This is a genomic window from Bacteroides sp. RTP21281st1_H5_RTP21281_210402, assembly GCF_040918965.1.
In the GTDB taxonomy this organism is placed as follows: Bacteria; Bacteroidota; Bacteroidia; order Bacteroidales; family Bacteroidaceae; genus Bacteroides; species Bacteroides congonensis.
In genome coordinates, this window is record NZ_JBCOWR010000009.1 from 57,672 (window position 1) to 115,342 (window position 57,671).

The 57,671-nt window shown below is 41.8% G+C and carries 38 protein-coding genes and 1 pseudogene (2 of these 39 cut by a window edge); 24 read left to right on the forward strand and 15 right to left on the reverse strand.

All coding sequences use genetic code 11. The features are described from left to right. From AB5443_RS14285 to AB5443_RS14350, 14 genes and pseudogenes are all read left to right on the forward strand, one after another. Positions 1-31, forward strand: the end of a protein-coding gene (locus tag AB5443_RS14285; RefSeq protein ID WP_277134706.1) for an IclR family transcriptional regulator. It extends 770 nt beyond the left edge of the window; the window shows 31 of its 801 coding nt (coding positions 771-801); its start codon lies off the left edge, out of view; its stop codon occupies positions 29-31. A 29-nt stretch (positions 32-60) separates the two neighbouring features. After that, positions 61-1,818, forward strand: coding sequence for a YVTN family beta-propeller repeat-containing protein (locus tag AB5443_RS14290; protein ID WP_368113366.1), 1,758 nt, complete (start codon positions 61-63; stop codon positions 1,816-1,818). 11 nt (positions 1,819-1,829) lie between these two features. Next, positions 1,830-2,924: an endoribonuclease L-PSP gene (locus AB5443_RS14295; RefSeq protein WP_277134708.1), complete on the forward strand. Its 1,095-nt coding sequence runs from the start codon at positions 1,830-1,832 to the stop codon at positions 2,922-2,924. Positions 2,925-2,954: 30 nt separating this feature from the next. Further along, positions 2,955-3,531 (forward strand): annotated as a pseudogene (locus AB5443_RS14300) (hypothetical protein); the annotation flags it as partial. Positions 3,532-3,576: 45 nt separating this feature from the next. Further along, positions 3,577-6,879, forward strand: coding sequence for an SUMF1/EgtB/PvdO family nonheme iron enzyme (locus AB5443_RS14305; protein ID WP_277134709.1), 3,303 nt, complete (start codon positions 3,577-3,579; stop codon positions 6,877-6,879). 32 nt (positions 6,880-6,911) lie between these two features. Continuing rightward, complete coding sequence (gene ccsA, locus AB5443_RS14310) at positions 6,912-9,329, forward strand: cytochrome c biogenesis protein CcsA (protein WP_277134710.1); 2,418 nt, start codon at positions 6,912-6,914, stop codon at positions 9,327-9,329. Positions 9,330-9,350: 21 nt separating this feature from the next. Then, complete coding sequence (locus AB5443_RS14315) at positions 9,351-10,247, forward strand: hypothetical protein (RefSeq protein WP_277134711.1); 897 nt, start codon at positions 9,351-9,353, stop codon at positions 10,245-10,247. A 217-nt stretch (positions 10,248-10,464) separates the two neighbouring features. Then, positions 10,465-11,091, forward strand: a complete 627-nt coding sequence (locus tag AB5443_RS14320) for a CatB-related O-acetyltransferase (protein ID WP_277134712.1) — start codon at positions 10,465-10,467, stop codon at positions 11,089-11,091. 11 nt (positions 11,092-11,102) lie between these two features. Continuing rightward, complete coding sequence (locus AB5443_RS14325; RefSeq protein ID WP_277134713.1) at positions 11,103-11,636, forward strand: GNAT family N-acetyltransferase; 534 nt, start codon at positions 11,103-11,105, stop codon at positions 11,634-11,636. 98 nt (positions 11,637-11,734) lie between these two features. Further along, positions 11,735-13,108: an MATE family efflux transporter gene (locus tag AB5443_RS14330; protein WP_277134714.1), complete on the forward strand. Its 1,374-nt coding sequence runs from the start codon at positions 11,735-11,737 to the stop codon at positions 13,106-13,108. Positions 13,109-13,803: 695 nt separating this feature from the next. Beyond that, positions 13,804-14,301: an RNA polymerase sigma factor gene (locus AB5443_RS14335; RefSeq protein ID WP_277134715.1), complete on the forward strand. Its 498-nt coding sequence runs from the start codon at positions 13,804-13,806 to the stop codon at positions 14,299-14,301. A gap of 12 nt (positions 14,302-14,313) precedes the next feature. Further along, positions 14,314-14,907 carry a hypothetical protein gene (locus tag AB5443_RS14340; protein ID WP_277134716.1) on the forward strand — a complete coding sequence of 198 codons (594 nt, stop codon included), beginning with the start codon at positions 14,314-14,316 and terminating at the stop codon, positions 14,905-14,907. A gap of 117 nt (positions 14,908-15,024) precedes the next feature. Further along, complete coding sequence (locus AB5443_RS14345; RefSeq protein WP_277134717.1) at positions 15,025-16,980, forward strand: DUF3857 and transglutaminase domain-containing protein; 1,956 nt, start codon at positions 15,025-15,027, stop codon at positions 16,978-16,980. A gap of 6 nt (positions 16,981-16,986) precedes the next feature. Continuing rightward, positions 16,987-18,552 carry a DUF3857 domain-containing protein gene (locus AB5443_RS14350; protein ID WP_368113365.1) on the forward strand — a complete coding sequence of 522 codons (1,566 nt, stop codon included), beginning with the start codon at positions 16,987-16,989 and terminating at the stop codon, positions 18,550-18,552. Positions 18,553-18,692: 140 nt separating this feature from the next. Here AB5443_RS14350 and AB5443_RS14355 read toward each other — a convergent pair whose 3' ends face one another. Next, entirely contained in the window at positions 18,693-18,911 is a 219-nt protein-coding gene (locus AB5443_RS14355) for a hypothetical protein (protein WP_044653248.1), read from the reverse strand. A gap of 253 nt (positions 18,912-19,164) precedes the next feature. Here AB5443_RS14355 and AB5443_RS14360 point away from each other — a divergent pair, with 253 nt between their 5' ends. Then, positions 19,165-20,361, forward strand: coding sequence for a PLP-dependent aminotransferase family protein (locus tag AB5443_RS14360; RefSeq protein ID WP_277134719.1), 1,197 nt, complete (start codon positions 19,165-19,167; stop codon positions 20,359-20,361). Here the strand turns inward: AB5443_RS14360 and AB5443_RS14365 are convergent. The 7 genes from AB5443_RS14365 to AB5443_RS14395 form a co-directional block, all read right to left on the reverse strand. Further along, positions 20,353-21,765: a PLP-dependent aminotransferase family protein gene (locus AB5443_RS14365; protein ID WP_277134720.1), complete on the reverse strand. Its 1,413-nt coding sequence runs from the start codon at positions 21,763-21,765 to the stop codon at positions 20,353-20,355. The two genes, AB5443_RS14360 and AB5443_RS14365, sit on opposite strands and share 9 nt — an antisense overlap. Positions 21,766-21,901: 136 nt before the next feature. Then, positions 21,902-23,035 (reverse strand): GyrI-like domain-containing protein, encoded by a 1,134-nt coding sequence (locus tag AB5443_RS14370; RefSeq protein WP_277134721.1) that lies wholly within the window; start codon positions 23,033-23,035, stop codon positions 21,902-21,904. Then, complete coding sequence (locus AB5443_RS14375; protein WP_277134722.1) at positions 23,036-23,452, reverse strand: DUF3788 domain-containing protein; 417 nt, start codon at positions 23,450-23,452, stop codon at positions 23,036-23,038. It abuts the gene before it with no gap. 312 nt (positions 23,453-23,764) lie between these two features. Continuing rightward, complete coding sequence (locus tag AB5443_RS14380) at positions 23,765-25,150, reverse strand: alpha-L-fucosidase (protein WP_277134723.1); 1,386 nt, start codon at positions 25,148-25,150, stop codon at positions 23,765-23,767. Between the two features lie 2 nt (positions 25,151-25,152). Next, positions 25,153-25,929: a DUF5040 domain-containing protein gene (locus tag AB5443_RS14385; protein ID WP_195408026.1), complete on the reverse strand. Its 777-nt coding sequence runs from the start codon at positions 25,927-25,929 to the stop codon at positions 25,153-25,155. 14 nt (positions 25,930-25,943) lie between these two features. Further along, a complete protein-coding gene (locus AB5443_RS14390) occupies positions 25,944-27,692 on the reverse strand; it encodes a hypothetical protein (RefSeq protein WP_277134724.1) in 1,749 nt (582 codons plus the stop codon). Between the two features lie 7 nt (positions 27,693-27,699). Next, positions 27,700-29,814, reverse strand: coding sequence for a right-handed parallel beta-helix repeat-containing protein (locus AB5443_RS14395; protein WP_277134725.1), 2,115 nt, complete (start codon positions 29,812-29,814; stop codon positions 27,700-27,702). A gap of 345 nt (positions 29,815-30,159) precedes the next feature. Between AB5443_RS14395 and AB5443_RS14400 the strand changes: the two genes are divergently transcribed. Both AB5443_RS14400 and AB5443_RS14405 read left to right on the forward strand, forming a co-directional pair. Continuing rightward, positions 30,160-33,321, forward strand: a complete 3,162-nt coding sequence (locus AB5443_RS14400; RefSeq protein WP_195408029.1) for a SusC/RagA family TonB-linked outer membrane protein — start codon at positions 30,160-30,162, stop codon at positions 33,319-33,321. Between the two features lie 16 nt (positions 33,322-33,337). Then, positions 33,338-35,053 carry a RagB/SusD family nutrient uptake outer membrane protein gene (locus AB5443_RS14405; RefSeq protein WP_277134726.1) on the forward strand — a complete coding sequence of 572 codons (1,716 nt, stop codon included), beginning with the start codon at positions 33,338-33,340 and terminating at the stop codon, positions 35,051-35,053. 71 nt (positions 35,054-35,124) lie between these two features. On the opposite strand, the gene AB5443_RS14410 is transcribed toward AB5443_RS14405, so the two are convergent. Next, positions 35,125-39,201, reverse strand: a complete 4,077-nt coding sequence (locus AB5443_RS14410; protein ID WP_277134727.1) for a two-component regulator propeller domain-containing protein — start codon at positions 39,199-39,201, stop codon at positions 35,125-35,127. Between the two features lie 217 nt (positions 39,202-39,418). On the opposite strand from AB5443_RS14410, the gene AB5443_RS14415 reads away from it, so the two are divergent. Both AB5443_RS14415 and AB5443_RS14420 read left to right on the forward strand, forming a co-directional pair. After that, positions 39,419-41,179, forward strand: a complete 1,761-nt coding sequence (locus AB5443_RS14415; protein WP_195408031.1) for a glycoside hydrolase family 3 protein — start codon at positions 39,419-39,421, stop codon at positions 41,177-41,179. 11 nt (positions 41,180-41,190) lie between these two features. Beyond that, on the forward strand, positions 41,191-42,456 hold the full coding sequence (locus AB5443_RS14420) for an SGNH/GDSL hydrolase family protein (RefSeq protein WP_195408032.1): 1,266 nt from the start codon (positions 41,191-41,193) through the stop codon (positions 42,454-42,456). A gap of 112 nt (positions 42,457-42,568) precedes the next feature. Here AB5443_RS14420 and AB5443_RS14425 read toward each other — a convergent pair whose 3' ends face one another. Then, positions 42,569-44,698, reverse strand: a complete 2,130-nt coding sequence (locus AB5443_RS14425) for a cation:proton antiporter (RefSeq protein ID WP_368113364.1) — start codon at positions 44,696-44,698, stop codon at positions 42,569-42,571. A 146-nt stretch (positions 44,699-44,844) separates the two neighbouring features. On the opposite strand from AB5443_RS14425, the gene AB5443_RS14430 reads away from it, so the two are divergent. Then, entirely contained in the window at positions 44,845-45,468 is a 624-nt protein-coding gene (locus tag AB5443_RS14430) for a hypothetical protein (RefSeq protein WP_368113363.1), read from the forward strand. Positions 45,469-45,562: 94 nt separating this feature from the next. Here the strand turns inward: AB5443_RS14430 and AB5443_RS14435 are convergent, their stop codons facing one another. Beyond that, a complete protein-coding gene (locus AB5443_RS14435; RefSeq protein ID WP_368113362.1) occupies positions 45,563-45,766 on the reverse strand; it encodes a hypothetical protein in 204 nt (67 codons plus the stop codon). Positions 45,767-45,911: 145 nt separating this feature from the next. Here AB5443_RS14435 and AB5443_RS14440 point away from each other — a divergent pair, with 145 nt between their 5' ends. The 4 genes from AB5443_RS14440 to AB5443_RS14455 all read left to right on the forward strand — a co-directional run bounded on the left by AB5443_RS14440 (position 45,912) and on the right by AB5443_RS14455 (position 52,101). Further along, positions 45,912-47,021, forward strand: coding sequence for an efflux RND transporter periplasmic adaptor subunit (locus AB5443_RS14440; protein ID WP_368113361.1), 1,110 nt, complete (start codon positions 45,912-45,914; stop codon positions 47,019-47,021). 6 nt (positions 47,022-47,027) lie between these two features. Beyond that, positions 47,028-50,135, forward strand: coding sequence for an efflux RND transporter permease subunit (locus tag AB5443_RS14445; protein ID WP_368113360.1), 3,108 nt, complete (start codon positions 47,028-47,030; stop codon positions 50,133-50,135). Continuing rightward, positions 50,113-51,363: a TolC family protein gene (locus tag AB5443_RS14450; protein WP_368113359.1), complete on the forward strand. Its 1,251-nt coding sequence runs from the start codon at positions 50,113-50,115 to the stop codon at positions 51,361-51,363. The genes AB5443_RS14445 and AB5443_RS14450 overlap by 23 nt, the downstream gene beginning before the upstream one ends. A gap of 162 nt (positions 51,364-51,525) precedes the next feature. Further along, on the forward strand, positions 51,526-52,101 hold the full coding sequence (locus AB5443_RS14455) for a sugar O-acetyltransferase (RefSeq protein ID WP_277134733.1): 576 nt from the start codon (positions 51,526-51,528) through the stop codon (positions 52,099-52,101). Positions 52,102-52,187: 86 nt separating this feature from the next. Here the strand turns inward: AB5443_RS14455 and AB5443_RS14460 are convergent, their stop codons facing one another. The 4 genes in view from AB5443_RS14460 to AB5443_RS14475 are tightly spaced (at most 30 nt apart) and all read right to left on the reverse strand, a layout consistent with a single transcriptional unit that may run on beyond the window. Beyond that, entirely contained in the window at positions 52,188-53,681 is a 1,494-nt protein-coding gene (locus AB5443_RS14460; RefSeq protein WP_277134734.1) for a DUF4998 domain-containing protein, read from the reverse strand. A gap of 16 nt (positions 53,682-53,697) precedes the next feature. Next, positions 53,698-55,101: a DUF4959 domain-containing protein gene (locus AB5443_RS14465; RefSeq protein ID WP_073344005.1), complete on the reverse strand. Its 1,404-nt coding sequence runs from the start codon at positions 55,099-55,101 to the stop codon at positions 53,698-53,700. A gap of 30 nt (positions 55,102-55,131) precedes the next feature. Beyond that, positions 55,132-57,072 carry a RagB/SusD family nutrient uptake outer membrane protein gene (locus tag AB5443_RS14470; protein ID WP_288359721.1) on the reverse strand — a complete coding sequence of 647 codons (1,941 nt, stop codon included), beginning with the start codon at positions 57,070-57,072 and terminating at the stop codon, positions 55,132-55,134. 12 nt (positions 57,073-57,084) lie between these two features. Then, positions 57,085-57,671: the final stretch of a SusC/RagA family TonB-linked outer membrane protein gene (locus AB5443_RS14475; RefSeq protein ID WP_073344008.1), read on the reverse strand. Its footprint extends 2,827 nt past the window's final position; 587 of the gene's 3,414 nt are visible here — the last part of the coding sequence; its start codon lies off the right edge, out of view; its stop codon occupies positions 57,085-57,087.

The window sequence follows — 57,671 nt, forward strand, 5'->3', positions numbered from 1 at the left end:
TTCTGCCGAACTGGGATACAGGAGAATTTAAAAGATAACGTCCTAAAAACACAAGATACTATGATAAGGAGCTTTTTACTAATTTGCTTGCTCGGCTGCGGCATATCCCTCGCAACGGCCGGAAATCCGCCTTACTTTACCACGGGCACTGCCGTCAATGGAAAAGGAGAACTATTGATGACTCAAAAGGGAACGAAACGGCTGGATGTTTTTGCCGCTGACGGGAAAACTCTGCTCCGTTCCTATCCGTTCAAAGAAACTCCTACAGGACTTTTGCTTGATGGGGATATGGCATATGTGACCACTTTCGAGAAAACCGGACGGTTGGAAGTGCTGTCATTGAAGTCGGGACAAGTGGAAGCGGTGATTCCTACCGGTTCGGGAGCTTGCTATCCTGTATTTGATGCGGACAAGAAACATATATATGTATGTAGCCAATTTGCCAATACCATAAGTGAGATCGATATTGCGTCACGTAAAGTGGTGCGAAGCGTGAAAGTCTTGCGTGAACCCCTGTCTGCCATATTCAGTAAAGACGGACGATATATGTTTGTTGCAAATTTCTTGCCTGCGCAGCGGGCAGACCTGAATGTAGTGGCAGCCTGTGTCTCGGTTATTGATATGAAGAGCTTTACCAAAGTAAAGGACATCCAACTGGCAAATGGCAGTAACGCTTTGAAGAATATATGCATTACCCCCGATGGCAAGTATATTTATGTATCTCATAATTTAGGCCGTTTTATGGTGCCTACTTCGCAATTACAGCAGGGCTGGATGAATACAAGTGCCTTTAGTATTATCAATGTAGAAAAGCAGGAATTTGAAGGAGCTGTATTGGTGGACGAGCCCGACCGCGGGGCTGCCGGTATATGGGGAATTGCCTGCGATGAGAAATATATCTACGCAACCCATAGCGGAACACACGAAGTCAGTGTCATCGACCATTCCCGGATGCTGAATAAATTTAGGAGTTATGAGGATAAAAGTCGTTTGGACTACGACTTGACCTTTCTCTATGGACTACGCAAAAGGATTCCTTTGCAGGGCAACGGGCCGCGCAATCTCCTGATTTCAGGTAATAAACTGATTATTCCCACCTACTTTGCCGATATATTGAATATAGTAGATGTGAATACGCTGTCGGTAACTGCCGTTAACATGAATATGGGACGTACCGAGACAAAAGAGCAGAAAGGGGAGAAATACTTTAATGATGCCGGACATTGCTATCAAGGATGGCAAAGCTGTAACGGATGTCACCCCGGAGATGGTCGTACGGACGGTATGAACTGGGACTTGATGAATGACGGGGTAGGTAATCCCAAGAATTGTAAGAGCATGCTTTATAGTCATGTGACACCACCCAATATGATTTCGGGTATTCGTGCCAAAGCCGAAATTGCTGTGCGGGCAGGTTTCCGCTATATCCAGTTCTATGAACCCGAAGAAGAAATGGCCGAATGTGTAGATGCTTATATGAAGTCTTTGCGTCCGGTTCCCAGTCCGTATCTGATAAACGGAGAGTTGTCGGAGAAAGCCAAGGCGGGAAGGAAAGTCTTTGATAAGTTGAAGTGTGGCGAATGTCATAGCGGGCCTTTCTATACAGATATGAAAATGCACCGCATTGGTGAGGATATAGAATTTGAGAAAGGATGGGATACACCTACATTAGTGGAATGTTGGCGTACTGCCCCTTATTTGTTTGACGGGCGCGCTGCTACCATGCAGGAAGTATTTGAAGTCCACAAACATGGAGTTGACAAGAAGGTTTCAAAGAAAGAGATAGAAGAGTTGACCGAATATGTAAATTCCCTGTAAGAAGAAGGCTTATGAATTATTGCGATAAAATACATTACTCCCTGTACGTTGCTTCTGCAAATGATTTTTCGTCCATGATAGACGATTTATTGTTGCAGTTGCCCGAAAAAGAGAGTGTGCTACGCCTGATTTTATTCGGTACGCCTGCTTTGGAAGAAGAATATGTCGCCTGGCGTCAGATTTTCAAGATGAAGGTACGTCGTTTCTTCGGAGATTGCGAGCCTGCACTTAGCTATGTCTCACAACCGGTATTGGATGCATCTCTAGTATTGGAAGTGCATAGTTACCGTCCCGATACGGACGAACGGATTTCATACCGCTGCTATGAGGACATTCCTTATGTATTGGTGGAAAATGAATCGGGACGTTTCCTTTTTGCGGGCAGATTTCAAGGGGATGAATCCTGTACGGACAGGGAACAACAGTCGGTAGCGGCTTTCCGGCAATTGAAGGGTGTATTGGATAAGGAATCGTTTCCTGTCAACAGCATTATTCGCCAATGGAATTATATAGAACAGATAACCGGATATGACGGAGCGGGTCAGCACTACCAGTCATTTAACAATGTGCGTACAGCATTCTATGCGGAAAGCGACTGGTCGAAAGGCTATCCTGCCGCTACGGGAATCGGCATGGATCTGGGCGGTATTTTGATTGATGTGGATGCGGCGGTGTTTCATACGTCTGATGCTTTCGCCACTCCTATTGACAATAAATTACAGGTTGCCGCCCATGCCTATTCCGGACAAGTGCTCGAAGAAGCCCGACAGAAAAAGACTACTCCGAAATTTGAACGTGCCAAGAGCATGACTTTTCATGACCGGCGTTTGGTTTATATTTCAGGAACAGCCGCTATCCGCGGAGAAGAAAGCCTGAAAGGGGTCGGCTTGGAACGTCAGTTACAGATTACGATGGAGAATATCGCCCAATTAATAGATGATGCTCGTTTGGTGATGTTGCGTGTCTACCTGAAGAACAAGTCGGATTATGAGGTTGCAAGGCGGGAACTTGAGAGCTATGGACTGAATATTCCCGTTTCCTACCTGCAAGCCGGCGTATGCAGGGAAGAGTTATTAATTGAAATAGAAGGAATAGCGATAGAATAAATACGATACTAATATAAATAATAACAGATAAAAACGATGACTAATTTGAAAAAGTACACTAATGCCGATTTCTATAAGAACGGCGTGTTCCAGCAAGAGACTGCAATTGAAGCAATGAAGGCAATGTTTGTTCACTATAACATTCCCTTTACCGGATTTTATGGCTGAAAATATGTGGGTGACGGACTTTGGCTTAGGAGATTTCGAGAATGTGGGTATGGGCGGTATCTTTTGGATTAACGACCCGACATACGGCTATTTCGCCCATGCCATTTATTTACTTCCGGGACAGATGATTCCTGAACATGCTCATGTGAAAACGGACTTCCCGGCCAAACATGAATCATGGATGGTAGAGAAAGGATGGGTTTACAACTTCTCGGAGATAGGAGAGACTACTCCGGACATTCCGGCAATTCCTTCCACGCATGGCCCTATTAAAAGCAAGAATTGTGTAAAACAGGAAGTAGGGGATATCTTACGCTTGAAAGAAATGGAAACCTTTCACTTTATGATGGCAGGGCCGGAAGGGGCTGTTGTCTGTGAATGGGCCAACTACCATGATAATGCCGGACTGCGTTTCACTCATCCGACTGCTGCGTTATAAACTGAATATTTCGAATTAGCATAGATTCGACTGAAACAAACCACCATGAAAAACAAGTATCACACATTAGTGTTGTTTTTAGTATTTCCTTTACTGGCTTCTGTAGCTGCGGCTCAACAGAAGAATACCGGAATAAATATTTCTGCAAAAGAAAAACAAGCGCAACGTATACATAGGTTGCAGAACGAGCTGAAATGGCTGAATATGGAAGCCATTCGATTGGCATATGAAGATATGAAGCGTCTTGAAGGATTCGACGTTGTAAAATATCAGCCTGTTTTGACGGAACTGGAACAGCAAGTGAAGCAAGGATTCGGTGATATCCATAGTGGTGATGAGGCTGTTTTGGCAAATGCGGAAAAGGCGATTGCCAATAAGCGTGCTATCCTACTGGCTAATCCGTTACTGGATGGAGACAAAGTCCTGACCGTCCGTTATAAATTAGGAAATAGGGATCGCCGGGCGATGGCTCCCGACCTTGGTACGCAGTCGAATAACTGGAGCAACCAGGAGTCAGCCCGCCGGGAAGGTTTTGATGCGGATATCGTAGAATTAAGTAATTTGCGTAAAGACGTACAGATTCGTACGGTTTATAAACCGGCCAATACTTCCTCTATCGCCGATTTGAAACTGCATTGGGACGGGGAACGTGCGATGTTTACCCAAACTATGCCTGATAATCGCTGGAATATATTTGAAGTGAAACTGGATGGTGGTGATTGTAAGAAACTGATTGATAACCCTGAACCGGATTTGGAGTTTTACGACGGTACTTATCTGCCGGATGGACGTATCATTGCCAATTCGAATATCGGTTATCAGGGAGTTCCTTGTGTCAATGGTAGTGATCCGGTAGGGAATATGGTGCTCTATACACCACAGAATAAAAATCTGCGCCGTCTGACATTCGACCAGGATGCCAACTGGAATCCGGTGATAATGAATAATGGGCGTGTGATGTATACCCGCTGGGAATATACAGACCTCACCCACTACTACACCCGTATCGTAATGAATATGAATCCTGACGGTACGGAACAAAAAGCATTGTACGGCAGTGGCTCGATGTTTCCCAACAGTACTTTTGACGTGCAACCCTTACCCGGTTATGGTTCCGCTTTTGTCGGCATCATTTCAGGACATCACGGAGTGGCACGTTCCGGTCGTCTGATTCTGTTCGATCCGGCTAAGGCGCGTAAAGGAGCAGCCGGTATGTTGCAGGAGATTCCTTACCGTAACCGGCCTATCATTGAAGAAGTAAAAGACAGGTTGGTAGATGGTGTATGGCCACAGTTTATCAAGCCTTCTCCTCTCAACGATACCTACTTTCTGGTCGCTGCGAAACTGGATAAGAATGATTTGTGGGGAATTTATCTGGTGGATAAGTTCGATAACGTAACTTGCTTGCATAAGATGGACGGTGAAGGATATATCAGTCCGATAGCCGTGCGCAAAACTGTGACTCCACCTGCCATCCCCGACCGGGTGAAATTGGACGATAAGCAGGCAACCGTCTTTATACAGGACATTTATGAAGGCGAAGGGTTGAAGGGCATTCCGCGCGGAACAGTGAAGTCACTTCGTTTGCACGCTTATGAATATGCTTATGTACAGACACAATCCGACCATAACTGGCATGGTATCCAGTCGGGATGGGATATCAAGCGTATGCTGGGAACTGTGCCGGTAGAAGAAGACGGTTCGGTTATCTTTAAAATCCCTGCCAATACGCCTGTCTCCATCCAGCCTTTGGATAAGGACGGAGTAGCCGTGCAGTGGATGCGCAGTTGGCTGACCGGGCAACCGGGAGAGATTGTCTCCTGCGTAGGATGCCATGAAAACCAAAATCAGATTGTCATACCGAAACGTGTGATTGCTTCGCAAAAAGCACCGCATGCTTTGACTCCCCCTGAAGGCGGTACCCGCTCGTTTACTTTTGACTTGGAAGTACAGCCGATTTTAGACCGTGCCTGCATCGCCTGTCATAACGGTGAAGGAAAAGCATTCGACCTGCGTGGTGGCAAGAAGGATAAGAAAGGATATGGAACATCTTACCTCAATCTTCATCCGTATGTACACCGTCAGGGTGGTGAAGGGGATATGGTAGTGCTTTATCCTTATGAATATCATCCGAATACCAGTGAACTGGTTCGTCTTTTGAAGAAAGGACATTATAATGTGAAACTGACGGACGCGGAATGGCGGAAAATTTATAACTGGATTGATTATAATGCTCCCGACAAAGGATATTTCAATGCCAATGTGCTGACGTCGTTCCCTTATCAGGGATACGACCAGATAGAACGTCGTAAACAACTGACCGATAAATATGCCGGTGGAGCCGGTGTGGACTGGAAAAAGGAAATTGCCGATTATGCCGGTCAACTCAAGAATAAGGGTGAAATACAACCGGTAATGCCGGAGAAAACCGCCCCTGTGAAAGAGAAGGTACAGAAGGTGAAAGGATGGCCGTTTACTGCGGATAAAGTAAAGGAACTGTTAGCCGGTGAAAAAGAAACTGCCAAGGTGTTGGAAATAGCACCGGGCATTCAAATGACATTTGTACGTATTCCGGCGGGTGAGTTTGTTATGGGTAGTTACGAAGGTGAACCGGATGCTTATCCTACCACTAAAGTGAAGATAGATAAAGCATTTTGGATGGGGGAACTGGAAGTGACCAACCAACAGTATAACACTGTATTTCCGCAACATGACAGTCGCTATGTAGACCAACAATGGAAAGACCATGTAGTGCCGGGCTATCCTGCCAATAAGCCGGAACAGCCTGTTATCCGGGTAAGTTATAATGACGCAATGGAATATTGCAGGATATTGAGTCAAAAGACAGGATTGAACATCACTCTTCCAACCGAAGCGCAATGGGAATGGGCTTGCCGTGGCGGTAGCGACCAGGACTTTTGGTTTGGTAATCTAAACGCAGATTTCGGTAAGAAAGATAATTTGGCCGATGTGACAACCAACAAGTTTGCCGTGATTGGAGTCGACCCGCAACCAATGTCGCCTGAATCATCTTGGTATAAATATTATACCTTCCTTCCAAAGGCTGACAATGTGGATGATGGCAGCTTGGTACAGGTAGGTGGAAAGAAATATGAAGCCAACCCGTTCGGATTATACTGCATGCATGGCAATGTTGCCGAATGGACACGTTCGGATTATGTACCTTATCCGTATAAAGAGAATTCGAAAAAGGTTTCCGAATATAAAGTAGTTCGTGGCGGTTCGTATATTGAACGTCCGAAACATTCTACCGCCTACTCGCGTAAGGGATTCTATCCTTATCAATGCGTATTCAATGTCGGTTTCCGTGTCATTATTGAAGATTAAGTGAGTATATTGAAGATAAAGTGAGTATTTAAATGGGAAAAACAAATCTGAAAAGACTGATTTCATCCTCAACAACTACGATTGTATTGTTGCTTGTTTATGGTATTGGCTTGGCAGCCGCCACTTTTATTGAAAAGTATCAAGGAAGTGAGGTAGCCAGGTCGATGGTGTACTGTTCTCCTTTGTTTTTCCTTCTTCAATTTCTACTGGTGCTCAATTGGTTGGCTGTCGCCATCCGGCAACATTCGCTGAAAATGAGAAAATGGGGAATGTTGGTTACTCATGGCGCTTTCATTATCATTCTGCTCGGAGCATTGGTTTCCCACCTTTACGGTGAGGAAGGTATTCTGCATTTGCGTGAGGGAGAGACGAGCAACCGTTTTTCCGTTCGTCATGCCGGTGGAGTGACTTACCATACGCTTCCTTTTAGTGTAGAACTGATGAATTTTACGCTGACCCGCTATCCCGGTTCGTCCAGTCCGTCCGCCTATGAAAGCGAGTTGCTGGTACATATGGACGAAGAAGTCATTTCCGGGCGGGTTTATATGAATAACGTGTTGGATGTGAAAGGCTATCGCTTTTTTCAAGCTTCTTATGACCAGGATGAACAGGGCACAGTGCTCTCCGTCAACCGTGATGTGGCAGGACGAACTATCACTTATACCGGATACGCTGTTCTGTTGCTCGGACTGGTTTTATGCTTTGTGGACAAGCGTTCGCGGTTTATGCAGCTCGGTCGCAGGCTGAAGGAATTACGTTGTTCAGTTCTCCTGATATTGTCAGTACTTGCTTCTTTGTCGGTTCAGGCTAACGATACTTCAACGCAAGCGACAGAAACTGTTTTGAAGAACGTCGTAAATGCCGGACATGCCGCCCGTTTCGGTGCATTGCCCCTTCAATCAGGAAAAGGACGTGTACTTCCCGTCAACACTTTCTCATCCGAAGTCCTGCGGAAATTACATAAATCGGATACATTCGGTTCTTTAAATTCCGACCAGTTTCTGATTAGTGTCTTGGTAATGCCGGAACTTTGGACGCAAGTACCTTTTATTGCCGTTCCCGGAAAAGAATTGAGCTATTTCTATCATCTTCCCTCTCCTCAATGCGCCTATATGGATGTATTTGATGCCGATGGGAATTATAAATTGCAGGAGAAACTCGAAGAAGCCTATAGCAGGATGGCTGCCTCGCGGACTCGTTTCGATAAAGAACTGATAAAGTTTGATGAACAAATCAATATCTTTCATCAGTTACTCAACTGGCAGTTATTAAATCTCTTTCCGAAAGAAGACGACCCGCAACATACATGGTATGCTCCCGGCGATGACTTGTCTGCGTTTTCAGGAAAAGATTCGATGTTTGTCTCCCGTATCCTGACCTGGTATGTCGAGGAAGTGCAAACTTCTTTTCAGAGTGGTGACTGGACAAAACCGGATGAAATAGCAGGTATGATTTCTACTTATCAACAGACAAAGAATAAGATAGAGGGTGTTACTCCCGAAAAGATGGAAGCAGAAATAAAATATAACCGTTTGGACGTATTCAGCCAGTGTAAGAAAGGATATCTGATTTTTGGGGGCTTATTGCTGGTATCAGCTTTTGCTTCTTTATTTAAGCGTATCCGTTGGATACGTTTGTCAGGTCGGGGGCTTTGTGTCGCTATTCTGGCTGTTTTCTTTTTCCATATGTACGGAGTGGGGATGCGGTGGTATATTGCAGGATATGCCCCGTGGAGCAATTCATATGAAACAATGGTGTATGTATCCTGGGCTACGGTTTTCGCAGGATTACTGTTTGTCCGCCGTAGTCTGTTGACCTTTGCCTTGGCTACACTATTCGGTGGGACTATCTTATTTGTTTCGGGACTGAACTGGATGGATCCGCAAATCAATCCGCTCGTTCCTGTTCTGAAATCACCATGGCTCATGTTTCATGTAGCCGTTATTGTGGGTGCATACGGATTCTTCGGTATCAGTTGCCTGCTTGGATTAGTCAATTTGGTGATGATGAGTCTTAAAAAGCCGGTATTGATACAACGGATAAAAGAATTGAGCATTATAAACGAAATGTCTCTCCTGATTGGACTTGCCTTGATGACGATAGGAACATTCCTTGGAGCTATCTGGGCAAATGAATCATGGGGACGTTACTGGGGATGGGATCCGAAAGAGACTTGGGCACTGATTACAATGGTCGTTTACGCTATTGTCACTCATCTTCATTTGATGCCGTTCAGAAACAAGTTGTGGCTGTTCAATCTGTCTTCAGTGATTGCGTTCTATAGTGTGCTGATGACTTTCTTCGGAGTGAATTATTTCTTGAGCGGTATGCATTCTTATGGTCAAAACGACCATGTAGGCGGCATATTTATCTATCTTTTTGCATCGGTGTTCCTGGTGGCATTGCTTGGAATTCTATCTTTCATGGGAAAACAAAAACAGAATAATTAATCGGACGTAATGATGTATATGATGAAGAATACTATAAAGAATCTTGTATTGCTATTTGTTCTATTTTGCCTGTCACCGATTGTTCAGAGCAAGTCACCCCAACATTTGTTGTTGGGTGGCTCCGGTTGGAACAAGATTGCCATTATAAATAAAGAAACCAAAGAAATAGTATGGGAGTATCCTTTGGAAAAAGGTTGGGAATGTAACTCGGTGGCAGCAACAAAAACAGGAGAAATCCTCTTTTCCTACTCCAAAGGAGCAAAAATGATAACCCGTGACGGACACGAACTTTGGAACATTGCCGCTCCTGCGGGTTGTGAAATGCAGACTGCACGTATATTGCCTAACGGTAATGCGTTAATAGCCTGGTGCGGTCATCCGTCTACTATTTTAGAAGTGAATCCAAAAGGGGAAATTCTTTCGAAAACCGAGTTTGAAACAGGTATCGAACGTCCTCATTCGCAGTTCCGTCAAATAAATAAGAATAAAAAGGGAAATTATCTCGTTCCTTTATTTGCTACTTCTGAAGTGCGCGAAATTGCATCTGACGGTAAATTGCTGAATACAGTCAAACTCTCCGGTACTCCTTTCTCCACTGCTTTTCTTAAGAATGGCGACTATTTGGTAGCTTGCGGGGATGCTCACTGTTTCGTGCAACTGGATGCTACCTCGAACAAGATTATCCGTCAGGTAAATGCCAATGATATAGACGGAGTACAACTATTTTTTGTAGCTCAACTCTTCCCCTTGAAAAAAGGCGGACTTTATATTTGTAACTGGCAAGGGCATGACCGTGAAGCCGGTAAGGGTAAACATCCCCAATTGGTAGAGATTGATTCAAACGGTAAAGTGGTATGGCAACTGAATGATAAAGTTAAATTCGGTATGATTTCTTCTGTTTGTCCAATCAGAAGATAGTATCAGGCAATTTATTTTGTACATTTGTCAGGTAATATAAATCCTATTCTTCTGATGCAATGAAATGGCAACTCTGTAAATAGCTTCGCCCATATGGATTGTGAACAATGGAAAAGTCTGTTGTTCCAACTATTTGTGACTTCACGTAAGTCGCAAGTTATTTCATTATTCTATTTTGGAAACCCTATTAAAACCCTATTAAAGAAGCTATTACACAATGAATACGAAAATATATCCCCGTACCAATGATTTTCAGACTATTTATCTGAATACGGTAATCAAGAATCCTGCCATTACAGTAGGTGATTATACAATATATAACGATTTCGTAAACGACCCGGTTCTTTTTGAGAAGAACAACGTTTTATATCATTATCCCATCAACAAAGACCGGTTGATAATAGGAAAATTCTGTTCCATTGCCTGCGGAGCCAAATTCCTTTTCAACAGTGCGAACCATACATTAAAATCTTTGTCCAATTATACATTTCCCATCTTTTTCGAAGAATGGAATTTGGATAAAAAAGAAGTTGCTTCCGCTTGGGACAATAAAGGTGATATCGTGATTGGCAATGACGTTTGGATAGGCTATGAAGCTGTTGTCATGGCAGGAGTACATATCGGGAATGGAGCAATAGTCGCATCACGGGCTGTGGTAACGAAAGATGTTCCCCCTTATACGATAGTAGGCGACACGCCTGCCAGAGAAATCCGAAAGCGTTTTGATATGGATACGATTGCCAGATTGCAGGAACTGCAATGGTGGGATTGGAGCATTGGCAAGATAACCGAATGTCTCCCTTTCATCATGAACGGAAAGATTGAAGAACTAATGAAGAAATAAACAATATGTATATGAAATTTGTAATAGAACCCGGAACCTCTTCCGATATAAATGAACTGGAGAACCTCTATGATGAACTGAATGATTACCTGGCAGCTACCACTAACTATCCCGGTTGGATAAAAGGTATCTATCCGATTCGGGAAGATGCCGTTGCCGGTGTGAATGAAAACAGTCTTTTTGTAGCACGATGTGATGGTAGAATTGCCGGTTCAGTCATTCTGAATCATCAACCTGAAGAGGCTTATGCGAATATCAAATGGAAAATAGACATAGATTACAGCCACATTCTTGTAGTACGTACTTTTGTTGTGCATCCTTCCTTTTTACAAATGGGAGTTGGACGTGCACTAATGGATTATTCATTAGAATTGGCCCAAAGATTAGGAATGAGTTCCGTTCGCCTGGATGTCTACGAGAAGAATCTTCCTGCCATTTCCCTATACGAGAAATGTGGATTCGAATTTATTGATACAGTAGATTTAGGATTAGGGAAATATGGACTTGACTGGTTCAAACTATATGAGAAAATAATATCTATATGATATGTATCAGTTACCATATTGATTAATCCAACCTTTTAAACCATCAAACCTCTTTTTCTTGTAACTTTGCAGCCGATTACAGAAAAAGGAGATTCGAGATGATAAATAAATATGAAGCACGGCTAGGGACAGAGCGCATGTTGCCGCTTGTTTTTAAGATGGCACTTCCGGCAGTGGCGGCGCAATTTGTTAACTTGCTTTATAGCATGGTCGACCGTATTTATATTGGTCATATCCCGGGAATTGGTACGGATGCATTGGCGGGTGTGGGAGTAACGACTTCGCTTGTTATTCTGATTTCTTCTTTTTCAGCGATAGTAGGGGGTGGCGGTGCGCCGTTAGCGGCTATCGCACTCGGACAGGGAGACCGTTCACGCGCCGGAAAAATTCTGGGTAATGGCTTTATCCTGCTGATACTATTCACCTTGTTTACTTCTCTCATCGCATATACCTTTATGGAACCGATTCTACTCTTTACAGGAGCTTCGGAAAATACATTGGAGTATGCGGACGACTATCTTTCTATCTATTTATTGGGAACTATCTTCGTAGAAATATCCACTGGTCTCAATTCTTTTATCAATGCACAGGGACGCCCTACTATCGCCATGTGTTCGGTATTAATAGGTGCACTGCTGAATATCGTCCTCGACCCGATTTTTATCTTTTGGCTCGATATGGGAGTGAAAGGTGCAGCCTTGGCTACAGTACTTTCACAGGCATGTAGCGCCGTATGGGTTTTAACTTTCCTTTTCTCCCGGCGTGCCTCTCTCCCTTTGGAAAAACGCTATATGACGTTGAACCGGAAAATAATACTTTCTATATTTGCTTTGGGAGTATCACCGTTTATTATGGCAAGTACCGAAAGCCTGGTCGGTTTCGTTCTGAACAGCAGTCTGAAAGATTTTGGAGATATTTATGTCAGCGCATTGACCATCCTGCAAAGTGCGATGCAATTTGCAAGTGTCCCGTTAACCGGATTTGCGCAAGGTTTCGTTCCTGTTGTGAGCTATAATTACGGGCACGGGGATAAGCAACGTGTCAAAGACTGTTTCCGTGTCGCATTGATAACCATGTTCTCATTCAACTTGCTGCTGATGCTGTTTATGATTCTATTCCCCTCAACAGTGGCTTCCGCCTTTACAAGTGATGAACGACTGATAGAAACAGTCCGTTGGACAATGCCTGTTTTCTTGGGCGGTATGACTATCTTCGGATTGCAGCGGGCCTGCCAAAATATGTTTGTCGCCTTGGGACAAGCAAAAATATCTATTTTCATTGCCCTGCTGCGCAAAGCAATCCTTCTGATTCCGTTAGCATTAATATTGCCGCACTTTATGGGAGTGACCGGAGTGTATGCGGCCGAAGCCATTTCCGATGCTACGGCCGCCATCTGTTGTACCTTGCTATTCTTTTGGCAGTTCCCTAAAATACTGGGAAAAATCCGGGGAAATTCTTTGCGTCCGGATTAATACTAATACATTCTTAAAAAACGTCCTTTCTTAAAAAACGAATATTTAAGCAGTAAAGGAAGCTTGTGGTTTCGTTTTCCTATGAACGAGGGTATAAAAACTCCTGCATTTGGCATTTGTGATTTTTGCCTTTCTACCGTTTGAACGATATGATGAGTAAAAAGCTTTACTAATCTTCGCTTTACTTACTATTTGGACTGTATTTTTTGATGATAATAGTCTGTATTGCTACTTTGGTTTAGCTATTGTTTCTTAATAAACTAGAGTTGGAATCATTCTATAATTTCTTCTCACCGATGAAAGGTAGCTTCCTCGGTGAGGAAGAGAGCGTTCCTCACCGAGGAACACCCCGTTGGTTTTAAACAAACAGATACTTTATCGGTGGATAAAGGCGCATATACTGTGTGGATTTATACGATAATAACTGGCATTTTGGTATATTGTTGCACTGATTTATGCAGTTTTTTCTTTGGTCTGCAATTTCTGAGCAGATTATTTTTTAGTGGAATCTTAAAAATAGCACATTGATATAGTGGTTCTGTCTATTTTGAAAAAGAGTAGCGAGTATCTCATCCCGACAGTCTATTTGAAAAAATGTGCAGTGCTTTGTGATTTTTGGGAAGTAGCTGTTATTAATGGTATAGAGTGTACACCGGAATAATTCTATAACTTTAAAATGAAATATGTGAAAATATATGATGGATGATGAGATAAAAGAGCAGTTTGTTTCCATATTGGAGAAGCATATTGGCATAATATTTAAAATATCGGGAGCATATGCTTATGTCAAACAAGACAGGGAAGACTTGATTCACGATATTATTTATGAACTGTGGAAATCCTATAAGCGTTTTGACGGCAGTTGTAAGATATCGACATGGATTTACCGTATTGCTTTGAATATATCAATGAATTACATACGCGGACGAAGAAATGCGGTACTGTTTTCTTCTTTGGACGATTTCAGAGAGAAGGATATAACGATGTGGGTTGAAGAGCAAAGCAGCCTTCCGCAATTGGAGATGCTGTATCGTTGCATTGATAAATTGGGTGAGATAGACAAGGCTATTATCCTTCTTTATCTGGACGGCAACTCCCATGATGAAATATCGGAAATCATAGGTCTTTCGAGAACGAATGTCGGGACACGGATAGGACGTATCAAAGAGCAACTTAAAAAATTAATGATTTAAAAACGAATGATTATGGAACTATTGGAATTAGAAAACATATGGAAAGAGTGTAATCAGAAGATTGCAGATAATAATCGGATTAACAGGGAAATTCTACGGAGAATGCTTCTCCATAAGCCCGAAAAAACAATTAACTGGATGAAAGTCAGGGCAGGACTTCACTTGCTGTCCCCGTTAGTCCCTCTCATTTGGTTGGCAGTCACGGACTATCAGATACATATCACATCCGCATTTTATATCGGTTTAGGACTGTTTATATCTACTTGTGTCATTGTCTATGTCTGGGATTTGCGATATTTTCTGAAAGTGCGTGCCTTGAATCTGTCCGACGCGACATTGACCATTAAAAAGGACATAGCAGCATTGGAAAAGTATAAAGTGAAAACCACCCTATTCCGATATATGCTTATGCCTGTCGGTGTTGCCGGAATAGTACTTATGTTTTTCAGAACATTCGGATTGAATACAGACCTTGTAATAATGATATTTCTGACGTTGGCAGTTTGCCTCGCGTCTGCTTATTATCGGTTCAAGTATTCCATTGGCGAGAGATTCCGGACGCTGAACGAGGAAATAGAAGAAATAGAACGGATGGAGAATGAATAATAAAGGATTTTAGTTGGAAAAATGAATGTGACTGTTTGAGCTTTTATATGAAAAGGTCGGTTGAAACCAAAGAATTTATTTACATTTGCCCTTGTAAACAAAATCTAAGTAGAAAACATGAGAAAACAACTATCAGTCACATTCGTTTGTTTCTTTTTTGCTTCGGCTGCGGCATTCGCTCAAAGCTGGAAACCTTATGAAAAGATTGCGAAGGAAAAGACTTACGAGAAATTCGATTGCGTGACATTATTGGACAGCACGCTGGTATCTGTCCAACCTACCGGGCAAGGCTCTTTTGCCGTGTGCAAAGTTATCAAGGTACAGACTCCGAAAGGAGCGGTGGCTAACCGGATAATTAAATATGACTATGACCCGCTAACTGCTTATGCCGAATTCAAACATGCAACCATTTATCGTGCGGATGGCCGGGTGGAAGAACTCGATGTGAAGAAAACTTGTGATTATGCCGCTCCCGCACGGGCGATTTATTGGGGAGCGAGACAAATAATGCTTGAAGTAGGTGCTCTGCAACCCGGTGACATCGTAGATTACGAAATTGCTAAAAAAGGTTTTACCTATGCATTGCTTGGAGCCGGTGAGGAAGACGATTCCCGTTTTATTCCGCCTATGCGCGGACAATTCTATGATATTGTTCCATTTTGGAGCACTGTTCCCACTGTGCGTAAAGTTTATAAAGTATCCATCCCGATGGAGAAAGAAATGCAGTTTCAGTTTTATCAGGGAGAGTGTACCTCGTCCATGCGCTATGAAGACGGTCGTAAGGCCTATACCTTTGTGATGGAGAACATGATGCCCTTTGCTAAAGAGCCGAATATGGTAGACCTTTTCGATGCTGCCCCCAAACTGATGATGTCCTCTACGCCCCAATGGGAAGACAAATCATTGTGGTTCAACAAAGTGAATGAAGACTACGGAAGCTTTGCTCCCTTTCCCGCTGCACAGAAAAAGGTGGATGAACTGATAAAGGGCAAGAAAACCGAAATGGAAAAGATTGCCGTGCTAACTCATTGGGTGGCTGATAACATCCGTTATTCCGGCATTTCAATGGGAAAAGGAGAAGGGTATACACTCCATAACACGGAAATGAACTATACCGACCGTTGCGGAGTCTGCAAAGACATAGCAGGTACGTTGATTTCATTTTTGCGCATGGCAGGCTTCCAAGCCTATCCCGCTATGACGATGGCGGGCAGTCGGGTGGAGAGTATTCCTGCCGACCACTTTAATCATTGTGTGGCAGTGGTGAAATTGTCCAATGGGACTTATATGCCCCTCGACCCCACATGGGTTCCTTTCTGCCGCGAACTGTGGAGCAGTGCCGAACAGCAGCAAAACTATCTGCCGGGCGTACCTGAAGGCTCTGATTTATGTATCACTCCGGTTTCAGCCCCCGAAAATCACTATGTACGTATCAAAGCAGACAATCGCCTGGAAGCGGATGGCACATTGCGGGGTACTTTTACCCTTACGGCCGAAGGACAGAGCGACAGCAATATCCGGCGTATTTTTACCACCGGATTCCAAAGTGAATGGAAAAATACGATGGAACGTCAGCTACTTGCCATCTCCCCGAAAGCCAGACTGTTGAGTGTGGATTATGGTAAAAATCCTAAAGATTATCAGTCAGCTCCCATTAAGATTACTTTCCGCTATGAGATACCCGATTACGCATTGAAGGGAGAAACAGAGATGTTCTTCCGTCCGATGGTGATGAATAACCTTTATAATCAGGTACGTTCCTATCTGCGTATTGACACTTCGGTAGAAAATCGTAAGTATGGTTTCAAAGACGGTTGCTCACGTTTGGTCGAACTGGATGAAACCATTCAGCTTCCGGCAGGCTATCAACTGGTAAGTGATAGCAGAAACGAAGCAATGCAAGGTACGGGAGCCGATTTCGAAGGCTCATTGATGCAGAAAGGCAATAAAGTATTGCTCCATAACAGACTGGCAGTAAAAAAACGTGTTTATGAAGCCTCTGATTGGACAAGTTTCCGTAATGCCGTAAATGCCCACAAGGCGTATGATAATTATTTAGTGATTAAAAAGTAAAACAGAATGAAAAATATACATTATTATATGGCTATCCTGGCAATGCTGTTGTCTATGGCATTGCCGATGCAGGCAGCTTCCGAAGCGGAGTTCGGAAAATTAAGCAAGGCTTATACCATCCATACCGACGGCAGCCAGGAGATGCGTGTACAAAAAGAACTGACATTATTCACTCACGCGGCAATGAATAGTTTGTATGGCGAGAGTTTTATTATCTACAATCCGGAATTTCAGGAATTGAAGATACACGAATCCTATACCCGCCAAAAAGACGGGACTATCGTAAAAACTCCTGCCAATGCATTTGTAGAAGTACTTCCTTCTGCGGCGGCAGATGCTCCGGCCTATAATGGTTTGAAAGAGATGGTAGTCGTCCACACCGGATTGGAACTGGGAGCTACCATTTATTTGGATTACTCCGTTATCACCCGTCCGGGCTATCTGCCCGAACTGGATGTTTGCGAACAGATAGAAGAATTTTCTCCAATCAAAGAATACATCTTTTCATTGTCAGTGCCCGAAAGCAAACCTTTGCATTATGAACTGTTGAATGGAAAAGCTGTCCCGGCAGTGAAAACGACTGATGGTGTAAAAACAGTAACCTGGACATTGAGAAACGTGCAACCGCGTCCCCGTATGCTTGACGTTTCTTTGCCTGCTGGCAATGTACAGGCTATTGTAGCTTCCACGTATGCTTCCAAAGCCGATGCATTGAAAGTGATTAAACAGCAGATGGGAGATAATGGAAAGGAAATTACCGAATTGGCGCAGAAATTGACAGCCGATACAAAAAACACGGAGCAGAAAAAACAGATACTTGCCGCCTATGTGCAAGGACTGGGAAACTGCCGTCTGTCATTATCGCAAACCGGATATCGTTTACGCCCGACTGCCGAAGTCATTCGCTCGGCTTATGGGACAGAAGCAGAGAAAGCCGCTTTATTGGCAGCTTTGCGGGAAGCTGTCGGTGTGCAGACAGAAATAAAAGCAGTTTTTCCTAAAACAGAAGATAAGGACGCGGCAGGACTAGCTGCTATCAGCGGATTGTTTGTAGACAGTCATGTGATTGCCGATATGCAGGATTTTGTTTCCGTTGTCAATATGGATGCCCGACCGGTAAGCTTGAAACCACTCTCCCATGCTGTTTCACGAACAGATACGCTGAACGTGGCTCCGCAAACCGGAAAGAGCCTGAACGATGGTTATCAGATGTTCAGCTTACCACAAGCGCGGAACGGATGGGCAGGTTATGATGCACGAGCTACGACCATGAATACGACTCGCCCTGTTAATCTGCTTCTGCGATATTTGCCCGACGAGACTTATACCTGCGTCATAAATATAGCAGATAAAATGAAACCGGTAGTTTTACCGACCGATAAAAAGGTTGAAAATGCGATTGGAACGATAGAAGTGGCGGTGGAAAAAGCAGCGGACAAAATAGAGATTGTCCGTACCTTGAAACTGAAGAAACAATTGATAACTCCGACAGAGTATCCGGCATACTATCGTCTGATGGCAGAATGGATGGATACTGATAAAACCACTTTACTCTTTCAATCTGCACAATAAAGCTGTGCGATGAAACTTATATAACTGAAGTTTCGTAAGTTGTTACTGTATGGATTCTTCTTTTTCTGGAAGGAGGGGAATCCATACGGGATACGGCACATGCGAAACTTGAATTATATAACACAGCATCTTTCTTTACTTCACTCCAATTCCCGTGCAAAAATATTGATTGCACGCAATGCCTTTGAAATTTCTGTCGAGGTTATCCCCTGACATTCTATCCTTAGTATTTTCTCCCAGTCCTCAAGGTCTACATTCCACTTGTTGATTTGAGGACACAGGGTAAAGAGAGCCGCGATATGTTTTATATCCAGCGAGCTCTTGATAGAGGTTCGGAAAATCAGTATTTGTTCTTCCATAGTTCTAAACTGTTTTTTGTTGTTGAATAGTGCAAAGGTACGCCGAATAATGCTCCGAAATAGAATTATTCGACGAACACCCCCATTATGCATGACGAAACCGGTAATATAAGCGCCTAACTTTGCCTGTTTATCGGCGGGAAGAACACACAAATCTGTATCCGTTTATAGAAAGAAAATTGTATCTGTTTTCATTTCCTTTTTTTGCTTTACTTTGCAGCGTTGTTTTAATCTCCCTAAATATTTAATGATTATGAAACTGAATTTCGCAAAAAGAATGTCTTATATCAAGGCATCGGAGATAAGGGAAATACTGAAAGTGACCGAACAGGACGATGTAATTTCCTTTGCAGGAGGTCTGCCCGCCCCGGAACTTTTCCCGGTGAATGAGATAAATGAAATAACCCGGATTGTTTTGGAAGAAGCGGGGACAAAAGCACTACAATATACTACAACAGAAGGTTACGCCCCTTTAAGAGAGTGGATTGCCGAACGGATGAACAACCGCTTGGGAACAGCTTTCGATAAAGACAATATCCTGATTACCCATGGTTCCCAACAAGGACTGGATTTATCGGGCAAAGTCTTTTTGGACGAAGGCGATGTAGTCTTGTGCGAAAGCCCTACATACCTGGCTGCCATCAGTGCATTGAAAGCATACGGGTGTCGTTTCATTGAAATACCGACCGATGCAGACGGTATGGATATGAATGCCCTGGAAGATGTTCTGAACTGTACGGAAAACATAAAACTGATATATGTCATACCTACCTTTCAAAATCCGACAGGAAGAACCTGGAGCTTGGAAAGACGCAGGAAACTGGCAGAACTATCCGCGAAATACAATATCGCAGTTGTCGAAGACAACCCATATGGTGAATTAAGATTCGAAGGAGAACACCTGCCATCCGTCAAGTCTTTTGATGAGGCCGGCAATGTCCTGTGCACAGGTAGCTTTTCCAAAATATTCTGTCCCGGTTTCCGAATTGGCTGGATGGCAGGGGATAAGGAGATTGTCCGTAAATACGTTCTTGTGAAACAAGGCACGGATTTGCAATGTAATACCATCGCCCAAATGACTATCGCCGAATACTTGAAACGTTATGATATCGACAAGCATATTGCAAAAATAATCGAAGTGTACAGGAAACGCAGGGATATTGCCATGGAATGCATGGAGCGTTATTTTCCCGATACAGTCAAATTTACTCATCCCGAAGGCGGATTATTTACATGGATAGAACTCCCCGAAGGAATTCCGGCACGTGAAATTTTAGAAAAATGCCTGGAGAAAAAGATTGCTTTCGTTCCGGGCGGCTCTTTCTTTCCCAACGGAAACAGGGAAAACACCCTTCGAATCAACTATTCCAATATGCCGGAAGACAGAATAGAGAAGGGACTTCAGATATTGGGAGAAGTCGTGACGGAATATATCCATAAATCAAAGTGATTCTTTAATCATATTCCCTAATATCATCAGACGTTCTTCGATAAAAGGACTCCATTGCTGACCGTAACTCAAACGCATGCAATTTCTGTATTGCTCCTGCAACGTAAACATACGTCCGGGAGCAATACTGATTTTATGCCGCATAGCTTTATAGTACAGTTGTGTCGTATCTATCTTTTTATCCAGCTCTACCCAAAGCATGAATCCGCCTTGCGGAGTGATAATTTTAGTATCTTCGGGGAAATAGTCAATGATGGAACGTGCAAAATGCAGGCTGTTCGCATGCAACTCATGGCGTAGCTTACGCAAATGATTCTCATACCTGCCGTTTTCCATGAAATTGGCTATCGCTTCCTGATTGAGAGCAGGTGAAGATATGAAATGTATATTTTTCTGACGAATCACGGCTTCCTTGAATTTTCCGGGTGCAATCCAGCCCACCCGGTATCCGGGAGCCAGTGTCTTTGACACGGAACCACACCATAGCACAAGTCCTTTTTCATCGAAAGCCTTACATGGTTTGGGACGTGAATTTCCGAAAAAAACATCTCCATATAAATCATCCTCAATCAAAGGAATATCATACTCTGCCAGCATACCTACAATCTCCTTTTTGTGTTCATCGGGCATACAACTACCCATCGGATTGCTGAAATTACTGATAAGCAAGCACACATTTATTTGCGGTAACACCTTCCTCAGGGCATCAGGTTCGATTCCCGTAACAGGATTTGTCGGTAGTTCCAGTACACGAAGTCCTATACTATTTGCTAATTGCAACATCCCGAAATACACCGGACTTTCAACAGCAATGGTATCTCCTCTCTGCGCAACGACGGACAGAGCTAAAGAAATAGCGTTAGTCACTCCTGTTGTCGTAACAATATCATCTTCCGTTAAATTACCATTCCAACTATATGTGAAACGGGCTACGTCTTTTCTAAGCCGGACGTTTCCTTGCGCATCTTCATATCTCGTCCCGTTTCCCGGCAGCGAATGCATCGCTTTAGTCAGTTCTTTATTGAGCTTGGCGATGGGCAGAAAAACATCTTCCGGTATTCCCAGGGAGAAACGGGTGATGGATGTATCTTCTATCGAACTATATACTTCGGCTATTAAATCCTCGTCCCCCTTTCCCGTAAACTTAATTGCAGGCTGTGTCGTTGCCGGTGCCGACAAACGCAGCGGCTTGTAATTGACAATATAACCGGATTTGGGCAGTGAAATAATAAATCCGTCCTTTTCCAGTTCATAATATGCCTGAATCGCGGTATTCAGGCTCACTCCATATTCATTGCTGATAGTACGCAGGGAAGGCAGTTTCTCCCCCATTTTCCATATACCTGTTTTTATCTGCCGGGCCATTGTTCCGGCTATTTTCTGATATAGAGTTTCTTTTTTCATGCTCATTCCGTATCCTGCAAATGTACATAAAATATGGCGGTATTTATTTTATGTGACGGACAAAATGCTTGACTGGCCTTGTTTTTTTGAATAAAGAGTCTATTTTTACAAAGTTCTCTCCGATAGCTCTCGACGTTCATTTCTTTACGACCGGAATATAAATATCGGTAACCAGTTCCGTTTCAGGGGTGGAAGCCGGCTGATTCATATACATCTCAAAACTAAAGGTGCTTTGAGGACGATACTTGCTTTTCGGAAACCACTCTTCATAAATTCTCCGGTAGAATCTATGTAATAAAGAATAATCTCCTGTATGCCTGAATATCGCATAGCGACCACCAGGAATTTCCATCACTCCCGGTTGAGGGTCATGTGTCATGTTATTATCTATCGTTACTCCGAGATAGAAGCGGCATTTCTCTGTGGGAGTGATGGACGGGTCGTCCATACTGACGCTTACGAATTTGTAATCCGACTTGCCTTCATTATACTGCCTGGCATAATTTATAAGCCTGCTCCATATAAGTTTATATCGCAGCTCGTCCTTATACTTTTCACCGACTTCAATATAGAATATCTCCATTGGCTGAATTGACCAAATCTCAGGAGTGAGAGATGTGTGTTGTTCGTCGTACATCGGCTTATATTTTTCCCTATATTGAGATGCCGGTACTCCGAAATGCTTCTTGAAAGCTTTTGCCAGACTAAACTTGGTCTGATAACTTGTCTGCTCCAATATCTGATTGAGTGTAAAATCGGTGGATACCAACAGATGTGCTATATGTTCAAGGCGCAACCGCTGTATATAGATTCCTATATTTTCTCCGGTAACAGCCTGAAACACCCTTCTGAAGTGATATTTGGAAAGTCCGCTCATGTCGCTAAGCCTGTCCGTATCCAAAGAATCAAATAAATGATTATTAATATGAACGATAATATCCTGAATCTTTTGGTGATGAATGTTACTGGTTTCTAATTTCTGTTTCCATCGCTTCAGCTTGGGTAATCGTCCGTTAAGTAGATTTCTCAATTCTTCCGGTGAGTACATAGTATCTGCATACTCATTGTACTTATCGGTGTATTTTATCCAAATATTAATCATCTCCGACATCGGAATATCGACAATATATTTTCCGTCTTTCAGGCAGTAATAGCAATATTCGTCACTTCGCGAATCATCGGAGTTAGTACCCAGATATTTCTCTACATCAAATCGTAAAGGCATCCCGCAACTTTGACAATACTTCTTGCTTATTTCTGATTCAATCATTTATCGGTTCGGTTTTCGTTTGATAGACAGAAGTCGCTCCATATCACTGAATAAACTGGCATCTTTTAGTTCGAACATAATCCATTTCCCATCATGAAAAGTGGTCGCTTCATCATATGTCTTCAGTGTTTCATAGGAAAAGGCTTCTCGCTGTAATTCAAATTTGACACGTTCATCTTTGCCTAAAATGACCATGAAACCGAAAGCCTGCTCTCTGGCATATAGGGCGCAAAGCGTTTTCCCACCTCTGCGATATTTATATTCGTACTTCCAGGCTTTTCCGCCATAATTCCATAATTGTTCCATATTGTACTTCTGTTCAATGAGTTGGCAAAGCGAAGTCCATACATTATAAAGTTCTTTACCTATCAGGTTTTCCAGCATTTCGGGAGTGGGAATCTGCAAAGTCTCTTTCATGGCATCTATATTTACTTTTAATTATAAATATCGCAAAGATAGACTGATTTTTCGATAGATGGTTGTCCAATATAGCTGTCTTTCGTGTAATTTCGTTTATCAGGTTGTTGCATAATGCTGAATGGATAAACTGCCATCATACTCTTTATATTTTGCGCCTTTGTATATCTTGACTAGCTTGTTGCCATATTCAATAATCATGTATTTGATAAATGGCGCATGCCGAATTTGTCTATAGATGCATCATTAAAAATAAAAAAGTATGCATATGTTTGCTTGATGCAGTAATAATTAATTTTCCAGTGCTATTGATTACTCCAATATAAGTTCTATAACCGGTAACTCGACATTTGGGCGTTCTACAGGTAAAGTGATGATAACATCGTCAGTTCCTGTGTTTTCGGTCATGTGGCTTCCTTTTTTGGTTTCAGTTCGAAATTTTAGTTCTGAATTGTCATTCAATAATTGAGCATATTTGATTTTTCCTTTATATTGTTTTAGATATAAGGATTTGAATGGCCATTCTAACACGTGTATATACAGTCGGTTAGTATTGGGGTTATATGTGAGAATACAATTGTTGGGACAAGCATATTCAGTTGGTGCGGCGGTACATCCATAAATGGCGCTACTATGAAAACGCATCCAATGTGCCAGGCCGTTTAAACGTTCTATAGCACGTTCGTCAAAAACACCTCTTGCTGTTGGGCCAACGTTTAGTAATAGATTTCCACCCTTACTGACAGTTTCGGCTAACATAACAATTAGTTGATGTACACTTTTCCAACTGTATTCATCACGATGGTAACCCCATGACCCAGAGAATGTTTGACAGGTTTCCCAAGGAACTCGTTGGTTGTTTACTGTGGGCCACTGTTGTGGCATGAATTGTTCTGGAGTGATGTAATCCCAGCCTTGGTTATTCTCTGTTAGTCCGAGGCGGTTGTTTATAATAATCTGTGGTTGCAATTTTCGTGCTAATTTAACAATGCCTTCTGCATCCCAGTCTTTACTATTCTTTCCATTTTCTCCTTCAGCATAAGTATAATCCATGAAAAGTTCATCAATTTGTCCAAATTCAGTGAGCAATTCGGTTAATTGTTTTTTCATATATTCCCTGTATTTTGCCATATTACGGTTCTTGTTTAATTCTTTCAAGAGTTCGGGGTTTTGTGGCATTTGGGGGTGGTTACGGTCAATGGTGAAATCGGGATGATGCCAATCCAATAACGAATAATAAAATCCTATACGTATGCCTTCGTTACGAAAAGCATTAACTAACGGCTTTAGGATATCCTTTTTATAAGGTGTATTGGTTATTTTATAGTCCGTATATTTACTGTCCCACATGCAAAAACCATCATGATGCTTAGTCGTGAAAACCATATATTTAACTCCGGCTGCTTTTGCCATATACGCCCATTCTTCCGGATTATACAAATCGGGATTAAATAAGTTTTTGTAACGGTTGTAATGTTCATCGGACATTTTTTCTCTGCTTTTTACCCATTCGTGGCGAGCAGGCATAGCGTAAAGTCCCCAGTGGATAAACAGACCAAACCTGTCATGTGTCCACCAAGACATGTGTTCCGATTGGTTTAATGAGGAATTATATTGATTTTGAACAATATGTGTCGCATTCGTCTGTTGACAAACGAAAGATAGGAGAAAGAGGGTATATATAATAGTTCTTTTCATACTTAGTACTTTATAGGTAAAATTCTGGTCATCAAATCTACAAAAATGGCTGCCATTCGTTGCTGCATATATGATTGTTCGCCCCGTATGGGATGATGTCCATAAGCTATGCCTTCTGTAACCTGAATATCCGTGGAATATAATTGGCTGAAAGGTTTTCCAGTGACAGGATGTAATACATTTTTTGAGAATCCGATATATTTATCAAATTCAATCAAAGGAAATCCCCATTTAGCGGCGAGCTTTCTGATACTTTCATTATAAACGGTGCGACAATCATGCCAGTGTGTACATAATACAATAATTGCAGGTTTACCATAAGGAGTATTATAGTATTTGGATGTAGTATCGTTACGTAATTCATAGCATTCCGTGAGGTAGCGTTTGATGACATAATCATAGGCTGCCGCGTAATTGCTGCGATCAAATGGTACTTCATAATCCGTGTATTTATCTTTCAGTTGAAGTTCTTCATAAACATCTTTATTATGTACTTGCATAATGACTAATGCATCAATATCTTCCAGTTCTTTTTTGGAGTAGAGGGTGCCATTGGCCATTCGGTTAGCTGTATTGGCTATGGCTTCTCCGCCTATGGCCCGGTTAATGGCTTCGGCATTCAGTTCGTGACAACCGATTTCGAACCAACTGTTTTGCGGAGAAGCGAATGAGGCTCCTGTTAATAAGATTTTGTATTCTGTTGTTTTTGACAGGTTTTGTGCTACTGCTATTCCTGTGAAAATATAGAATAACAGCACGGTTAGAAATGTCTTCTTCATATTTTCTTATTTTTTTATGGTTTATCTATAATTCTGTATTTATCTACAGTAGGATTTAGTCCTTGTTTTAAATCGTGATACAATGGAGGTTTGTTAAAGTCAAAACTATAAGGCTCATAAAGTGTGGCACAATCCGGATGAGTCTCTCCGAATAGTTTGTATTCTTTCCATAAACGGTCATAATTATCTATGGCTTTACGAATATTTTTTGTGTCATATTGGCCGTTCATATCTCCTTCGTTGCCTTTGAGCATGATAATCCAACCCTGTTCATAGATTGAATATAAAAGTAATCCGTACTTGGCGGAAGTTTGTAAGTAACGCTTTAGTTCCGGATTGCCTGTTTGTATTTTATCGGCTAATGCTACAATTTCTTTCCAGATAGCAACACTTTGTTTTTTTTCTAGTATGATTTTATGAGTTAGTCCTTGTTCTATAATAGTTTTGAGATTCTGTCTCAATTCTTTCTCTCCTCCGATGAATTGATCTCTCGTCCACCATACATTGATGGGGAGAATTAAAGAAGCTCTTCCTCTGACAATCGCGTCAGCAGACAAAAGAGAAAGACGATGAAAACGTTCGATGTCTTTTCCTTTGAATCCGTTGGCTATGGCGTATTTCTTGAATAATTCCTTTTCTGGTAACGACATCTGGTTTGCCCAATTGGCCAATATTGCAACGTTTATGTCGCACCATAATTCATTTTTGATATAGGGACCTCTCCAGCCTCCTCCTCTTGACCATGTCCAAATACCGGCAAAATTGGGATTTGATTTTAACTGGTTCAAACAGTAAGGTTGGGAGTCGGATTTTAATTCTTCAAATCCATTAAGTACACCGTCTGCAATATAGTTCGGGTATGCTCCTTTGCCTTCATATTCGCGTTGACATTCAATTTCTACAATTTGTTTGTGCTTACCTATTCCTAATGTAGGGTTGAATTTATACGTTCGGTGATAATCCCCCTGTACGTGTTTTATGCATAGATATAGATTGGGGTGAGGTTCAACGTTGTTTGTTACGGAAAGGTAATATTGGGGATTGATATGGAAGTAGCCGAAATCCCATGTACGATAGAAGATTTTTTTATTTTGGCGTATGCACACTTCTTCTCTCAGCAGATTTATTAGGTTACTGTGTATTTTTTCTCCTCCATCGGTTTTATATGTAGAATTATGTTCCCATGATTTTTCGTTTCTGGGTATGGGACCATTACCAGTGTGGTAAGGAGTATTTTGCAAGTAAGTTTCTCCTACGCGAATAACCAGACCGTCAAGTTTCGGGAAACGTTTAAATATTTCTTGAAGCATGATTCGGTGTATCTCTTGTGTTTTGGGGCGAGTGAAGTCAATTCGTCCTGTTGCGTCACAAATTTCATTTTTATAAATTTCCACCAGGCGTTTGGGAAGTACAATAATATCAGTAAAGTAATATGCTTCCAATCCGGCTTTATGGATAGCTTCAATCTTGTTTTCTATGCGGGTGGCAACAGAATCGATCCATAGACGCTCTTTAGAATCGGCAGGACATATTCTCGGGTCTAAACTGCTATATGTTATGGCTGTATGTACAGATTGAAATTCATTAACTACTTGCGCGTTAAAACCATATTGCACTAAATTCCCAGGTTCATTGAACCATGTGTTTGTAAAAGGTTCACCCGGATTATGATGAACCATATCCATAACAATAGGAGTTTGAGCAAACAGGCAACTCCACAGTGTGTTCGCTAGCAAAAGGACTGGAAATAGGTGTTTTCTCATGATAATATTATTGATTGTTATTAGTAACTTGTTGATCTTCGATAGAATCAAAACCCTTTTGTTGTTGTTTTATAGAATTGATTAATTGTACTCTATCCGGTAAGTAAGTGCGATATTTATCTATATATAGTCCGCATTTCTCTAATTGGTATTCTGTTATAGAGCTAACTCCCGGAATATTTTTCAGACTTTTTAGAATAGATATTTTCCGGAAATTTAAGTTGGGAATTACCAAGTCTGTATTACTGCCGAAGTATGAATATTGAAAATCTTCATCTTTCCCTTCTTTTCGTAATCCGCAACGGCAGTTGATAAATGTGTTATCTGCTATGCTGTTATTAATAGGCAATTCCAGATGGTCGGTTTGTAAGAATGTACTTATGCCTGGGTAGATGTTGTCCCAGTTGCCTTCGTTAATCCGGAAAACATCGAACAAATGGGTGAATTCAGGATTTTGTGCATTATAATTTCGTTTTTTTCCACGGGCATCAATACTTATGCCTGCTGCATTACAATCAAAATATAGATTATTGTGAACATAATTGCAGTGGCCTCCACCTATAATGGTACCGGAAACGGCTTGATGGACTACGTTTTTATAAATTGAGTCCCCCGCATGTCCATCATCTGCATATAATGCATTAGCTCTTGGTGAATGATGAATAAAATTGTGGCGTAAGACGTTGCCTCGTGAAGTCCAGTCCCAACGACTATAAAAGGCTCCGACATCACCTGTGACTTGAGCTATGTCGAACACTTCATTATATTCTAGGATGTTGTTGTTTCCTCCATAGATAAAGGCTGCATGGGGAGCGTTGTGTACCATATTGTGCCGGACGGTAATTCCCACCGCATTGCCTTCTCCTATGCCGATTCCTGTAGTAAAGGCTCCCAGTTTTACAGCAGGGGCATAACTACGCTGTATTTCACCAAAACGGGTAAAATAATTGTTCTCTATTAAGTGTTTGCAAGCAATCAGATTTTTTCGGTCACCTCCTGATACCTCAATACAGGTACGACCGATATATTCAAAGTTGTTGCTTTGTATTCTATTTTGTTTTCCTCCCTGAATGATTAATGCATCTCCTAATATATTTTTGAAGTTACATCCGGCAATCAGACATTCTGTGGCATTTTTTATGGTGACACCATCGCCTAAATGATTTTTAAAGGAGATATTTTCTATTTTTATATGATTTGAATTTATAATGTTAATCAATGGAGTAGTATCTGATACAATACTCAATAAGTTTTCATCGAAATGTTCGGGAGGGAAAAGATATAATTTTTGAGTTGTAAAATCAATGCACCACTCTCCCGGTTGATCTATTTCTTCGAGAAGGTTCTCTACATAATATTCTTCTTTTCCCGAACCGTACGGACGATGATATTTGGAACCGATGCCGCCAAATATGCCTACATCTTTTCCCTCCTTTGTTTCTATCCCTACGCTGTGAGTGACAGTTTGTTTGTTCGGGTCTATTTCTTTTATACGTACAGTCCAGGCCTGCCAGGGGATACGCCAGTATCCTGTAAACCATAGACCGTTTTTGACGGCATTCACCCATTTTCCGTGTTCCGGATCACTATATTCAAAAGTACCGCCTTGTTCGTTTGTGCCGAAATTGTCCAATACCTTTTTCATGTATAGATAACCACTGTTGGGGTAGCGCGAAAGAGGGAGTAGCTCATTGTTGTAAATGAGTTGTGGAAAGTTCTTCCGCTCTTTCATTAAATCGGGAAAAAACGGAACACTGATACCTATTTCCAATAAGTCTATCTCCATAATAATACCTTGAGCATTCGGGTGAACTCTGTTTTTTGTTTGAGTATCTTTGACAGGTTTCAGTTTTCCTTTCAAGGGTTTATCACATCGTAACTGTACCTTTCCCGGATTTTTACCTTTTATTATTATCCCTTTCTTACAGTTTTTTATATCTATGCTTTTATGAAGGATATAGTCTCCGTCATGAAGTAAAATGGAATTTCCGTTCATAGATGCTTTTTCGATGGCTGCTTGTATGCCTTTCTCTCCTTGGAGTGGGGAAAGCTGGATAATACTTTGCCCCCGGCTGGGAAAGGAAAAAGTACAGGCTAATAATAAGATCAGTAAATGTTTCATTGTATTATATTGATTGTTGAAAATAGAACAAGTGCAAAAGTACCGTGATTTAGCCAATCTTTTTAATAATGGCATTTCAAAATATATGAGATTTGTTTCATGAGTTATTCGAAGTATTTTATATCATTGCAGAAAATATGAAAAACATGACGGTTGAGGCTGACATAAATCATTCGAATTTGCGTATCATGTAACATGTATTATATAAATGTAACCAGTGTTGTTATGAAGATGCTATTCTCATATATTTTGAAGCATGAGTATTAATTGCCGTGCTGTCTAATGCCTAATTTTGCATCCGTAGTTAAACAACACTAAGTAACCTTTATTAAATTTTTAATTATTATGAATTCATTTACACGCATTGGATTACGATCTCGGTTCCTGTTGGTGCTGATGATTGGACTTATTTTACCGACATTGTCTGTTTGGGGACAGAATGCAACAATTACTGGTAAGGTAGTTGATCCCAAAGGAGAGCCTCTTGTAGGTGTTTCGGTCTTAGAACAAGGTACAACGAATGGTACTGTTACTGATATGAATGGTCGGTATAGTATTGTTGTTCAGAAAGACTCTTCTCCTCTTCGATTTAGTTATATGGGGTTTGATAATCAGGAAATTGTTCCGGGAAAACGTCGGGTTATTGATGTTACATTGACAGAAAACTCAGTGGTGATTGATGATGTGGTGGTGATTGCCTATGGAACTAAGAAACGCCGTGACATGATAGGGTCTGTTTCTAAAATTAAAAGTGATGAAATGTCGCTGATGCAAGGTGGGCGTTTTGAGAATTCTTTGCAGGGGCTGGCTTCCGGTGTACAAGTTGTGAATGACGGTATGCCGGGTAGTACTCCACAGATAAAGATTCGCGGTATCGGTTCTATTGCATCGGGAAGTGATCCGCTTTGGGTGGTTGACGGTATTGTAGGTGGAGGTTCTACGATGGTGAACTCCAATGATATTGAATCAATAGAAGTATTGAAAGATGCTGCTGCAACCGCAATTTATGGTTCCCGCGGTGCGAATGGTGTGATCATTGTTACAACGAAGAAGGGAAAAAAAGGAGGACTTAAATTCGACGTTCATTATGAAGGCGGTATTACTCCTATCACTAATTCAGATTTAGGACTGGCCAGTACGAAGACATACTTTAATATAATGGATGAGGCTCGTGCTAATGTGGGATTAAATCCGCTTGACCCGCAGAAAGATATTATTGAACCGTATTATTCCAATTGGACTTCTCCGATAACTCGTGAGGAAGCTATGAATACGGATATGGATTGGGTTGATTTGGTGACTCGTATGGGGCATTTCCATGATATAAACGTGGCCTTGAATCAAGGGGGGGAGAACTCAACGACTTACGCGTCTGTTAATTACCGTTCTGACGAGTCCAGTTTGAAAGGGCTGAGCATGAATGCGGTCAGTGCACGTTTGAATAGTGAATTTAAGAAAGGAATTGTGACTTTGGGAACTCAGTCTTTTCTGAAGTTCGACCGTAAAAAATCGACGAATAAATGGGCGGTAGTTTCTGATAAGTTTCCGTGGCGCAAAGTGTATGATCCGGAAGACCCTACAGGGTATTGGAATCCACAAATGGCGGATGGTCATCCGACAGCTACTCTTGACAACGATTATCAGTTGAGTACAGGTGAGAATTTTAGTTTCCGCACAACATTATATATGGATGTTAACCTGAAGTGGATAAAAGGGCTCTCAGTTCGTGCAGATGCAAGTTATGGGTATGGATTGGCGCAAAGTGATTATTGGTTGTCCGGCTTGATTACGAATACTGGCAATGTAGATGGTAACCAAGGTAATAAAAGCAAGAAAACGACTAAGTCCCAACAATATCATGCTTTTGCCAAATATAACCGTGAATGGACAGATCATGGTTTGGATATTGTAACGGGTATTGAAGCAAATAGGAGTTATACGGATAATGCTGTTGTTGCCGGTAAGAACTTGAGTGGTGAGTTTCAGGAACCCAAGATCATTGGCACAATGCTGGGGAATAACAGTGCTTATATAGGTGGTGAGAGTTACACATTCAGTTTCTTTAACCGTATCGACTATAAGTTCAAACAACGTTATTTACTTGGAGCATCTTTTGTACGCGAAGGATCATCTAAGTTTGTGAAAGAAAACCGTTTTGGAGACTTCTATTCAGTTTCAGGTGGTTGGATTATTTCTGATGAGGCTTTTATGCGTAATGCCGGTTTTATTTCATTGTTGAAGTTACGTGGCAGCTATGGAGAGACAGGTAATCAGAACATTCCTTCGGAAGTGACGAAGAATTCGTATAGTATAAAGAGCAAGCAATATTACAATAATATGCAGAATATGTTCTTATGGAATATTGCTAATAAAGCAGCTAAATGGGAGAAAAACAAAAGTATCGACTTGGGACTTGATTATGCGCTGTTCGATAATAAAGTAAATGGTTCTATTGCCTATTACCGTCGTACGACAAGTGACATGTTGATGCGTGTGCAATTACCCGCATCCGCCGGTATCACCAATAGTGGCGGTAATGCTGATAATAATTCTATGTGGGCAAATGTTGGTTCGATGTATAACCAGGGATTTGAATTTGATATTAATGTTACTTTGGTCAAGAAAGACTTTGAATGGAACATGAACTATAACTTGACGACAAATATGAATAAAGTGACAGCACTTGATGCGAGTGTTGATGCAAAAGGAACTGGTATCATCAATACACGTCCGGGAGCGATCACGAAGAAAGATCTGGCTTTGGGTACTTATTTTATGGCTGAATGGGCAGGAGTTGATCCGGAGAAAGGTATCGGCATGATTTATGAAATAGATCTTGACCGTTACAATAAGACCGGTGAGACAGTGAAAACCGGAAGATTGATTCCCGCTACTCAATCAAACGTAAATAAACATCGTATAATTCAAGAAGGTAAAACGGCTCTTCCGAAAGTTTATATGGGCTGGACAAATAACTTTAAATATAAGGCATTCGATTTATCATGTATGTTCTATCTCTCATTAGGTAGTTATACCTTTAATTATCACAGATATACAAAATCATTTGTAGGAGATGGACGTAATAATGTGACTGCTGATATTTATGAGAACTCATGGAAGAAACCGGGAGATATTGCAGAGTATCCGCAACTTCGTTGGCAAGATAAATATAATTATGATGACAATGGAAATGACAAGCAAAATGTAACTTATATAAAACATGATGCCGGTCACACCAAGTATCTGGAGAAAAGTGCTTATTTACGTTTGCGTAATTTGACTTTAGGATATACACTTCCACAAAGAATCTGCTCGAAAATAAATATTGATGCTTTAAGAGTGTATGTCTCAGCTGTCAACCTTTTCACCATTACTTCATTTAACGGCTATGACCCAGAAGTAAGAGTAAAGAACCAAACAGGCGCCAATGCGCAGGGAGCTGTATTCTCCGGTAGTGAAATGCCGCAGACCCGTATATTCTCCGCAGGTATTAACTTTAAATTTTAATTAAATATTTGATAGTATGAAAGCGATAAAAAATATAATGATAGCCTTATCCGGTATTGCACTTCTTGCTTCCTGTGATATGGATAAATTTTTTGAACTGGATCGTCCGGAATCTAATCCTTGGTTATCGGTTGATGATTTGGAATATTCTGTTGCTGATCCTTATAATACTCTTTTTCAGAATCCTAACTGGCAGGCACCTATCGGTATTATCCCTTATTATCAGGAATTGGTAGCAGATTTGTCTACGGTTAATCCGCAAGGTGCTTATGAGCAGGAAGCACTTTACTGGTATCCTCGTCAGATGTCTACCTTTGATGTAACAGGACAACAATTTGAGAAGACCTTTTCAATATTATATCGTTCTGTAACAGGAGCTACTTCTCCGTTGACTTATATTGAGGAGAAGGAGAAAAAAGGAGAGCCAGTTTTTGCCAATATGACTGAAAATGATAAGAAGACGTTGGCACGTCAGACCGGAGAACTATATTTTATGAGGGGGTATACCTATTGGCTGATTAGCCGGGCTTTTGTTGCTCCTTACGACCCGGCAGGCGGAGAGGGGAATAATCGTAAGTTCATTCCGTTAATCAATAGGCTCGATTATTCACAAGAGTCTGCACGCAATCCTTATATGGGGACTGTGAAAGAAGTGTATGATCAGATGTTGTCTGATTTTGCTAAAGCTAAAAGTCTGATGCCTGAAGATTATTTTGTGCGTGGTCGTGCCAATAAATTTTCAGCTGCTATGATGTTGATGCGTGTAAAATGGTTAATGGGAGATAAAGACGGAGCATTGGAAGAAGCTGATTATGTGATTACTAAAGCGGAAGCCGGAGTAGCACCTTTTGATTTGACTGAAGAACCGATTGTTGCTTTTAACCGGAATGCCGAACAACAATATACTGTAGACCCGGTATCCAAGGAAGTTATGTTTGAGTGTGCGTTCACTGAAAGCAATCAGGGAAATAACGTAGCTATTCCGTTGGCTCGTATGTGTAAAACAGGTATTTATAATTTCAAGTCAAAGACATTTGATGCTAGTAATAAATTATGGTTGGAAGGAGCGCGTGGCAGTCAGAATTGGCAACATGGCGGTTGGGCTTGTGCTTACTGGAATCCTCGTTTAATTAAATATATCGGTTGGGCGGTAACAGATGATCCTATGGATTTGACGAATTATGTTCCGAGTGCAGAAGCCTTGGCTGATAAGAGATTTACTCAACTGCATTATTTCCTGAAAAACTATACAGACGGAGGAGATAAAACCATACATGAAATGGCATATAACAAGACAAAATGGAATGCTTTTTGGAATGATAAGTATTATCGGGCTCCGTATGGGAAGTATTCCCAAGTACCGTTGATTCGTTTGGCGGAAGCATATCTGACGCGTGCGACCTTAGTCCTTTCTAAGAATGTATCTCAAGCTTTAGGCGATGTGAATAAGATTCGTCAACGTGCCGGATTGACTCCTTTGAAGAATGTAACTGAAGCAGATATAGAAAAAGAAAGAATCAAAGAGTTTGGTTTTGAGAATGGCGACCGTTTGCTTTATTTAGTAGCTATGCAGAAGACAATTGATGGGCAAAAGAGAAATCCGGGAGCTGTTTATGATAATCCGAATACTGATGGGGAGCCGATTCCTGCGATGAATCCGCCTTACAGTACTATGTATGTGCCGTTGCCTTCCATTGAATATTTGTATTCAGGATCTTATCAGCAACCTTAAAAGGTGAGGTTTTAAAAAAGAAGTGCCGCTATCGTAAGACATAGCGGCACTTCTTTTTGGTAATAACTCTGTTATTTCCTGTACTTCTTTATATATTCGGAAGGAGATAAGCCGTATTCTGTTTTGAAGCATTTTCCGAAATAAGATATTTCATTAAAACCGCATCGATAAGAAACTTCGGTCACTGTATATTCTGTGTTTTGAAGCATATCTAGTGACGTTTTCAACCGTATGTCAAGGATGAGTTTACTGGGCGACATACCTGTTACGGCTTTGATTTTGCGATATACCTGTACGCGGCTCATACCGATTTCTTCACTGAACAGATCAATGGAGTAGGCTGGGTTTTCTATGTTTTTGTTTATTATTTCCATTACTTTTTTCATAAACTTTTCTTCCATGGCACTATAAACAGAGGTTTCTTTAGCTTCCTGTGGTTCTCTGTTGATTGATACCATTTCCGTTCCATATCGTTCTGCGAGTTTTTTCCGATTAATCAAAAGGTTGGCAACACGTACAACCAACAATTCCGGATCGAATGGTTTCATGATATAATCGTCAGCTAACGATTCATAGCCTTCGCGCACTTGCGATGAAGTGACACGGGCTGTGAGCAATATGATCGGAATATGTGAAGTTACCATATTGTTTTTAGATAATCTTGTAAACTCAATACCGTCCATATATGGAGTCATAATGTCACTAATCACCAAATCAGGTATTTGTTTTTGTTCTATTTCATAGCCTTCTTTACAATTTACGGCGGTATAGATATTATAGTATTTGCTGAGTAATGATACCAGGTAATTACGTACATCCTCGTTGTCTTCTATTATGAGCAGAGTCATTTCCTTGGGTGAAGTATTAGTCTGAGATATCTCGCAGGGATTGACATCTGTTGCAATAAGTGCTTCTACATCAGAATAAGCATGGGTGGATTTTACTATCTTGTCTTTGCTAAGTAGTTGGTTTTCGGTATAACTGTCTTTACCTAATGGGAGAGTGAAAGACACGGTCATTCCATGCCCTTCTTTATTATCTATCCAAATACGTCCGCCATGGAGCTCAATGATACTTTTTGTCAGATTCAGCCCAATTCCGCTTCCCAGCACTTTCTCACCTGCCTGGAAGAAAGCTTCGAATATACGGGGCATCATATTGGCAGGGATTCCGGAGCCACTATCTTCTACTTTAATCAAAAGAATTTTTCCTGCGGGGAGAGTCAGATTTTCAGGCTTCTGAATATCTTCAGTATTGGTTTCCATACTTGAAATGATAATATATCCACCGCTGGGAGTATGCTTTAAAGAGTTGGAGAGCAGGTTAAAGAAAACCTTTTCCAATAGAATGGCGTCAAACCAAGTGTCTGTTGAGGAGGTCGTATCATTAAATTCGATAGATATGTTTTTCTTTTCGGCAACAGGCATAAATAGTTTGATGATTTCAGGTATGTAAGTACCTAGATTGTAATTACTGACATGAAGTTGCATTTTCCCGGCTTCCAGCTTGTGAAAGTCCATTAAACGGTTTACCAGCCATAATAAACGTTGGGAATTACGGTTGATCAGCTCTAATGGTTGGCGATATGCCGGAGGCATATCTTCTTTATGCAACAGGTCTGTGAGCGGAGCTATGATTAAAGTCAGCGGAGTACGGAGCTCATGTGAGAAATTGGTGAACATTTGTACACCCATATTGTGACTGATCTCAATATTCTGTTTCTCCATTTGTTTTAACTGAAGATCCATTTTCAGTTGTGCTTCCCGGGTTTTATAACGTATGAACAGCATAATCATACTAATGGTGAATGCAAGATAGAACAAATACGCATACCATGTTTTCCATAGAGGAGGAGTGACTGTGATTGATAATGAAGCATTTCCATTGCTCCATATACCGTCATTATTGCAAGCTCTTACTTTAAAAATATATTTACCCGGTGGGATATTAGTATAGTTAACGCTCCGTTCGTGTGTCGGTTCCGACCAACCCTTATCAAATCCTTCAAGCATATAGGAAAATTTATTGTTGGAGGCAAACACATAACTAAGTGCGGAGAATTTGATTGTGAATGAGGTTTGGTTGTATCTTAATTTGATTTTCTGATTTGAGATATTTACCCATTGGGCAGCTTTATTATCTTCCAGATAATCTGCCCAAATTCTCATTTTTGTAATATATACGGGGGGGATGAATGTATTTCGCCTAATTAATTGGGGATTAAATGAAAGGAAATGATTATTTCCACCGACATAAAAAATGTTGGATGAACTTTTCAGGCAAGCATGTAAATTGGTTTCTAGCAAAGAATATCCATTTTTATTATCCCAGTTAGTGAAAGTCTCTGATTTGGGGTCAAAACATGACATGCCTTTTAAAGTAGAAACCCATAATTTACCGTTATTATCGGCCACAATACTGTTGATAGCATTATTGGGAAGACCGTTTTCTTCATTATATATCGTGAAACTTTCTTTGATATTATTATATAACCCTATGCCACCACCATAAGTTCCTATCCATAAATTTTCCGATGCATCAGTATACAGCGTACTGACATGATTGCTTGGCAGGAATTGTTCCGGACTTTTTTCTTCACTACCAAAATGTTTTAATTCATGAGTCTGTGTGTGGTAGCGATATAGACCGGCTGCACGAGTTCCCATCCATATATAAGGTCCTATAGCTTTTAAATCTTGTACATTGATGATAGAAAGTTCTGTGGCACGACCCTTTACTGGAAAAGACTCTTCCAATTGGTTGTTCTCTATGTGGTAACGTAATACGGGGCTGTCTACTCCTAAAGCAATCCAATAAATATTATCAGTGCCTTTGGCAATACATCTTACTTGATTATAAGGAAAATCGGGTATCTCTTTTATTATGCGGCGGGTTTCCATATCATAGAGATATAGTCCGCAATAATAAATACTAATCCATAAAAGATGATCTCCTTCTTTTTGTATATATTTTACCTCATTGTTTGTTACCGAGCGTGGAACATGAAGCGGGCAGTATTCATAACTTTCGTCTTTGGGATTGTAGATGATTAAACCACCGTCCGTACCTAACCAAAGTTTTTCTTTATATTCTACTATGGCATTAATGTTTCCGATACTTTTTTGAAGCTTATATTCTGGTTTATGAGGAATAAAGAAATTGCTGTATGGTGTGTACAAATTAACACCTCCTCCGTAAGTTCCGATCCATATATTATTTGCTTTATCCCTATATAGAGAGATGATAGTATTTTCACTCAAACCGCAGCTTTGTTCCCGTTGGTAATAATTGATAAGTCTGTTTGCTTGCCGGTCATAAATCAGCACCCCTTCCCGTGTAGCAAGCATAAGATTTCCTTCCAACGTTTCTACAATGTAGTTGACTTGGGAGTTATTGAAATTTTTACCGTTTTCCATTGTCAGGTTGGCATCTACGAGTTTACGGTTTTTACGGTCAAACCATTTAAGTCCTGAATCCCACATACCTACCCACAGGCGTTTATCATTGTCTTCATATAAAAAGTAGATCTTATGTTCATCACCGAATTGAAAACGCTCTGTAACATAGGTGACAGGATTCATGATGCACAATGTGTTGTTGATAAGATAGCAGATTTCATTTTGACTGTTTTGCATAAGCCAGAAGACAGAACCGTTGGTTGAAATGGGGATAAAATCATCAGTTTCCTTATTATACAGATTGAGTCCTTTCATGCTGCCTACCCAGATTCTTTTTTGGTTATCGCATAACAAGTGTTTGATGCAATTGTCTGATATAGTATACTGGTTCGCCGGATCATGAAAGTATTGTGTAAATGTATTTGAGGATACATCGTAGCGATTCAGCCCACTGTGAGTACCTATCCATAGAATTCCGGGCGATTCTTCAATAATGGTGGTAACATCACTGCTGGATAGGGAGTACGGCTGACCGTCGGCACGAAAAACTTCGAACTCGGTACCATCAAACCGGTTCAGCCCATCCCGCGTGCAAAACCACATAACTCCGTTACTGTCTTCCAAACTACGTATAACGGTGTTTTGTGAGAGCCCGTTACTTACGTTATAGTTTTGAAACAATATGTTGTTGTCTTGCGCTCTGCAAATGGAAATAAACAGAAGAAAAATGATGAATGCAATGTTTTTCATGTCCTGATAGATATTTTTAGTAGAAGCAAATATAATTTGTTTGCAAGTAACTCGCAAACAAAATCGAGGCTGAAAACGAAAAACGTAACCTGTGTGATAGTAATGTAACCAGAGTAAGAATAAAGATACATGTATGGAAAAGATTGAAACATGTTTTCTAATGGATTAAAATAAGGAGTGCTATTTTTGTAACATGAAAAACAAAGTGAAATGAATTATGAAAAACTCTTTTTTAATAGTTACTGCTACATTGCTTGTATCCGTGTTCTTTTCTTGTACAAAAGAGAGAGTGACAGCCGGTTCGGTTAATGAGGTTTATGAATTTCAGTCGGTAGATTCCACTTGGAAACTTTTGACTTTGCGTGAAAAGATAGGGCAGACAATGTTAATGCTACCTGATCGCAAGAAAGAATTGGATTTGGGAGACGGCTCATTGGACGTGTACTTCAAACGTTACCCGGTTACGGGTTATTTTATGGGGTGGAAGTTGTTTACAGGAGTTCCGGAGGAAGAGCGGGTTGATTTTGTACGTAGTTCTGTCGAGGAATATCAAAAAGCATCAGAACTTCCTTTATTGTTTCAACAGGATTATGAATCGGGAGTAGGACTTCAAGGGATGACTCCTTTTCCGAAAGAGATGGCACTGGGAGCCGCGAATTCTCCGGAGTTAGCTTATAAATATGGTAAAAGTGTAGCATTGGAATGTCGTTCGTTGGGTATAAACTGGGTGTTGCATCCTGTTGCAGATTTGAATATGAATCCATTGAATCCTATTGTAAATACACGTTCAGTTTCGGATGATCCGGAAAAAGCGGTTTGTTTGTTGTCCGAACAGATAAAGGGGTTGCAAGATAACTCTGTTGCCGCTACAATCAAACATTTTCCGGGAGATGGGGTTGATTATCGTGATCAGCATTTGATGACAACTGTCAATTCCTTGTCTGAAGAAATGTGGAAGCAATATCATGGAAAAGTGTTTGCCGAGTTGATTGAAAAAGGAGTTGCGTGCATCATGCCTGGACATATAACTTTACCTTTCTATCAGAAAGAAAAGATAAATGGTTATCTGCCACCGGCAACTTTATCTCATGAACTATTGTCCGGGTTATTGAAAAAAGAAATGCATTTTAACGGTGTCGTGGTATCGGACGCAATGACAATGGCAGGCTTCCGAGGCTGGTATAAAAATGATTTGGAAGGGCAAGTTGCCAGCTTTTTAGCCGGGGTGGATATCTTGTTGTGGCCTTCTTACGAATACATGGATACGGTAGAAGTACGGATTCAACGTGGTGAAATTCCAATGGAACGGTTGGATGATGCTGTTCGCCGTGTTTGGGCAATGAAAGAACGTTTTGGGTTATTAAATAAAAACAGGGAGTTGATACGTCCTGTCTCAGCAGAAGAAAAGGCTGAAATACGGGAAGCTGCCAAAGAGATAACAGAGCGTTCCATAACTTTAGTACGGGATGAAGATCATAAGTTACCACTTTCTTTGGAAAAAGATAAAAAGCTGTTATTGGTGGCTGTAACTCCCGTAGCTCATAAAGGTAATGATCGTGACTTTAAGCGATTACAGAATTTGCGGGATGAGTTTGTGAAGAATGGTTTTGAGGTTGATTTCCGCCGTAATATACTTTATGAAGATCAAGGTTGGCAGGATAATGCGACTGAAGTGTATGATAAAGTAATCTTTCTGGTGGCGCGGAATACCCATACTCCATTTGGCCCGCTCCAATTATGGGATGATGAGGCTCAGTCCGTATGGGCTGCCAATTCTATGGACAAAAGTAAAGTGATTGTTATTTCACTGGGTAGTCCTTACATTGGAAATGAATATTTTGAACGTGTCAAGACTTATATAAATACCTATTCGAATGATGCTTCCACTCATTCTGCTTTATTACGGATATTGTTGGGACAGCTTCCATTCAAAGGTAAGTCACCGGTCAATCTAGAGCATAAACTGTTTACATTTTAATCATTATACTTATGAAGAATTTTTTATTTAGTGGAATTATAGCTTGTCTTATCGGGTTTTGTTTCAGTTGTACTACAACAGAAGAGTCTGCAGGGTTGCAGATGCGTGCAGGACTTCCTAATTTTAATTATAAAATACAAAAGAATGAACCTGTATCTGTCGTTTTTTTGGGTGGAAGTATAACAAATCATCAAGGATATAGAGTGCAGATTACTGATTGGCTCAAGCAACAATATAGTAATGTACAGTTTACGTCAATAAATTCCGGAATTGGCGGGACCGGGTCCGATTTGGGTGTGTTCCGTACAGAACGGGATGTGTTGCAGTATCATCCGGATTTGGTATTTGTCGAATTTGCTGTGAATGATGCCAAAACAGACTCCTTGGTGATTGCTCATTCCATGGAAGGAATTGTGCGTAAGATCTGGCATCATAATCCGCATACGGATATATGTTTTCTCTATACGCTAAATGAACCCATGTTGGACGACTTGAAATCAGGAAAGAATTACCGTTCTGTGCGGTATATGGAGACAGTAGCAGACTATTATGATATTCCGTCTGTTAATTTTGCCGATGATGTTCTGGAATTGTTGAATGAGGATAAGTTGGTTTTTAAAGGAGATTCAAAAAAGGAGTATGGTGGTAAGATTGTGTTTACGAATGATGGGACACATCCTACTTATGATGGCGGACATCCTATATATACAAAGACACTGAGCCGTTCTCTGTTACACATGAACAAGGCGCAGGAAAAGGCACATGCATTGAAAGCTCCGTTGTATCCGGGTAATTATGAGAAAGCTAAAATGATTCCCGTAACAGAGTTTGAACATTCCGAAGGTTGGAAAGTACTCTCGAAAGATGATAAAGCCTTTTCAAATTTTCAGGGAGACCAAAAAGCATTGCCGGTTGTTCTGGAATCCTCAGATTCGGAAGATTTTGTGAAAGTACGTTTTAAGGGAATTCGAGTTGGGGTGTTTGATTTAATCGGACCCTCATCTGGTGGAATGACAGTAGAGATAGATCAGAATGATCCTTCCTATATCCGTAGGTTTGATAAATATTGCGGAGATCGTAATCGTACTAATTATTGTCTGTTTGAATCCTTGAATGAAGAAGAACATACAGTAATTATTCGTCCGGATAATAGACGTTTTGAGAAGGCGGAAATCTACAAGATGAATCCGAAGCGAATAAAGGAAACTGAATATTTCAATGAGTTTAATACATATCTCGGCTATATTCTTTTAGTGGGTGATATTATACAAAATTAATGGTGCAAGACTGATGGTATAAGGCTGTTATTGTAGTCAAACTATAAATTAGATTACAATAATAGCCTTGTTCCTCAAACGCTATAAATTTATGGTCGGAATATGTCTCTTATCAACTTTTCTTAAACCATTTATAGAACCATTTGCCTACTTTCTCATAATGCTGTGTCTCGGTATCGGTATATAACTTGGAGAAGAAAGAACTGTCCAACGGTTCTCCCGATTGATTGGGATACAGTACAATCAGGCTATTGTTAGAGAAGTATTTTCCTAATTGTCTCGGCAATTTCTCAAACGAACTGTCATAAGAAAGTGTTCCGGGACGTGCACTGATAATGACTAACAGATGGTCGTAACTCACTTGTCCGGTCAAGACCAGTAAATCGTTCCAGTCTTCCAAGGGAGAGAAGTCGGTCAGCACTTGTTTATGTCGTTTCTTTATCCAGGCTTGCAGGCGGGTGGTGGTCTTTTCGTTTGCGAAGAAATGTACGCGGCATCCGAGGGTACTTCCCATCCGGCAGAAATGTTCCATCCATCGTGGAAAACCGGATTCATATTCTGCTTTGGGAGGGACGGCAATGACAATTCGTTTGATGGTATTGACCGGTATCAGGAATTTGGAGATGATTATTTCGCAGTTCAATCCTTTCAACAGGTTTTCGGTGAGCATTCCGAAATATGAATCAGTGATGTTGACCTTGCGGTGCAGACCGGTGATAATACTCGTCACCTCATTCTCTTTCACTGAATGAATAATGCCGGAAGCGATATTCAAGTCATAACGGGTGAGCTGTTTCAACGGTACATTGGCGGCGGTTGTTGTCATGGCTGCTTTTTCCAAGTAACGTTTGCTCCGTATTCTTAGGTTATCGGAAGTATTATCGTCATTGATAACATTCAATGCCAGTAGATTATCTTTTAGTTTCGTATCACGTATTACTAAAGAAAGATTCATCATGTCTTCAATCGTATTCGGATTGGCAAGCGAAATCAGAATCTTTTCCGCTTCCGTTGAAGACTCCTTTTCTGGTTCAGAGTCGTCCATGGCAACTTTTCTGGCTGCCCGTTCGGTTATTAGCGAACTGACTATACAAGTAACCAGTATCAGCAGGACAGTCCCGTTCAAGACATCATCATTCAGCAGGCGTTCGCCGTTGGGCAGGAATATGTTGTATCCGACCAGTACTGCTGCCAGTGTTGCTGCCGCCTGCGCATTACTCAGACCGTACATCAGGTTTCGTTCAAGAACGGACATCTTGTATATCTTTTGTGTGAGCCAGCAGGCAATCCATTTACCGGGAAGCGCCATTACGATCATAACAGCAGCCACTTTCAGCGCATCTCCGTGTCCGAAGATAACACGCAGGTTAATCAACATTCCCACTCCGATAAGAAAGTAAGGAATGAAAAGTGCATTACCAACGAATTCAAGATGGTTCATCAATGGAGAAACATGTGGAATGAGCCGGTTTAACACCAGCCCTGCGAGAAATGCGCCTAAGATGCCTTCCATGCCCACAAACTCCATAAGCCCCGCACCCAGAAAGACCATGGCAAGAACGAATATGAACTGCATCACGTGGTCATTGTACCGATGGAAGAACCAACGACCGATACGTGGGAAGAAATAGATGATGAATCCGCCCAGGAAAATGACTTTTACTACCAGCCATAGCCAGAAGAAACCGCCGGTTTCTCCTTTGAACAGACCGCCTATAACCGCCAGTACCAACAAGGTGAGTGTATCTGTCACTGCTGTTCCGCCTACCGCTATGCTTACGCTGCGATGGCGTGATATGCCGAAACGAGTAACGATGGGATAGGCCACCAATGTATGGGAAGCATACATACTGGCTAGCAGTACGGAAGTGACAACACTGTATTTCAGATAGGATATATTTGCCACGAAGCCAATCCCGATAGGGATGACGAAAGCGAGTAGTCCAAGGACTAATGCCTTATTGCGTGTCTCTTTGAAATCTCCCATATTCATTTCAAGTCCGGCCAGGAACATGATATAATAAAGCCCCACTTTTCCGAAAAGTTCAAAGCTGCTGTCGCGTGCCAAAATATTGAAACCATGCTCGCCAACGGCCAATCCTGCCAGAATCATGCCGATAATGTGAGGGATACGCAGCTTATTCAATAATATCGGAGCAAACAGTATGATGAGAAGTACAAGGAGAAATATCCATGTAGGGTCGGTAATAGGGAATGTTAAATCAAGGCCAATCCAATCCATAATTTGATGAGTTCGTGATATTAGTTGTGCAAAATAACTTAAAAAATACTTCTAAGAAAACGATTACCGATAAAATTTTGTTTTTATTTATTGCCATATAATTATTATCTTTACAATAATTTAAAACAAAACAGGATTTTAAGAAGATGAAAACAGCACTATTAGCAGTAGGAACCTTATGTTTCATGGCAAGTTGCACGCCGGAAGTGACGAGTTCAAAAGGCATCGTTTGTGATGCAAGTATGAATACGGTTTCAATCGTTACGGATAAGAATGATACGCTTTCATTCAGTACGATGGATGCGAACAAAGAAGAAGTGAACGGCTTGCTTCTGAACGATACACTGGAAGTCTTCTATACCGGAAAATATACTCCGGGGATGCAGTCTACAAAACTCGTTCAGTATCCGCAATCTGCAAAATTGGGTGGCGACCGAGACGAACACGGATGTATCGGCTCTGCCGGCTATGTGTGGTGTGAGGTACAAAAAGACTGTATCCGTCTGTTTGAAAAGGGGATTCGTACGGAAGCTGCCGATGGAAATAATGTCTCCGCTTTCATCGTTTTCAGCCCCGATTCCACTCGTGCCGAACTATTCTTCTCTGACGGGCAGGCCAATGAAATCTTGGAGAGACGTGGTTTACCTTCGGGCGGTTATGCATGGAATGTAGAAGATGATGATACAAAGAATGTACGTCTGGTGGATGGTTTGTGGACAATCAGCCAAAGAGGTAATTTGATTTATACGCAGAAAGCAGAAAAGAAATAAAAAGCAGAAAAGAAATAATCTGTAATAAGATAGAGGATTAAAATCCCGGTGTGAGTGTATATATGACTTGTACCGGGATTTTTAGTAGATAATCTTATTTTCCTTCCAAATTCATTATCGACGGAATGAAGAAGGCGAGTAGTCTTGTCATAACAATGGCAATACCACATATGACAATAATAAATGCTGAAGGAGGAAGCAATCCGATAATAAAGATAGAAACTCCCACTATGACATAAGACAGATTTATCATCACAACCTTTCGGACACGAAGATTCTCCTTATAACACTTATTCATAAAAAAAGAAAATATGGCTTGAAATAGTTTCTATAAAACTCTAATGGAATTCTAATAACGTTCTAACAATTCTCTAACAGTCTTCTGAAGTGCATCCGCTTACCTTTGCGACTGAAAAACGGTTCTAACTATATTATTAGGAATTATGATGAAGAAAAGAGAATTACAAATGCTCTTAGTTTGTAGTGTATTATTGATTACTGCATGCAAGAGTAAGCAGAGAGAAGAACAGCAAAGTGGTTACCGTATGGAAGGCGACACAGTATATGTTACAGACCCTATTTTATCAGAGAAGATAAAAATAGCGGATGCAAGACTTGAGCCTTATTCCAAAGAAGTGATAACGTCCGGTATGGTGCGTCCTATTCCTACGCGCTATGCTTATATTGCTCCGCCTTTTGCGGGAAGAGTCATAAAATCATATATACAAGTCGGGCAGTTGGTGAAGCGGGGAACCCCTTTGTTTGAAATCAGTTCACCCGATTTTACCACGGCACAAAAGGATTATTTCCAGGCTCTTTCGTCACGGGAGCTGGCTAAGAAGGATTTGAAGCGTAAGGAAGACCTGATAAGAAAAGGGGTTAGCTCGCAGAAAGAACTGGAAGAAGCGCAGAATGCTTTATTGATGGCTGATAAAGAGTTTGAAAATGCTTCTGCCGCATTGGAAGTGTATCAAGTGGAGCAGCCGGAACATATGGCACTCGGGCAACCTCTTGTGGTTCGTTCACCTATCTCGGGAGAAGTTATAGAGAATAATATCGTGACCGGGCAATATCTGAAAGATGATGCCGAACCTGTCGCGATAGTTGCCGACTTGTCCGAAGTTTGGATTACGGCACAGGTGAAAGAAAAGGATATTCGTTTTATCGATGCGGGTAGTAGCCTGGATATTGAAGTGTCGGCATTGCCCGGCACGGTGATTAAAGGTAGTGTCTATCATGTTGAGGAAGCGGTTGACGAAGAAACCAGGTCTATAAAGGTACTTTCTGTTTGTGAGAATTCGAAGAGACATTTAAAATTAGGTATGTACACTACTGTACATTTTCTTAGTGCCCCCATTGGGCAGGTACAGATTTCGGAGAAGGCATTGTTGCAGGGAGAGAAAGCCAGTTATGTATATGTGCGGGTCGCCCCTGGAGTCTTTGTGAGAACTGCGGTGGAAGTGGAGGCTACCAAAGGCGGAATAGCTGTAATCAGTAGCGGGTTGCATCCGGGAGATAAGGTAATCAGTGAAGGAGGATATTATTTAAAGTAGAAGATTATGAAGAAGGATTTAATGCTTTCAGTTATACAGAAAAGATGGGTGATGCTTTGCTTGTTCGTGATGATGAGTGTTTTCGGATACTATTCATGGACACAGCTTTCCATAGAAGCCTATCCTGATATTGCAGATGTCACGTCGCAGGTTGTTACCCAAGTGCCGGGACTGGCCGCCGAAGAAGTGGAACAACAGATTACCATTCCTTTGGAACGCGCTATCAACGGTCTGCCGGGTATGCACGTCATGCGTAGTAAAAGCACATTCGGACTATCTATGATTACGATTGTGTTCAAGGACGGAACGGAAGATTACTGGAGCCGCCAGCGGGTACAGGAAAGACTGAATGAAGTAGAATTACCTTATGGAGCGGTTCCGGGACTTGACCCGTTAACCTCACCTGTAGGAGAGGTCTACCGCTATATTATAGAAAGTGACCGTCATTCGCTTCGTGAACTGACAGATTTTCAGAACTGGGTGATTATTCCCCGTATCAAAGAAGTGTCTGGAGTGGCGGACGTAACAAACTTCGGTGGCATCACTACGCAGTTCCAGGTGGAAATCAATCCCTATAAACTGGAACAATATAACCTGTCGCTTAGCCAGGTGATCGAAGCTATCGAAAATAACAATGCCAATGTAGGCGGTAGTGTCTTGAGCAGGGGAGACTTGGGGTATGTGGTACGAGGCATCGGATTGATTGAGAATTTGGAGGATTTGGGACATATCGTAGTGAGTACGACGTCCGGTGTCCCTGTTTTTTTGAATGATATAGGTTCTTTGAAGTACGGTAATCTGGAACGGAAAGGAGTATTGGGATATACAGACCGTATCCGCAATTATTCCGAAAGCCTGGAAGGGATTGTGCTTCTTCTGAAACATGAAAATCCGTCCAAAGTGCTGGATGGCATTCATGCGGCAGTGGACGAATTGAATAATGAAACCCTGCCTGAAGGGGTGCGGATACATACTTTTCTCGACCGTACGAGCCTGGTAGATACAACGTTGGATACAGTATCCCATACTCTCCTGATGGGAATGGCTTTGGTGATTATTGTACTTATCCTGTTTTTGGGTAACTGGCGCGGGGCGCTGCTGGTTTCTGTCACGATTCCCGTATCCTTGCTTATCGCCTTTATCCTTATGCATCTCACGGATATTCCTGCCAATCTTTTGTCGCTCGGAGCCATTGACTTTGGAATAATTGTAGATGGAGCTATCGTTATGCTGGAAACTATTCTCAAGAAACGGGAAGATAATCCCGGACAGTACATCGAAGAAAAAAGCATTGCGCAGCGTGCCAAAGAAGTAGGCCGTCCTATTCTTTTTTCAACCATCGTTATCATAACAGCCTATTTGCCCTTATTCGCTTTTGAACGTGTCGAACGCAAACTTTTCACTCCGATGGCGTTTACGATGAGTTATGCGATGATTGGCGCTCTGATGGTTGCTCTTTTGTTGATTCCGGGACTTGCTTATGCTATTTATCGCAAGCCACGTAAGATTTATAAGAATAAATGGTTGGAAAAGTTGAAAGAGAAATATACCGTCGCGATAGCGAAATTGGTAGAGAACCCCATGAAGGCAACTGTACCTTCAAGCCTGGTTCTGATAACAGGCATCGTATTGAGTGGCGTTGTAGGAAAAGATTTTCTGCCGGAACTGGATGAAGGTTCTATTTGGTTGCAGGTGAATCTTCCGCCCGGCATTTCCGTGGAGAAATCGAGAGAGATGTCCGATACCCTTCGTGCCCGCACGATGAAATATCCCGAAGTAACTTATATCATGGTGCAGGCAGGGAGAAATGATGATGGTACCGATCCGTTCACCCCTTCGCATTTTGAAGTTTCTATCGGTATAAAGCCGTATGATGAATGGTCGAAAGGAAAGACCAAGAAGGATTTGATTAATGAACTGGAAGAAGAATACAAGACACTGCCCGGTTTTAGAGTAGGATTCAGCCAACCGATGATAGACGGCGTGATGGATAAGATTGCCGGTGCGCATAGTGAGTTGGTCGTGAAAGTGTATGGAGAAGATTTCCGGGAAACACGCCGCATCGCAGAAGAGATAACCCGGGTATTGGGAACGGTGAAAGGGGCTGTCGATTTGGATATTGACCAGGAACCGCCATTGCCTCAACTACAAATTATCATGAACCGGGATGCGATTGCCCGGTATGGCCTGAATGTGTCGGATGTCGCTGATTTGATAGAAGTGGCAATCGGCGGGAAGGCTATCGCGCAGCTTTATCAAGGAGATAGGCAGTATGATATTACCTGTAAGTATAAAGAAGAGGCACGGGATACGCCTGAAAAGATAGCCGGACTGATGCTGACTTCTTCTTCAGGTGCTAAAATCCCTCTTTCGCAGGTTGCCGACGTGAACCTGAGTGTCGGCGAAAGTACGATTACCCGTGAGATGAACAGGCGGCATCTGACAGTGAAACTGAATTTGCGTGGACGCGACCTGGCATCTTTCCTGAAAGAAGCGCAGAATGCTATCCATGAAAGGGTGAACTATGATGAAAGCAAATACACCGTGAAATGGGGAGGAGCTTTTGAGAATCAGAACAGGGCTTATACCCGCCTGTCCGTCATTCTTCCCTTGACGTTGATGTGTATGTTTATCTTGCTCTATGCTACATTCGGAAAATTTCGTCAGGCAGGGCTGGTACTATCCATCGTGCCATTAGCTCTTTTCGGAGGTATGCTTGCCCTCAATGTACGCGGGATGACATTGAATGTATCTTCTGCTGTTGGATTCATCGCCATGTTCGGGCTTTCCATACAAAACGGGATTATTATGGTATCACAAATAAATAGTTTGCGCAAAGGTGGAATGGAACTGAAGAAATCTGTTATTGAAGGGGCACGCCAGCGTTTCCGTCCCATTCTGATGACTTCTGTCACCACAGTGCTCGGGCTCTTCCCTGCATCTTTGGCAACCGGAATCGGTAGCGACGTGCAACGTCCTTTAGCGACGGTTATCGTATATGGATTAATGTTCTCAACGCTCATTTCCATGTTTGTGCTTCCGGTTTTCTATTATCTGATTGAGAAGAATGTTTTAAATAAAAAGAAGGATGATGAAAAAGAATATACGCTCTAATATTATATTTCTCCTGTTGATTGTGGAAGCAATGTGTATCTCTGCTTTTGCGCAACTTCCTGTTAATGCTCCCCATCAGGATATCTCTTTCGAAGAATATCTGAGCAGGGTAGGGAAGAATAATCTCAACTATCTGGCGGAAAAGTTGAATGTGAGTATAGCCGACGCGGAGATAATTGCTCAGAAAATATTCCCCGACCCGGAACTGGGATTTGAAGCCGGTAATGAAACTTTCTCATTGGGACTTTCTTATTCCTTGGAGTTGGGAAATAAACGGGGAGCACGTATCCAGTTAGCACGAAGTCAGGCCGAGCTTGAAAAATTGACTTTAGAACAGGGATTCCAGAATCTGAGGGCAGAGGCTGCCAATCTTTTCCTGGAAGCGATTCTACAAAGGGAGTTGCTCAAAGTACAGCAAAGCTCCTACGAATATATGTTGAAATTGAGCCAGTCGGACAGCTTGCGTTATGTGGCCGGAGAGATCACGGAGAATGATGCACGCCAGTCGAAACTGGAAGCTGTCACTTTGCTCAATACGGTTTATGGACAGGAAGCGGCGTATCAATCTGCATTAGTTATGTTGAACAGGCATATGGGAGTTGCTGCGGATACTCTCCATATTCCGTTTGGTAATTGGGATGAATTAAGCCGCGAGTTTGATTTGCCGGAATTGGTTAAAGCCGGTTTGAATAATCGCATAGACTTACTTGCTGTTCAGAAAAGTACAGAAGTCACTACCCGGGAATATAGATTGACGAAGACGGAACGTCGTCCGAATATCGGTCTGTCCGTCTCTTATGAAAGGGACTGGAACGGTTTTCTTCCCCCGGCCCGTTCTGCCACTGCGGGAGTATCTGTTCCTCTCACCTTTTCAAATATGAATAAGGGGGCTATCAAAGCAGCAAAATTCCGTATAACCCAGTCTGAAATAATCGAAAAAGATATGGAATTACAAATACAGGCAGAGATTACCCAGGCATGGTTCGGCTATGAAGCGGAGAAAAAGAAAGTGGCTCAATTTAAATCGGGAATGCTTGAAGATTCTCAAAAGGTACTGGATGGAATGGTATATAAATACAAACGTGGCGAAACTAATATTCTGGATGTATTGGTGGCGCAGCGTACCTATAATGAAGTGCAACAGGAGTATCTTGAAACAATGAAAGGATATGTTACTTCATTGGTAGAGCTTGAAAAGTCTTGTGGAATTTGGGACATACATTTCTGAAAATACAGATGTCTTATCCGGCTTTGCTATCAATGCTGATTTCAAAAGACAAACATACATAAGATTTGAAGATTTTTGTGTATGTTTGTTCCGTATTATCTGCTGCTTCAATAAAATGCATGGCGGAATGAAGGTTATATTCTGGAAATATACATATAAAAGATGAAACTTATGACAGAAAAAGAAAAAATGCTTGCCGGAGAAATATATGATTGCGGCGATTCGGAATTACTCCAACGTTGGCATTATGCAAAGGAACTTCAGCTCCGGTATAATAATACGGATAGTCGGAATAGTGAAGAATTATCTGCTATTTTGGATGAATTAGTAGGCTCGCGTGGGGATAATGTATGGATTGCGGCACCTTTCTTTGTCGATTATGGAGAGAATATACATATAGGCAGCCATGTTGAGATAAATATGAACTGTGTCTTTTTGGATTGCAATCGCATTACGATTGGAGACAATTGCGGTATAGGTCCCGGCGTACACATCTACGCAGTCACTCATCCCGTGAATCCGACGGAACGACTATCTCCAGACAGCCAGTTTTGGAAATCACTCACTGCTCCCGTTACAATAGGAAATAACGTATGGATTGGCGGTAGTTCCGTTGTCTTGCCGGGAGTTACCATTGGTGATAATGTGACTATTGGTGCCGGAAGTGTAGTAACTAAAGATATTCCGTCGAATAGTCTGGCAGTAGGAAATCCTTGCCGGGTTATAAGGAAGCTTTAAACAGACAAGGCAACATTCAGAAAAGCGAATGTTGCCTTGTTTGTTTAAGTGTCGGTTCGATATAGGTTTTGCCTGGTAAGAAATAATTAATATAGCCCTATCTCAGCTAAACTTATATTATAAATAGATTCAGAATGTGGTGTAGAAACCACTACCTTTACGTATTGGGCTTGTTTGCCGCCCTCTACAAATGGAATGATATTCACTTCTCCGGTGCTATGTCCGACTTCCAGTTCTTCCAGATAAGTGGCGTTTTCCCAATTTTCAGAATCTTTGGATACGAATATTTTGACTATGCCGGGACACCAGGAACGTTTGTTCTCATTCTCGAAATAGGTTTGTACAAGTTTCAGGCCTTGCAGGTTTCTTTCAGTCTTTAAGTCCAATGTCAGTGAATAAGTCGTCAATTCTTTTGTTCCGGCAGGTTCCCAGATCGTTCCAATATTATTGTCTGTCAGATATTCCAAAGATGATTTGTAGTTCTCGGCGTCAGCTGGAGAAGAAGTGAACTTCAGGTTTGAAAGGTCAAGGAATGAATAATCGGGAATAGAGGTTGTTCCTTTTTCCTCGAGATATTCAGCCTGAGTCAGATTAGAATAATGTTTGTTATAACGTTCTACTACGAAATCCGGATTCAATTCGTGCAGTGTCTTTAAAACAAAATCACTTAATGCGGCATCATATACCTTGCTTTGAGCAGTTTCGGAATCGTTCACCAACTCATCACGGATATAACGATGTTTCCCTAATACAAGTTTCTTTAGATTGGGCAGATTCAATAAGTCCGAGAAACTGCCGATAGTCCAGTCAAAACTGATTTCTTCGACAGTGGAAGCCCAATTATCCGGAATATCTTCGTCAAAACCGAACTGGCGTTTCATTTCCTGCTTGAAGTCTGCATTGAATAATCTGACGTTATCAAGTTCCGTGGGGGCAAATACAATTTCATCATCACAGCCGGGAATACGGCCGGAGCGGTAAAGTTCTACCGGTTTGGATGTGTCTATTGCATCGGGCAACAAGTAATAAAGTTTATTGACCAGTTGTTCATCCAGTTCGATTCGTCCGGTACTGCCATCTGGCCGGGTATATGTCAGGCAGGCTTCTGTAACATTCTCTTCCCATCCTTGAAAGAGGAGAACCAGGCGATTCTTCAAGAAATAATGATTGGAGACAATTTGAGTAAACGATTGTACCATCTCATGGTTTGCTGTGTACGGGCGACCGTAAATCGGGCTTTTTAAAGATGTATTTCCTTCCTTGTCAATTGAACATACTGTTATTTCGTAATTGCCGTCCTCTAAATCCGGAATATTGAAACTGTTTATTTCCCGGTCCAATAATTGCTCCTTTACTACTCCATCCTTCGACCAGGTGATTTTAATTTTATCAATTACCGGATCGGCACTGTTTGTCCAGCTGACAATCAGCCTGTTCCAACCGGGGCGAACAACCAAGTCTGTACATTTACCGAGATAACGGATAGGGCCGTCACCTGCATAGTCCTTATAGGTATCTTCCAAAGACTCGCAAGATACCATTGCTAAGATAACTACTAATAATCCTATGTATTTTTTCATGTTTATACTCCTCCTTTTAATCTTTATCAGAATATATTTCAAGTTCATGCAATGTCAGGTATTTCGTCAGTTTGTTTGTCGTATCATCACGCTCGTACGCTGACGGATACATGTTATAAGCTCCATTAAATTTTATCTTCAAATAACGGAATCCCTCTTTTTGTAAGTCGATATTGATGCTCATTGATTTATAAATCGTGCTGGCACCTTCCATCAAGCTTAGTGTACCGAAACAGTGAGCTTTTTTGACTCCTCCACAAGTTGCTGCGTGATAAGTCCAGCGTGCATCATCGTCTATATCCGGATCGTCTTCGAATGAACTTAAAATCTCCCATTTCAAATTATTCCAGTCAGAACCGGAAGCATCTTGTCTGCAACCGTATATGGTTATGGAACATGGCAGTTTATTCATCAGGTATCGTTTGAAATATTGCGGTCCTTGATAAGATGCTGAAGTACTACTGCCGCCCCAGTCTATAAAAGACTTGGCGCTAAAGGAATATGTGCCGACGTGACGATAAGCATAAAATCTAACTTCTGATATCGGACGCATCTTTTTCAAATCAATATACATAGGCTCAGAATTTTCGCCTACTCCGTTTTCTTTTGAAAGGAATGTATAATAATGATGTGCATTTTGAGTTTGGAACCAGGCAGTTCCCTTATTATCCCCATCTGTCAGATATTGAAGCCCGATTTTCTCTTCCGGCACTTCCAATGAATTATTATAGACAATCTCAAAGTTGGACGGCTCAAGTTTTTCCACATTGAAAGCTTGAATGTTCTCCCAAACCTTTTCTTTCACAATATATCCGCGGTAATCTTCAGCGCGTACAATGATGGTGTTGTATGCACTTTTCTGTTGCGGCGTATAATGTCTGATATCCTGTCCTGCATTCAACGGGAATGATTCGAGTAATATCGTATCTTGTCGGTTATCTAACGGATTGATGCCGAGATAGAATACATGCGCCATTCCTGTAGTGCCTTCCGGGTTGTTGTATTCGAGCGTGCATCCGTTCCAGCCGGATTTCACTTCCGCGCCGTTGATAAAGCAGATCGGTGCAGAGTCTAAGGTGCTGAAAGTTACGTCGATCGGTTGTGATTCTTCATTATTTCGTTTCAGGAATGACACATGTGCCGGAACGTCACTTGCTTCCTCGTTGAATCCCGTGATTGCCAGCAAGTCTGTCGAATTGCTGCCTGTCTTTAATATATTATTACCGTACACATCCTTGTAACGCACATTTATGGCTATCACGTCCGGATCGTCGGGCAGTTTGTAGCGCAGCATTGCGCCGCCCATTGCCGGAGTAAACTGGAAAGCGCCTGCCGGCAAATCTACAGTAAATCCCTCTGATTCGTCATTGCAGGAAACAAAGGTACAAATTGCTATTATTAAATAAATTAATCTTTTCATACTTGTCTTGTCTTTAAATCAATTCAACGATTACCAGTTGGGATTCTGGACACACCCCGAAATCATTACTTCTTCACTGCCGATAGGGAAGAAATAGTCGCGTGGAGCTGTAAATCCCCGTTTTTTCCATACGATGACCGGTTCCTTATTATTGTTGTAGAAACGTTCTTCCGTATCTCCAATAATGTTCCATCCGTAAAGCGGTGCATTCAGTTCCTCGTGTGCGGTCATCCAACGGCGGAGATTATAGAATCTGCGTCCTTCGAAAGCAAATTCGATATTCCATTCCTGCCGGATTATTTCACGCATGCCTGCTTGTGTCTCTACCTTTTGTGGATTACGCGCATAAGTTTTCCATGCATCACGTACTTTGGCAATTCCTGCTCGCGTACGAACCTTGTCCAGCGGGTCATATACACGTTCGTCCGGTTTGTCCAGATATTCGTTCCATGCTTCTGCCGATGCCAGTAGCAAATCCGGAAGGCGGAACAGGATGTCGCCGGATTCGGAAGAACTGTTTGCGTAATAATCTTTTAAGGCTACATCCGCATTGTCGAATTTCTTCACATAATATCCAGTGAGGCATTGAGGGATACTTGAGTCATAACGTTTGGAAGCAGTTCCCATCAATTGTCCTTGCAGGCATTCGCACAGCATGGGTTCGTTGGTGCTGTTTACACTCTTTTTATACCAGAATGTATTATGAGCTATGATATTGGCATAGAAGCGGGGCTCGCGCCGGCGGTGCAGGCTCAGGATGGGCTCGCCCAGCGGAACAATATTTTTATACCGCTCGTCGCTTTCCGTGGACATGGCATACCGGGAAGCTACCCATTGTTTGTCTTCCGAGAGAGGCAGACCATGTTCCGTATAGTACATTTCCACCATCTTCATGGAAGCACCGAAACCACCGACACAATATTGATCATAATAATTCAGCTCTTCTTCCGTAAATCTGGGATGGTAGAACACTGGGGCGGAGAAACGTTGATGACGTACACACAGCAGCACTTCCTTGTTGTTATAGTCGTAGTTGAGGCATGATTGCTGGATGTCACGGATGGTGTTCAGCATGGGAGTCGGCCATTCTGAGCTTCCCTCAACTAATTGTTTGCCACCATCAGCTGCGATTTTCAGAGCCTCATCGGCGGCTTCCGCTGCTTTCTTCCATTTTTCTTTGTCATATGCGGGGAAGAGGCGTTCTCCGTTCTTGTTTACCATATCCGCCATCATAGTGTTGCCGTTGAACAACTTGGAAGCGGCGTAAAGCAACGTCATTGCTTTGAGAGCAGCCGCTCCTTCTTTGGAGAAATAGGCGTAGTGGTTTTGTTCTTGCTCCTTATAATAAGGTAATTTGGGAATTGCCGCGTCACAAAGTTCCACGATTGCTTTCACCACTTCGTCAATCGGACGGCGGGGCTGTTGCATTTCTTCAATGGGCGCTGCCGCATTGATATTCTCGGGAACCAGGATGATGGGACCGTAGCGGCGCATCAGTTCAAAATAGTATTGTGCTTTCAGTGCTTGTATTTCGGCACGCCAAAGGTCTTTTTCTTCTTGCAGCATATTGTACACGCCGTCTATATGGCTGAGGAACAGGTTGCAATAGCGGATACCGCCATAAAATTTCGTACTTTTCCATACATCACCATAAGGAGACTGTGCCATTTGTATACCGTCGGCAATCATCAGTCCCGGCATACTGTTGGGGTTGGTCAGGCGGATATAATCATCAGCCACCACTTCGTCCGTTCCCCAAAAGGCCGGACAGGCATTGATGTCGGAAATGTCCATCGTTATCATGGAGTAGCAGGTCTTGAACCATGTGTAGGCATCTTCCCGTTTCTCGAAAGTCGTCTCGATCGTTTCGATATCGTTGTCCGGCACTACATCCAGATAGCCCTTGCAGCCGGTGAAGGAGATGGACGCGACGAACAATAAACTGTATATGATATTCTTTGTTTTCATCATCATGTGTTGTTTTTAGAAACTAATATTTAAGCCCATGGAATAGGTCTTTTGAATAGGATAATTAAAACCGTTCTCACCTAATTCGACATCCCATATCTTGAAGTTCGTGAAACAGAACGGGTTGTTTGCACTGACAAAGAGCTTTACATTCTGCATCTTCCATCTGTTCAGCAACTTTCTGGGCAGGTTGTAGGCCAACTGGAGTGAGGTGCAACGCAAGAAACTGCACTCACGCATGAAATAGGTACTCTTGCGCACTTCAGCCCCGCTGTACCAGTCCTCTTGTGGATTGTGTGTGACAATATTCTGCGGAGAAAGGCGTGGCCAAAATGGTCTTGAACTCATGTTGTCTTCCGACCAGTGATCCTCGTAAATGGCTGTCAGCATGGCATGGTCGCCATAGAAGGGGGAGATGGATTTCGGATTCATGAAGAAAGTGCGTTTGCCCGAACCTTGGAAGGCAAAACTGAACTCGAACTCTTTATAGTTCAGGAAACCGCTGAAACCGTAGATGACCCGCGGAGTCTCCGGATAACCGATGTAGGTGGCATCCGCCACGGTGATTACACCGTCACCGTTCAAGTCGCGGTATTTGATGT

Coding starts and splice junctions, on each gene's coding strand:
- AB5443_RS14460 (WP_277134734.1), bottom strand. CDS start 53,681: ATGAAAAAATACATAGGATTATTAGTAGTTATCTTAGCAATGGTATCT.
- AB5443_RS14365 (WP_277134720.1), bottom strand. CDS start 21,765: ATGAAAAAAGAAACTCTATATCAGAAAATAGCCGGAACAATGGCCCGG.
- AB5443_RS14410 (WP_277134727.1), bottom strand. CDS start 39,201: ATGAAAAACATTGCATTCATCATTTTTCTTCTGTTTATTTCCATTTGC.
- AB5443_RS14360 (WP_277134719.1), top strand. CDS start 19,165: ATGAAACTGAATTTCGCAAAAAGAATGTCTTATATCAAGGCATCGGAG.
- ccsA (WP_277134710.1), top strand. CDS start 6,912: ATGGGAAAAACAAATCTGAAAAGACTGATTTCATCCTCAACAACTACG.
- AB5443_RS14385 (WP_195408026.1), bottom strand. CDS start 25,929: ATGAAGAAGACATTTCTAACCGTGCTGTTATTCTATATTTTCACAGGA.
- AB5443_RS14470 (WP_288359721.1), bottom strand. CDS start 57,072: ATGATGAAAACAAAGAATATCATATACAGTTTATTGTTCGTCGCGTCC.
- AB5443_RS14390 (WP_277134724.1), bottom strand. CDS start 27,692: ATGAGAAAACACCTATTTCCAGTCCTTTTGCTAGCGAACACACTGTGG.
- AB5443_RS14430 (WP_368113363.1), top strand. CDS start 44,845: ATGAAAACAGCACTATTAGCAGTAGGAACCTTATGTTTCATGGCAAGT.
- AB5443_RS14450 (WP_368113359.1), top strand. CDS start 50,113: ATGAAAAAGAATATACGCTCTAATATTATATTTCTCCTGTTGATTGTG.
- AB5443_RS14435 (WP_368113362.1), bottom strand. CDS start 45,766: ATGAATAAGTGTTATAAGGAGAATCTTCGTGTCCGAAAGGTTGTGATG.
- AB5443_RS14350 (WP_368113365.1), top strand. CDS start 16,987: ATGAAAAATATACATTATTATATGGCTATCCTGGCAATGCTGTTGTCT.
- AB5443_RS14405 (WP_277134726.1), top strand. CDS start 33,338: ATGAAAGCGATAAAAAATATAATGATAGCCTTATCCGGTATTGCACTT.
- AB5443_RS14375 (WP_277134722.1), bottom strand. CDS start 23,452: ATGAAAGAGACTTTGCAGATTCCCACTCCCGAAATGCTGGAAAACCTG.
- AB5443_RS14335 (WP_277134715.1), top strand. CDS start 13,804: ATGATGGATGATGAGATAAAAGAGCAGTTTGTTTCCATATTGGAGAAG.
- AB5443_RS14345 (WP_277134717.1), top strand. CDS start 15,025: ATGAGAAAACAACTATCAGTCACATTCGTTTGTTTCTTTTTTGCTTCG.
- AB5443_RS14355 (WP_044653248.1), bottom strand. CDS start 18,911: ATGGAAGAACAAATACTGATTTTCCGAACCTCTATCAAGAGCTCGCTG.
- AB5443_RS14340 (WP_277134716.1), top strand. CDS start 14,314: ATGGAACTATTGGAATTAGAAAACATATGGAAAGAGTGTAATCAGAAG.
- AB5443_RS14445 (WP_368113360.1), top strand. CDS start 47,028: ATGAAGAAGGATTTAATGCTTTCAGTTATACAGAAAAGATGGGTGATG.
- AB5443_RS14395 (WP_277134725.1), bottom strand. CDS start 29,814: ATGAAACATTTACTGATCTTATTATTAGCCTGTACTTTTTCCTTTCCC.
- AB5443_RS14305 (WP_277134709.1), top strand. CDS start 3,577: ATGAAAAACAAGTATCACACATTAGTGTTGTTTTTAGTATTTCCTTTA.
- AB5443_RS14465 (WP_073344005.1), bottom strand. CDS start 55,101: ATGAAAAGATTAATTTATTTAATAATAGCAATTTGTACCTTTGTTTCC.
- AB5443_RS14440 (WP_368113361.1), top strand. CDS start 45,912: ATGATGAAGAAAAGAGAATTACAAATGCTCTTAGTTTGTAGTGTATTA.
- AB5443_RS14325 (WP_277134713.1), top strand. CDS start 11,103: ATGAAATTTGTAATAGAACCCGGAACCTCTTCCGATATAAATGAACTG.
- AB5443_RS14315 (WP_277134711.1), top strand. CDS start 9,351: ATGAAGAATACTATAAAGAATCTTGTATTGCTATTTGTTCTATTTTGC.
- AB5443_RS14415 (WP_195408031.1), top strand. CDS start 39,419: ATGAAAAACTCTTTTTTAATAGTTACTGCTACATTGCTTGTATCCGTG.
- AB5443_RS14425 (WP_368113364.1), bottom strand. CDS start 44,698: ATGGATTGGATTGGCCTTGATTTAACATTCCCTATTACCGACCCTACA.
- AB5443_RS14400 (WP_195408029.1), top strand. CDS start 30,160: ATGAATTCATTTACACGCATTGGATTACGATCTCGGTTCCTGTTGGTG.
- AB5443_RS14295 (WP_277134708.1), top strand. CDS start 1,830: ATGAATTATTGCGATAAAATACATTACTCCCTGTACGTTGCTTCTGCA.
- AB5443_RS14380 (WP_277134723.1), bottom strand. CDS start 25,150: ATGAAAAGAACTATTATATATACCCTCTTTCTCCTATCTTTCGTTTGT.
- AB5443_RS14290 (WP_368113366.1), top strand. CDS start 61: ATGATAAGGAGCTTTTTACTAATTTGCTTGCTCGGCTGCGGCATATCC.
- AB5443_RS14455 (WP_277134733.1), top strand. CDS start 51,526: ATGAAACTTATGACAGAAAAAGAAAAAATGCTTGCCGGAGAAATATAT.
- AB5443_RS14330 (WP_277134714.1), top strand. CDS start 11,735: ATGATAAATAAATATGAAGCACGGCTAGGGACAGAGCGCATGTTGCCG.
- AB5443_RS14370 (WP_277134721.1), bottom strand. CDS start 23,035: ATGATTGAATCAGAAATAAGCAAGAAGTATTGTCAAAGTTGCGGGATG.
- AB5443_RS14320 (WP_277134712.1), top strand. CDS start 10,465: ATGAATACGAAAATATATCCCCGTACCAATGATTTTCAGACTATTTAT.
- AB5443_RS14420 (WP_195408032.1), top strand. CDS start 41,191: ATGAAGAATTTTTTATTTAGTGGAATTATAGCTTGTCTTATCGGGTTT.